Below are 57,671 nucleotides of genomic sequence, written 5' to 3'. Positions count from 1 at the left end.
TATATATATTCTGATGGCACAACAATTTTAGGTGCTGATGACAAAGCTGGAATCGCTGCTCTGTTTGAAGCTATTCGCCTCTTGAAAGAACAATCTATTAAACACGGCGATATTCAAGTCGTTATTACGGCTGGAGAAGAAAGTGGATTAGTAGGAGCAAAAGAATTAGATGCGTCCTTACTAACTGCAAAATATGGCTATGCGATAGATAGCGATGGAACGGTTGGTGGAATTGTAACGGCTGCTCCATTCCAATCTAAGCTATGGACAACCATTACTGGAAAAACTGCGCATGCAGGAGTCGCTCCCGAAAAAGGTATTTCTGCGATTACTTTAGCTGCTAAGGCGATTTCTGCGATGAAATTAGGTAGATTAGATGCCGAAACTACGGCTAATATTGGTCGATTTGAAGGTGGACAAGCAACTAATATCGTCTGTGATGAAGTGCATATACTTTCTGAGGCACGCTCGATCAATAAAGAAAAACTAGATGCACAAGTTGCTCATATGGTCGCAACATTCGTTGAAACTGCTGAAAAGTTTGGTGGTAAAGCAGTGACAGAAACGCAATTAATGTATCCAGGATTTCATTTTGAAGAAGAACATGCAGTTGTACAGGTTGCTAAACGTGCAGTAGAACGAATTGGAAGAACTGCAGAGATTAAAACTAGTGGTGGCGGTAGTGATGCCAATGTAATTGCTGGATTTGGGATTCCTACAGTTATCTTGTCTGTGGGTTATGAAGAAATTCATACAACAAATGAACGCATGCCTATTGAAGAATTAGAGAAATTAGCCGATTTAATAGTAGAGATCGTTCTAGTAGCGGCAGAATGAAATAGGAGGTGACTTCGTTGAGCAATGAAAAGGTAGTAGTATTTCAATGTGGAAATGAAGATTATGCAGTATCCATTGAACATGTAGTTTCCATTGAGAAATTAGAGCAGGTAAACCCGATTCCACACTTACCAAATTATTTAATAGGTTTGATGAAGATTCGTGGAGAGCTAGTGCCGATTATTGACTTTGAACAAATTTTGTATAATCGCAGTGGTGTCGATCAGGAACTAGCAAGAGTAGTTACGATGCATACTGAAAATATGACGGTTGGACTTCTTGTGAAAGAAGCGAAAGAGATTTTAGATATTGAGCAAGAAAATCTAAAGCAAATTGGTTTGGTGAATTATACGAAAACACGTTATTTCACAGCAGTTGCTAACTTAGAGAATCGAATGATTACAATCGTGGATGCTTCTATTTTGGTAAGCTCCTTAGAAGGTTTTAATGATATTCAAACGTATGTAGAAGAAGTAAAAAAAGAAGTAACCGTTACTAAATAATTTCATGCTGTATTCAGGGAGGTAGCTTATATAGCTACCTTTTTTGAGAATATAAGTGTAAAATTTAATCCAGTGTTTTAAGGCTTTTGAGGATTGAAGAGTCCTTTAACTTCTAATTTTCGTTTCGGACGGATGCTTTCCAGCCGAAGTCGGCGCTCAACAGTTCATTCTTTAAAGAGTATATTAGTTTCTATACTTAAATCTGTTGTGTAGAGTAAATGAAGAATTTATTTAAAGTTCAGCAATGAAATTTATTCATTAATGCAAGAAAAAAGGAAGGAGGGGGGCTAACTTGTCCGGAAAACATAGAATTATCTTTCACCTAGATATGAATAGCTTTTATGCTTCTGTTGAGCAAGCACATAACCCCTCTTTAAAAGGAAAGGCTATTGCTATAGCAGGTAATCCTAAAGAAAGACGTGGCATACTTGTTACATGCTCCTATGAGGCAAGGGCAAAAGGTGTATATACTACAATGTCCGTTTGGGAGGCAAAACGAAAATGTCCAGAACTAATTTTGTTACCTCCTAATTTTGAAATTTACCGAATCGCTTCAAAAGCCATGTTCGGGATATTAAGATCCTACACACACTTAGTAGAACCAGTATCAATCGATGAAGGGTATATGGATGTAACAGAATTAGATATGAACAATGATGCAATCGGCTTTGCCAAATCTATTCAGGATCGCATTTTACGTGAACTGGATTTACCTAGTTCAATCGGGATTGCTCCTAACAAATTTCTTGCTAAAACTGCATCCAACATCAAAAAACCGATGGGTATAACTGTTTTGCGAAAAAGACAGGTAAATGAAATCCTATGGCCCCTACCAGTAATAGATATGCATGGAATAGGGGAGAGTACTGCTAGAAAATTAGAATCGATTGGTATTAAATCGATCGGAGATTTAGCTAATGCAAATCCTAATTTACTAAAAGAAAAACTCGGAAAAAATGGTGTTCGACTACTAAATCGTGCAAATGGTATTGATAACAGGGCAGTAGATCCTGAATCTATATATGATACGAAGAGTGTAGGGAATTCAACAACATTACCTTATGATGAATCGAATATAGAAGAACTGGAGAAGGTATTTGTACGATTATCGAAAAAAGTGGCTGCGAGGCTTGATGCCAAAAATCTAGCTGGACGTTCTATTACAATACATATACGGGATGCTAATTGGAAAAACAAAACGAAAAGTAAGACATTAACTAGTCGCTTATACAAGGAACAAGAAATATACCAATTGGCATTAGAACTATTCAATGCTTCTTGGAATGGAGATCCTATTCGTCTACTAGGAGTAACTGTAAACAATGTATACGATAAGGGAGAATCTGTAGAGCAGCTTTCTATTTTTAACTTTGAAGAACATGCTAAAGAAGAGCCAATTTTAAAACTTGTGGAGCAACTGCAAGGTAAGTTTGGGGAAGATAGTATTAAGCGTGGAATGAAAGTAAAAAAGAAGCCTTCACTGGAATCTAAAACAAGTTTCAGCAAAGACTTCTTAGATGATCATAATGAATGATAATGCTCATTTTGAATAGCCAATGAATCGTTCAAATAATGCAAGGTGTGAATGTCTGAAGCAGTAGGTAAGCTGAAGCTATTCTGATAATTTTCAATGCCTTTCCCGGTAATTACGATAAGGTCATTATTTTGAGCTTTTTCCCAAGCATACTGTATTGCTAAAGTTCGATCGGGAATAATAATACATCTATTCATCGGATCTAATTCGTTCAAATCTCGAATCATCTGTTCTGAAGGTACTCCATTCAAATCATCAAAAGTTAAAATACATGTTTCACATTTCTCCAAAGAGACTTCTACCATACTTTTTCTTTTTTGTACGTCTCTATCTCCCCTAAACCCAAAAATATGTATAATTCTTTGGGGGTTATATAAACGAGCAGCTTCTAAGATATGAGAAAAAGCATTTTTTGTGTGGGCATAATCTACAATGCATGTTGCCCCAGTTGGATGTTCAAACAGCTCAAATCTACCTGGTACTCCACCAAAACTTTCTAACGCACGCTCAATATTTAACGGGTCTATATTTAGCGAGATTGCAGTTGAAAAAGCAAGCGAAGCATTTTCTAAGTTATGTTTACCTTTCATGCGACTCTTAAGCGAGTATGACTGTATTGGAGCGTCAAGGGATATCAGTTCTTCGTCATTCACCATGTATGTGGGATTTGTCCCATTTATTTTGATAACTTCTTTGTTTAAAGTGTTTACGAAAGCACAAAGACGTTCACCCCAGGAAGTATTAGAATTAATAACAGCAATTCCGTTTGGTTTTAAATATTCAAATAGAGATTGCTTCGCTTCGAAATAGGATTCCATTGTTTTATGATAGTCTAAATGCTCATGTTCTAAATTCGTAAAAATACAAACATCAAATTGAAGACCCTCGACGCGAGATTGGACCAAACCGTGGGAGGAAACTTCCATAATGACAACTCGGTCATGACAAGTAGCTAATAGCTTGTTTAGGGTAACTGCATCCGTAGTTGTGTGGTAGGACTCCTGTTCAACTCCATTTATAATTGTCGAAACACTACCGAATAATGCACATGATATTCCTACTGATTCCAAAATATGTTTAAGCATAAAGGATGTAGTTGTTTTTCCATTTGTACCAGTAATTCCAATCATAGTTTTATGTTGAGTTGGATTACCATAAAAGATTTGAGCTACTAATCCGAGTGTTTTCCGTGCGTTGGGCACTCGAATATAGGGAACTCCAACTGAGGTAAGATTTTCTTCGCCAATGACTACACATGCCCCATTTAAAATTGCATCTTCGATATACATATGTCCATCTGTCTGAGCTCCCGGTATCGCAACAAATATAAAATTTTTCTCTACTTCAGAAGAATTAAAAGCCAAGCCTTGTATTTCAACGGACTCGTCTTCTTGACTTATGTGAATGCCTAATGGCTTTATCAATGTCTCTAATTTCATAAGCTTTGGACGCCCCTTTTAGTTGTTTAGTTATTGTTTGCAGTTTTGCTTTTTACATACATGCAATTTAGAGGTAGACTAACTATATAAATTACTTAATGTCTAATATTAGTCGTAAGTAAATCTAATCATTTATAGTAGACAAATAAAACTTAAAAATGGTCAATTTTAAGATGTTTTCACAACAAAATAAATATAGAATCTATAATTTAGAATATGTCCAAAATAGTTAAGGAAGTGAGCAAATATGCAATTATTATTTTTAGGAACTGGAGCAGGAATGCCGTCAAAACAGCGCAATACGACATCTACTGTTTTGAAACTACTAGAGGAGAGAGGTACTTTTTGGATGTTCGATTGTGGAGAAGCCACTCAGCACCAAATTTTGCATACGACACTAAAACCTCGTAAACTCGAAAAACTATTTATTACACATTTACATGGAGATCATATATATGGGCTTCCTGGTTTGCTTGGATCTCGTTCTTTTTTGGGTGGGGACGAGCCACTTACAATATATGGACCTACAGGGTTAAAGAATTGGATTGACGTAACGCTTGCTGTATCTAAAACGCATGTAAAGTATCCGCTTACCATAATTGAAATAGAAGAGGGTACTGTTTTCGAAGACGAGCAATTTATTGTAGAAGCTAAACTACTCGAACATGTAATGCCTTGCTATGGGTATTCTGTTAAACAAAAAGCGCTTGCTCCAGAGCTTTATATAGAGAAAACAGACGCTTTGGGAGTTCCAAGAGGTCCATTATTAAGACAATTAAAAGAGGGAAATGATGTAGTACTTTCCAATGGGATTATAGTCAAAAGTGAGGAAGTAACAGGAGAAGTAAGAGAAGGTTTTAAAGTCACAATATTAGGAGACACAAAGTATTGTGAAAACTCGATACAGTTAAGTGAGAAAGCAGACATTGTCGTTCATGAAGGAACTTTCGACATTGAAACCGCTGAGCTTGCAAGGCTTTATGGTCATTCCACGATAGTTGATGCTGCAGAGGTTTGTCAGAATGCGCACGCTAAAAATTTAGTCGTAAATCATATTAGTGCAAGATTCCTGTCCTCTGACTTAAGCAATATGCTTACTCAAGTGAAACATTATCCTTTTCCAATCTATATTGCTGAAGACCTTGCTGAATATAGTTTCGTAAATGGTTTATTAACTAAATCCAAATAAAAAAGAGAATCCGAATGTGAATTATTCACTAGGATCTCTTTTTTTCTCTATTATAACTAAACTTACTGTAGCGATAGGTCCAATTATTAAGGACAAGATGAACCAGTTTAGTCCACTTCTATTTTTACCTTGGGCAATACCTGCATTGATAAAAGCTAAAGTACCCCAACCAACAAAATATGAATTATCCATGTTATCGACATCCTTTATACCTGTATATTACGTTTCGAATATTTTCCCGATCTCTCGAGATCTGTTTTCTGCAGCATGGATACAAGCAAATATAGCTTCACTCACTTTGTGCTCCATTAGCTGTTCCAGACCAGCTTCTGTCGTTCCACCTGGACTTGTCACTCTTCTGCGTAGTTCACTTGGTTCTACATCACCTTTTTTGAGCATTTGTGCAGCACCTTCCATTGTTTGTATAAATAATTGACGAGCATCGCCTGAATCTAAGCCATGCTGAACAGCAGCAGACTCAAACTGTTCAGCAAAGTAATAGAAGTAAGCTGGACCACTACCAGAAAGTGCAGTGACAACATGTAAATCGTCCTCTTCTACGACTTTTACCGAACCAATAGACTCTAACAAATCGATTATTAGTAATTTAGATTCATCCGTTATAAGCTCGTTCCAGCATAAAGCAGATGCACTCATTCCAACTGCTGCTGAAGTATTAGGCATAACTCGTGCAACTGGTCTATTACCTAAAGCATTTATAATGGTTTGAATATTAATCCCAGCAATAACTGAAATAATCGTTGCATCTTTGTTGAGATATGGCGCAAGACTAGTTAATGCCTCCTGGGCATCTTTTGGTTTCATCGCTAAAAAAACAATATTAGCTTTAGTTAACGCTTCTTTCTGTTCACATAAGATCTGTACATTGTACGTCTGTTTTAAATAGTTAAGTTGGTTTACATCAGATTTATTCGTGACGTGAATGGATGTCGGTGAAATTTTATTACTTTTTGTTAAACCATTTATAATGGCTTCTGCCATTGCCCCCGCACCAACAAATACAATCTTCGTCATATAATTTCCTCCCTTTTGTAGAACCTGTTTCCTTTGAATTTTACGCAATAGGCAAAATAAAAAAGCGCTCTCGTCCCATATATAATAAGGACGAAAACACTTGTTTTCCGCGGTACCACCTAAATTTGCTGTAAATACTCAGCACAACTTAATCCTTCGTATCGAGAAGGTACGACCATGTTTACATAGTAGCTCCGAAGTAGGTTCTATATACGAGCGGGAGGTGAAATTTTCAGCAGACATTTCACTCTCTTAACTCCATCATATATGTACTAATCTTCATCTTAGCTTTTATATTCTGAATTAATGAAATTATATGCATCTTCTCTTATAAAGTCAACCATATTTTCGTGACGACTTGTACAAATAAAGGTACAATGTAATGAATGACTATTCATTAAGGAGAATTCTGATGATACATAAAATAATAATTCCTACACCTTTTGCGGTAGGGGATGTAAACGCATATTTAGTTAAAGGGGATGTTTTAACCCTAATTGACGCTGGACCAAAAACAGAAGAAGCATTAATAGCATTAACACATGGGATTAAAGAGGCTGGCTATGAACTGGCCGATATTGAACAGGTTGTTTTAACACATCATCACCCGGATCATGCGGGATGGACAGATGCATTTGAAAAGGCAACTATTTCAGGTCATGAATATATCCAAGTATGGATGACGAGAGATGAAGAATTTTTACAATATCATGATCATTTTTATCTACAATGCTTAAAAGAAGAAGGAGTTCCAGAGGAATATTTTAAATGGGTCGAGAAGATGAGGAGACCATTAAATCTCATAGGAAGCCGTTCAATTGATACATATTTGTATGAGGGAGATATTTTGCCCGGACATCCAGATATTGAAGTGCTGGAAACGTTAGGCCATGCTCAGAGTCATTTAGCATTTTGGTCAGAACGTACAAAAGTGCTTATAGGTGGAGATCTTATTCTCGAGAAAATTTCGTCTAATCCTTTAATTGAGCCACCATTAAATGCAAATGATGAGCGTCCAAAATCGATGTTACAATATAATGCCTCGCTGAAAAAAATTCAAAAGCTACCAATCGAAAAGGTATATAGCGGTCATGGTAACGAAGTATATAATATTCAGGAGCTTGTAGCATATAGACTCGAAAAACAAAAAGAACGAGCACTTAAAGTACTAGATATGATGAGTGCTGGTGAAAAAACCATTTTTGAATTGACGAAACAACTTTTTCCTAAGGTATATGAAAAAGAACTGGGTTTAACGCTTTCCGAGACGATTGGACAAATAGATTATTTAATCGAGGAAAAACTTATAACTGTTAACCGAAACGATAAAGGAATTTTGCTATATGAACAAAACTAAAAAAATCTTAATAACTGGTGCTACAAGTGGAGTTGGACTAATGCTAGCTAATAATCTACACGAAGCTGGACATGAAGTATGGGCTACTGGAAGAAATTCCAGCGTGTTAAAAAATCTAGCTGAAAATGGAATTCATACAATTGAAGCGGACTTAACGGTCGACCAATCATTTGACTCGCTCTTTCAAGATGTGAGGACCCCCGACACCATAATTCACTGTGCTGGTGTTGGTGCTTTTGCATATTTATTGGATATGGATGAACGAGAAATGGAAAAAATGTTGCAGGTAAATGTATTGGCTCCTATGAAGTTAACAAAATACTTTGCAGAAAAGATGAAACTTCGAGGGAGTGGACACTTTATATTTGTTGCATCTCAAGCAGGTAAAGTAGCAACTCCTAAAGCATCTGTGTATGCGGCATCTAAACATGCTATAATCGGATTTGCAAATGCTATACGCATGGAACTGAAGGAATTTGGCGTGGTAGTTACGACTATTAATCCTGGACCTATAGATACGCCCTTTCTGGATTTAGCAGATAAAACCGGTAATTATAGAAATAGCATGAGAAAACACCTTTTAGCTCCGGACAAGGTAGTATCTTCTATTGAACGAGTAATGGAAAAACCTGTAAGAGAGGTGGATCTTCCCTCTTACATGAGTTTCACCAGTAAACTCTACGCTCTAGCACCGTCCATTGTCGAAACAGTAGGAAAAAAATATTTCACCAAAAAATAACAAAAAAAACCGATTTCCCACTTAAAAAGGAGAAATCGGTTTTTCATTTCGTATTGCGGTGTGTTTCATCGCATCAAAAATAACTGATAGGTACCTAAATAATACAATTCAAGAAACTTTACGTTGGTATCTATTTAGTAGTTCATCAAGTTCTTGACTGCAAGTAACAACAATAGGATGAGTAAATCCAAGACTCTTTGCCTTTCTATACATATCCTGTTTCTTTTGTTCAATTCGTAGTAATAATAATTTTTGTTGCAAATGACTGTTCACAATAATTCTTCCTCCGTAATGTATATTTAGCTTCATTTCATGAGTGTATATCTAGTAGGTAATGTAGCAACCTGCTTATTGTATAATAAAGAATTTGCAAATATTGTCGGAACACGGAATGTAACATACATTTCACAATAATGTCACAATTATATAACTTTTAACAAGATTATTGTCGCAATTCAACTTTTGGGTAGACATTTTAAGTTGTCTGTACATCTAATTATTACATAATATTTGTATATAAAAGGATTATGAGGTGCGGATGAAGAATATCCATATAAAAGAAACAGTTTAAAAGAGGTGCAAAAATTGAAAGAGTATATACATAAAGCGTTGCCCAAGCAATTTGAGACAATCATCGGCAATATTCAAAATGTTTCTTATCCAGCAAGGCAGGGAGCAACTTCTGAAGTAGTTTTTCTTCATACCGATCAAGGGAAATATGTTTGTAAACGCTCCTCTTTACCACAGTATAAGACATGGTTGTTAGAGGAAGCGAAAGTTATGAAAGAACTGAATACTAATACTTCCTTACCTATACCAACTTTTTACGATTATATGGAAGACGAGGATAATAGTTACCTGCTCATGAGTATGGAAGAAGGGGTTCCTTTAAGAGAGGCATTGTTAGCTGTTAAATCAAATGAGGAACAAGTGAAAATCATTCAAAGTTTTGGTGCAAAGTTAAAAAAATTGCATGAAACTTCCCTACCACCTGAATGGCAGCATCAGATAAGTTGGTTAGATATACAACTGAAAAAGGCTGCATGCAATTTACAACACTATGAGGTGGATGGAAACCCGCAATTATTAGATAGTCTCCTAGAACACAAACCTAGAGCTATACCTCAAACGCTTATTCATGGAGATTGTACAATAGATAATGTTTTAGTCGCAGACAATTCTGTCGAAACTTTTATAGATTTGTCCGGAGTAGCTTATGGCGACCCAAGATATGATGTGGCACTTGCCATTCGCTCTTTTATATATGATAAGTCATTGTTAAATGCATTCTATAAAAGTTATACATTATTGAGATTATCAAAAGAGGAATTTGATTATTTTGATGGGGGACTTTACGAGTTTTTTTAAAAATATAAATGATTGAATAGGAGTATTAGGAATGATTAAAGCAGTTATATTTGATTTTGATGGGTTACTAGTGGATACGGAAACTATATGGTATGAAGCATTCAGAGAGGTTTTTTATGAGCGCTATCAAGTAGATTTAGATTTAGCAGGATATTCCGAATGTATAGGCACTGGAAATGATGTTTTATACAGTTACTTTCGAAAAATTGCAGGTGATGCAGTTGAATGTGAATTGTTAGAAGAGCTTGCAGCAGCAAGATACACAAGCATGATGAGAGCTCCAGTGCTCAGAGAAGGTGTAAAAGAATATTTAGAGGAGGCCAAACAATATAACTTGAAGATAGCATTAGCTTCAAGCTCCTCAAAGCAGTGGGTTCAAAGCTACTTGGAACAACTTAACATAATTGATTATTTTGAAGTGATCAATACTAAAGATGATGTAAAAAATATTAAACCAGATCCAGAATTATACATCAAAACACTTAGAGATTTAGATTTAACGTCAAAGGAAACAGTTGTATTTGAAGATTCCTTAAACGGATTAAGTGCGGCTAAGCAAGCAGGAATTCGTTGTATCATTGTTCCAAATGCAGTTACGAAAAATTTGAAATTTGAGGACTTTGATGAGCGAATAGAATCGATGTCACAAATTTCTTTAAGTAGTTTATTAAAGAAAATAGAACGCATTACATGAGATTAAAAAAGGTGGGATCACATGATATTAGAAGCTGTAATGATTCACGTTAAACCAGGACAAGAAGAAAACTATGAGGATGACTTTCGCAAAGCATCTCAAATTATATCTACTATGAAGGGTTATATAAATCATGAATTACAGCGTTGTATGGAGGTAAAAGGGAAATATCTGTTGCTAGTAAGGTGGGAAACCTTAGAAAGTCATACTGTAGACTTTAGAGGATCAACCGAATATCAAGTGTGGCGAAAATTACTTCATCCTTACTATGAACCATTTCCTATAGTCGAACACTTTGAGCACGTACAAATACCTTAAATATTTTACTTCAATAAGAATATATTGAATAGTGAGAAAGGGATTGCAGTTGCGATCCCTTTATTTTTAGGCTCTGTTAAAGAAAGAGGTTGATAATCGTTAATGACTGCGAAGAAGAGGTTTCCCTATATAAATTTTTATTGGATATTTATGTTAAAAATAAAGGCTTGTGAAAGTGTTCACTTAAACTAACGGGGCAGTTGTGCGGCCGAGCCTAGGTCGTATCATATAGCGGGTGGGATTCCCGTCGAGAAAGAACTAGCCATTCACTCGTAGCGAGTCTTGGAGGGCTAATGGTAACATTAGCCTTTAAGCGTAGACAGTTAGGTGGCGGGCCGAAAGCCAAATGGTTGAAGGGATTGAGCTCCATAATGTTAGTAAATCGAGAGGGCTGATGCCTTAACTGCGGTAGAAAGCTACATTTTATTCTTCGATAAAGGCAAGAAGAATAAAACCTCTCTGGGGTCAGAGACCTTGGCACGTCACACATGGATATGATACGGCAACTCGGGAGACCCTACCGGTCTCTTCTAATAGAAGAGTATGGTGTACAAGTGATAATAAGCAAGGAAACCAAATGCCGTTGTAGGGAGTCGGATAGCAGCGTAGTACCAATGAAGTTGGGTAATGCCGATGGAGGAAAGGCTGCTACCAAGTTATCACCCTTACTAGGGACACATTTACTACACTCGGAGGTAGGAATATTAAATGGAAACAAAACTATTAAGGATAGCAGAATTAGCAAAATCTGATCCTAAAATGAAATTTACATCTATTGTCCATTTACTAAATAAGCAATCTCTAGTTCAGTGTCATCTTGAATTACCTAATAAGAAGGCTACTGGGATTAATGGCACAACTAAAGAGCAATACAGTGAAACACTAGAGGAAAATATAGAGGATTTAGTAAGTAGGCTTAAAAGTAAAAGTTATCATCCTGTTCCCGTAAGGAGAATGTATATTCCGAAGCTTAACTCCAACAAGAAAAGACCATTGGGGATACCGGAACATGAAGATAAGATTGTACAGAAAGGCATTACAAAAATACTAAATGCCATCTATGAAAATGATTTTCTAGATTGCTCTTTTGGGTTCCGCCCAAATCGTAACTGCCACGATGCTTTGAAAATATTAAATTATTACATGGAAAAGAAATCAGTAAATTATATAGTAGATGTAGATATCAAAGGGTTCTTTGACAACGTTGACCACATATGGATGATGGAGTTCTTAAAACTGCGAATTGCTGACCCTAACTTACTAAGAATAATTGGTAGGTTTCTTAAAGGTGGATACATGGAGGAAGGAAAGAAATACAAGACAGATAAAGGCACACCGCAAGGTGGAGTCATATCTCCGATACTTGCCAATCTATACCTCCATTATGTCCTGGACCTGTGGTTTGAGAAGGAAGTTAGAAAACAGTGTAAAGGAGAAGCATACATAGTTCGTTATGCAGATGACTTTGTTTGTTGCTTCCAATATAAGAGCGAAGCTCAGGAATTCTTTCAATCATTAAAGCTGAGATTACAGAAGTTTAACTTAGAAATAGCGGAGGATAAAACCAAAATTATTCCCTTCGGGAGATTTGCGGAGAAAGATGCAAAACTAAAGGGAAATGGAAAACCTGACACCTTTGATTTCCTAGGTTTTACACACTACTGTGGAAAGAGTAAATCTGGATACTTTCGTGTGAAACGGAAATCAAGCAGGAAAAAGCTACAAGGTAAACTTAAGGAATCGAAGGAATGGATAAAGAAGAACCGAAACAATGATATTCATATGATTATGGATAGATTTAAACGCTCGCTTGTAGGTTATTACAACTACTATTGCATCACAGATAACACTCCAAGTGTTCAACAATTTAAAGACAAAATCCAATACTTACTGTTTAAATGGCTCAACAGAAGAAGTCAAAGAAAATCCTTTACTTGGGATAAATTCAATCTCTTTCTTCATAAATATCCGTTACCTTCACCAAGAATAAAGGTGAATATATACGACTTAAGAAAAGAGATTAGCTATATTTTGTGAATGAAGACTTGGAGGAGCCGTGTGCGTGAATAGCGCAAGCACGGTTCTGTGAGGGGGGAAGAACACAATCTACCGCAAGGTAGAGAGGTTCTCTTCTACTCGACTTGTTCAATTGGAAAAATCAGTGAAAGAGCAAAAAAATTAAATATCTAATAATAATAGTTCTATTACTGAATCATGAACTTTTTGAATCAAAATTTGAAGGAATATTCAAAACAGATTACAGGACCGCACACGATAAAACAGTTGAATTTGGGCGTCCGTGGTATCCAGCAGAGGAGGAGTAAAAATGGCTTCGTATGTTTTACTATTAAAGGAATATGAAGATAATGAAAATGTAGTTTACAAATTTGGACCTAATGAAGAGATTATGGGTAAAATTGAGTTAAATAAAATTACCAGAAAGTTCTCAGAGTTAGAAAGTTTACCTGATCAAAATATTCCCTCTAATTTTTATTTTGATCGAGCTGCTCAAAGATTGGCAGTTTGTCTTGTAAGAGAAAATGGTATATTTCCAGATAAAACAGCTTTTGAGTCATAATAGACAAAAAAAACTTGTTGGGTGGAGGGCACTGACTATACTTTTTGGGACAGGAATAAAACACCCTATCATGCAGCCGATTGACGGTATTGAACCCGCGATTGGCTGTTTGTTTTCGTTTGAATCATGGATTAAGTGAGTGATATTGTTGGTCTACCCCATTTAGTTCAGTGCAATTTTATTTATGTAGAATAGTGAGGTTTTTAATCTCCGGTGGTGTTGCTACAAGAAGGATTAACGCAAAAACGGCAGAAATTCGAGTAAATTTAAGGATTATATGAAGAAATTGATGTTTGGAACGAGTTGACCCAAAAGAAAAGGGTTTGAGAGAACGGATGAAATATATAGATGCGTTGATTCTGAAATGAAGGAATTAACGCTCTTTTTGTTGAACTTATTTATTATACTAATGGAGCAAAATACAACGAAATTGATTGTTGAAAGAACTATCATGAACCATTCGTTAGGGAAGTTTGTGAAACATTTCACTTAAACTAACGCAGCAGTTGTGCGGCCGAGCCTAGGTCGTATCATATAGCGGGTGGGATTCCCGTCGAGAAAGAACTAGCCATTCACTCGTAGCGAGTCTTGGAGGGCTAATGGTAACATTAGCCTTTAAGCGTAGACAGTTAGGTGGCGGGCCGAAAGCCAAATGGTTGAAGGGATTGAGCTCCATAATGTTAGTAAATCGAGAGGGCTGATGCCTTAACTGCGGTAGAAAGCTACATTTTATTCTTCGATAAAGGCAAGAAGAATAAAACCTCTCTGGGGTCAGAGACCTTGGCACGTCACACATGGATATGATACGGCAACTCGGGAGACCCTACCGGTCTCTTCTAATAGAAGAGTATGGTGTACAAGTGATAATAAGCAAGGAAACCAAATGCCGTTGTAGGGAGTCGGATAGCAGCGTAGTACCAATGAAGTTGGGTAATGCCGATGGAGGAAAGGCTGCTACCAAGTTATCACCCTTACTAGGGACACATTTACTACACTCGGAGGTAGGAATATTAAATGGAAACAAAACTATTAAGGATAGCAGAATTAGCAAAATCTGATCCTAAAATGAAATTTACATCTATTGTCCATTTACTAAATAAGCAATCTCTAGTTCAGTGTCATCTTGAATTACCTAATAAGAAGGCTACTGGGATTAATGGCACAACTAAAGAGCAATACAGTGAAACACTAGAGGAAAATATAGAGGATTTAGTAAGTAGGCTTAAAAGTAAAAGTTATCATCCTGTTCCCGTAAGGAGAATGTATATTCCGAAGCTTAACTCCAACAAGAAAAGACCATTGGGGATACCGGAACATGAAGATAAGATTGTACAGAAAGGCATTACAAAAATACTAAATGCCATCTATGAAAATGATTTTCTAGATTGCTCTTTTGGGTTCCGCCCAAATCGTAACTGCCACGATGCTTTGAAAATATTAAATTATTACATGGAAAAGAAATCAGTAAATTATATAGTAGATGTAGATATCAAAGGGTTCTTTGACAACGTTGACCACATATGGATGATGGAGTTCTTAAAACTGCGAATTGCTGACCCTAACTTACTAAGAATAATTGGTAGGTTTCTTAAAGGTGGATACATGGAGGAAGGAAAGAAATACAAGACAGATAAAGGCACACCGCAAGGTGGAGTCATATCTCCGATACTTGCCAATCTATACCTCCATTATGTCCTGGACCTGTGGTTTGAGAAGGAAGTTAGAAAACAGTGTAAAGGAGAAGCATACATAGTTCGTTATGCAGATGACTTTGTTTGTTGCTTCCAATATAAGAGCGAAGCTCAGGAATTCTTTCAATCATTAAAGCTGAGATTACAGAAGTTTAACTTAGAAATAGCGGAGGATAAAACCAAAATTATTCCCTTCGGGAGATTTGCGGAGAAAGATGCAAAACTAAAGGGAAATGGAAAACCTGACACCTTTGATTTCCTAGGTTTTACACACTACTGTGGAAAGAGTAAATCTGGATACTTTCGTGTGAAACGGAAATCAAGCAGGAAAAAGCTACAAGGTAAACTTAAGGAATCGAAGGAATGGATAAAGAAGAACCGAAACAATGATATTCATATGATTATGGATAGATTTAAACGCTCGCTTGTAGGTTATTACAACTACTATTGCATCACAGATAACACTCCAAGTGTTCAACAATTTAAAGACAAAATCCAATACTTACTGTTTAAATGGCTCAACAGAAGAAGTCAAAGAAAATCCTTTACTTGGGATAAATTCAATCTCTTTCTTCATAAATATCCGTTACCTTCACCAAGAATAAAGGTGAATATATACGACTTAAGAAAAGAGATTAGCTATATTTTGTGAATGAAGACTTGGAGGAGCCGTGTGCGTGAATAGCGCAAGCACGGTTCTGTGAGGGGGGAAGAACACAATCTACCGCAAGGTAGAGAGGTTCTCTTCTACTCGACTAGTGGTATAAACTGATAAAGTATAGGGGTTGAAAATGATGGAAAAAGAGTTAGACAAAGCTATTGATTTACGGAAAAGTGGAAGTCATAAAGAATCTAACGAACTACTTATGAAACTTGTACAGGGGTTCCCAGATGTTGCATCGATTAACAATCAATGTGCTTGGAGTTTTGATTTATATGAGAGGAATCGAAAGCAGTACCCTTTTACGAAAATGCAATCAAATTAGGGTTGTCTTCAAAGGAACTGGAAGGTGCTTTATTGGGGTTAGGGAGTACATATAGATAATTAGGTGAATATGAAAAGTCAAAAAGTAAATTTTTAAAGGGAATTGAATCATTTCCAAACAATAAAGCAATTCAAACGTTCTAATTGATGACCTTATATAATTTGAACGAACATAGTAAAGTGATGGAGTTATTATTAAAATGCTTAACAGATTCAACAACAGATTATGAAATTTTAGGTTATAAAAAAGCAATTGATTTCTACTCGAATAAATTAGATGAAATTTGGGAGTAGTTTGTGAAAAGATGTACTTAAACTAACGTCGTGCTTTACTTCAAGAAGGAGTAAAGTCTTTTTTCTTATTGAACTAAAGCAGCAGTTTAGTGCAACAAGGACTTTCGTCAAATTTACAACGCTAGTAAAGTAATGTTACCAAACGCCGCTTTGGGAATGTTATAAAGATGACTTTTGAAACTTTTATAATTGAATTAATCTAAATATAGTAATGACTTATTGTAGGGAGGGGATTATTATTTTTATTTATTATTTTTTATTTAGTTTAGGTGTGTTATTTGTTATAGGCAGTGCGATTTTTTTTATTCGTATGTATAGAAAGAGAGAAATTAAGTTTTGGTCGACGATTAAAATGTTGAGCGGTTTACTAATGGGAATCCTATTTTTATGGATGACTGTTCCAAGTTTAAAATATGTAATAACGAAAGACTTTGATGTTGTTAATGGTAAATGCACGATAGAAATATCTTCATCTGGTCGTTCTTCTAATTCGATTTTCAATATGCTTCAAACAGACGAACAATTTAATTTCAATGAGATTCCTGAACTCGATGCTTATGGCAAATCAATTCCTTATTACTGTGAGGTTACGGTGACCGAAGACCGTATGTGGACAATGGATTATAAAATTTACGATTTAAAGACAAGAAAGCTTATCGATTCACACACAGGTGAGTAGCTTATTCTTTGAAAAAATTTAAGAATAAATATACATATGTAGTTGGAAGAACGTTCCCAAACTAAAGATTGGGATTACATATAACCTCTTAGAATCTTGATTTAATAGCGTTCTAGGAGGTTTCTCTTTGTTTAACTTTAAACAGCTTTTATGCAAAGTCGCTTGATGACGAATACCACAAAACTTTCTTTATTCTTCATCCTTATAGTTGTGAACTTATATTGGATTGTGAAGATTTCGACTCATATACAGAATATACAAATGAAGACGTTTAGTTTAGATTGTGAAACATTGTACTTAAACTAGCGGGTACTTTAGTTTAAAAAAAGACAGAAAAAGGTGAGCTTGGAATTGTTTTTCCAAGCTCATTTTTTCTAAACAAAATCAACCATTAATTTTAACATAGCCTACTTTTATTAAACAAAACATTCATTCAATTACTGTTTTTAGGGTTGTAATAGAAAATTGGGTATACAAAAAGTAAATAAGGAGGGATATCATTGCCAAAATCATTAAGCAATTTAGAAGCGACACAATTTGAGCATTCTAAAAAGGACTACAAAAAGAAACTAAAGAAGCTACAATATCATTTACTAAGTTTACAGAAGACACTTCTCGAGAAAAAGATTGGTCTCATACTTGTTTTTGAAGGAATGGATGCCGCCGGGAAAGGGGGAGCTATTAAGCGTTTAACACAGCGTCTTGATCCTAGAGGATACATCGTTCATCCTATTTCCGCCCCCCAACCACATGAACTCCGTTATCACTATTTGCAACGGTTTTGGAGAAAACTCCCACAGCATGGACAAATAGGGATTTTCGATCGCTCCTGGTATGGGAGAGTATTAGTTGAACGAGTAGAAGAACTGGCAACTAAAGAAGAATGGAAACGTGCTTATAAAGAAATAAATCATTTTGAAAAAACCTTAACGGATGATAACTACATTATTATTAAGCATTGGATACATGTCTCTGAGGAAGAGCAATTGAAACGTTTTACAGAACGCAAGACCGATCCTTATAAAAAGTGGAAGCTAACAGACGAGGACTGGCGTAATCGGGAAAAATCTGACCAGTATATAGAAGCAGCTGAAGATATGTTTGATAAGTCGAATTGTACAGATGCACCTTGGTTTATAGTCCATGGTGATGACAAATTATATGCTCGCTTAACCGTACTACAAAATATTATTCGAGAGATAGAGAACTACTTTACTATAAGAGGAATTGAATATACACTCATTTCTGAACTAGAAAAACAAAAAAAGGAAGAATCGATAAATATACAAAAATAAGAATAATTACTTATATTTATTAATTATTAGTTGTATTCATACAAATTCCATGTTACATTATGTATATTAATACTAAAACAATGTATATAAATGCAATGGAGGAATATAAAAATGAACAAAAAAGTGGTTTTAGCATATTCAGGCGGGTTAGATACATCAGTCGCAATTACATGGTTAAAAGATGAAGGATACGACGTTATAGCGGTTTGTTTGGATGTTGGCGAAGGGAAAGACCTGACATTCGTGAAAAATAAAGCATTAGAAGTTGGAGCAATTGAGAGTTATATGATCGATGCAAAAGAAGAATTTGCTAATGAATATGCATTAATTTCATTACAAGCACATACATGGTATGAAAACAAATATCCATTAGTTTCCGCTTTATCACGTCCACTGATTTCTAAAAAATTAGTAGAAATTGCAGAACAAACGGGAGCAACAGCAGTGGCACATGGTTGCACAGGTAAAGGAAACGACCAAGTGCGTTTCGAGGTTTCTATTAAAGCATTGAATCCAGATTTAGAAGTAATTGCGCCAGTACGTGAGTGGAGCTGGAGCCGTGAAGAAGAAATTGCATATGCAAAAGAAAAGAATATTCCAATTCCTATTAACCTAGACAGCCCATTTTCTATCGATCAAAACCTATGGGGTCGCGCAAACGAATGTGGCATTTTGGAAGATCCGTGGGCTGCTCCACCAGAAGAGGCCTATGATTTAACTGTTTCTCTAGAAAATGCACCGGATACTGCGGATGTCATTGAAATTGAATTTTTACAAGGAGTTCCTACTTCCATAGATGGAAAAGCATATCCATTACACGAACTCATCTTAAAACTAAATGACATAGCTGGAAAACATGGTGTCGGTCGTATCGATCATGTAGAAAACCGTTTAGTTGGTATAAAGTCACGTGAAGTATACGAAATTCCTGGTGCACATACCTTACTTCTAGCGCATAAAGAATTAGAAGATATTACTCTAGTAAAAGAATTAGCTCATTTTAAACCAGTAATGGAGAAAAAGTTGACGGAACTTATTTATGAAGGACTTTGGTTCTCACCACTTAGAACGGCTTTAGAGGCATTCTTAAAAGAAACGCAACAATATGTAAATGGAACAGTGCGTGTTAAATTATTTAAAGGGCATGCCATTGTAGAAGGACGTAAATCTCCAAATTCTCTATACAATGAGAAGTTAGCAACATATACAAAAGATGATGAGTTTAATCATGCATCAGCTGTAGGATTTATCGAGCTATGGGGACTACCAACAAAAGTTCACGCTATGGTGAACAAGGGAGCAGAGAAGGTGAAGGCATGACTAAACTATGGGGCGGCAGATTTCAAAAATCTGCCGAACAATGGGTCGATGAATTTGGAGCATCAATCGGATTCGATCAAACATTAGTGAATGAAGATTTAGATGGCAGTATTGCACACGTTCAAATGTTAGGAGACTGCAATATACTACCATGTGATGATGTCCAAAGTATTTTAGGAGGTCTCGTCCAACTCAAAAAACTGGCAGTTGAAAACAAATTAGAGTTTTCTGTTGCCAATGAAGATATTCACTTGAATTTAGAAAAAATGCTAATCGATTTAATCGGGCCAGTAGGTGGAAAGCTGCATACTGGGCGTAGTCGTAACGATCAAGTGGCAACAGATATGCATTTATTCTTGAAGAATAGAGTAATTGAAATAATCGAGTTAATCGAGACTTTCCAACAAACACTTGTTACACAAGCAGAAACACATGTAGAAACCCTTGCACCAGGATATACGCATTTACAGCGTGCGCAACCTATTTCATTTGCTCACCATTTGATGGCTTATTTTTGGATGCTAGAACGCGATAAGGATCGTTTCAAAGATTCTGTGAAGCGCATCGATATTTCACCACTTGGAGCAGGTGCACTTGCTGGTACGACTTTTCCAATTGATCGTAAGGTAGCTGCTGAATATCTTGGTTTTGCAAATGTTTATGAAAATAGTATGGATGCTGTGAGTGACCGTGATTTTATCCTAGAATTTCTAAGTAATTCTTCTATGTTAATGGCCCATTTGTCTCGTTTTGCGGAAGAAATTATATTATGGTCTAGTGCTGAATTCAATTTTATCGAATTAGATGATTCCTTTTCAACTGGCTCTAGTATTATGCCTCAAAAGAAAAATCCAGATATGGCCGAGTTAATCCGTGGGAAAACTGGTAGAGTTTACGGCAATCTTATGGGGTTATTAACTGTCATTAAGGGTCTTCCACTTGCATACAACAAAGATATGCAAGAAGACAAAGAGGGCATGTTCGATACTGTACATACAATCGTTGGATCATTGAAAATTTTTGAAGGCATGGTACGTACAATGGTAGTTCACACAGAACGACTACATGATACTGTTCACAAGGATTTCTCTAATGCAACGGAACTAGCGGATTATTTAGCTGCAAAAGGACTTCCATTCCGCGAAGCACATGAAATAACTGGAAAACTAGTTTTCCTATGTATTCAACGTGGATACTTCTTACTCGATTTACCACTAGAAGATCTTCAGCAGGCAAGTAGCTTGTTAGAGTCAGATATTTATGATGTACTATCACCACTAGCAGCTGTTAGAAGAAGAAATTCTTTAGGTGGCACTGGTTTCGAGCAAGTGAAAGTACAAATCGAAGAGGCAAAGAAACGACTAGCATAACAAAAACTAAACCTGTAGACACTCTAAAAATGAGTTGTCTACAGGTTTTATTGTATTTCCAAAAAAATTAAAAGCGTGTTGGTTTATGATAAGCTACAATAATAGTAGAATAGTCAAAACTTTTCTATAAGTTTCAAAAAAGGTAATTCTTTCGAAAGAAGGTTTATATAATGATCGATCAATTAAGAAAAATTTACTCTACACTACAAGTATATAAGGACAGTTCCGACGAATTAGGCATAGATTACAAATGGTTTACAACAGACAACCATGAAGTAATTGGCATCCGTAACGACGAACTAACCTCCAAAGATATCTCATTATTAACTGCTTTTCTATCCCCCTATAATGTGAAATTCCCTAATCCAACGGATGCAGAAGGAAAGTGGAGGAAACTTATTTTCTCTACCGAACCAATAGAGGGAGAGAAGGAATGGAAACCTAGTAATCCTTTTCGTTTCGTATATTTTTCGTTTAATAAAGATCAGGTAGAACCTTTCTTGTTTAAAGATGCTATAGATGCGCTCTTTGACAAGCAAGTGTCCATTCTTTGGCACAATGAACACGAAGGTTTTATCATCGAGCAGCAAATGGTGGATGAGGATAGCATTTCATACGATCAGATAATCGATATTTTAATGAGTGACCTTTATGTGAAAATTAACTTCTTTGTGGGACCATATAAAAAGGATGTTAACGATCTTTCGCTTCACTATAAATCCTTGACCAATGTGGCCAACCAAGTATTCCAGTATACGAACAAATCGGTAGTGACTTATGTCGATGCTATACCTTTTATCTTAACAAAGCAGACCGATGAAGGATTAAGACTGGATATTTCTAAAACTATATTACATGAGTACATATATGATGAAGAAACGATTAAAATGATCGAGACTTTTTTCGAATGTAACTTGAACCTTTCCGAAACAGCAAAAGTACTCCATTTACACCGAAATAGCCTGCAATATCGATTAGATCGCTTCGTTGATAAGACGGGAATCGATATTCGTCAATTTCATAATGCAATGACTGTATCCTTGGCATTGCTAGCAAGAAAATGATAGTTAGTAAATATACACAAAGATCTGGTTCATCTTTGTGCACTATTCCCATTTCTTGAAAATTAGAAATATAGTATTCTATTACTAATGAAAGCACTTACAATTTCAAGGGGGAAATAGAATGGCTGAACTTAAATTAGTAAATGTTAAAAAGGTATACGACAATAAAGTAGTTTCTGTAGAAGACTTCAACTTAGAAATAAGAGATAAAGAATTCTTAGTACTAGTTGGGCCATCTGGTTGTGGAAAATCAACGACATTACGTATGATTGCTGGATTAGAGGAAATTTCTTCTGGTGATTTATATATTGGAGACAAACGCGTAAATGATGTGCCACCGAAAGATCGTAATATTGCAATGGTATTCCAAAACTACGCACTTTACCCTCATATGGATGTATACAATAATATGGCTTTTGGGTTGAAGCTTCGCAAATTTAAAAAAGATGAGATTAAAAAACGTGTGGATAATGCTGCAAAGATTTTAGGATTAGAAAATCTATTGAATCGTAAGCCAAAAGCTCTTTCTGGTGGTCAGCGTCAGCGTGTAGCACTTGGTAGAGCAATCGTTCGTGATGCAGAAGTTTTCTTAATGGATGAGCCGTTATCTAACTTAGATGCAAAGCTTCGTGTGCAAATGCGTGCAGAAATTCAAAAACTACATAGCCGTCTACAAACGACTACGATCTATGTAACCCATGACCAAACAGAAGCAATGACAATGGCTACAAGATTAGTAGTTATGAAGGACGGGATCATTCAACAAGTGGGAGCGCCAAAAGAAGTGTATGATGAGCCAGACAATGTATTTGTCGGTGGATTTATCGGTTCGCCAGCGATGAACTTCTTGAATGGTAAATTGATCGGTAATTATTTCATCATGGATGATGTAAAGTTATTAGTTCCTGACGGCAGACTGAAGATCCTTAAAGAGCGTGGGTACGACGGGAAAGATATCATTCTTGGTATTCGCCCAGAGGATATTAATGATGAGCAAGTATTCCTAGACTTCTCTCCGGAAACAAAAGTGAGTGCATCTGTAGAGGTTGCGGAGCTAATGGGTGCGGAAATCATTCTATATTCACAAGTGAACAATCAAAGCTTTGTCGCTCGTATTGACTCTCGTTTCAATATTTCAGCAGGGGACACAATCGACTTAGCATTTGACCTGAGTAAAGCACATTTCTTTGATAAAGAAACAGAACTACGTATAAAATAACATTAAGCCGCTAAAGGAATTATATCCTTAGCGGCTCTTATTATGAAATCGTTACTTTCCTCGTAATAAAACTCGTTGTTACACCAACAAAAAATATCGTAATTATCGATAGAAGCAATGTATCAACAGATAATAATAGCCCACCGCATAACACCACAATCGAATCGATAATAAAAATCAGTATACCTACATTCACACCCGTTTTCACACTGAGTAGTTGAGCTACTAAATCGGTGCCCCCCGTGCTGGTCTTAAAGCGTAGCATTAAACCTATTCCTGCTCCAACAAAGACTCCACCTAATATGGAGCTATAAATCGCCTCGATATGTATAAACCCTACCAATGGTTGTAGAATATCTATCAAAAAAGAAGAGATGATCATTCCATGCAAACTATTATAGAAATATTCCCGATAATTAAACCACGCAATAATAAAAACCGGAATACTAAATAATATAATCATTAATCCAGGCTTTAAACCCCAGAGATAATTTAAAATGAGTGCGATCCCGATAATACCACCATCTAACACTTTATATGGGATTAAAAAAAGATTAATACCTAATGCTATAAAAACACTTCCAACTAATATAACCCAGCCTTTTTTTATCAAATGCATCACTCCCCAGGACATCCATGTATATAGAATATGAAAAAAAGAAAGTGATAATGTAATAATATAAGGGGATTTTTAAGAAAAAGAATTATTTATTGTAATTACGGTATGGTTATTTTTATTTGTACTCTTAATAAAGGATAAATGGTTGTGAGTCACGAATATTTCAAGTTTATATTGAAAAAGGTGTTGAAGGAGAGTGTGGTAATGGATAATTTCAAGGTTATTGAGAAGTTTGATGAGATACGAATAGAGGAGTTACATAGCTTATTTAAAAACGAATGGTGGACGCAGAAGCGTCAAATAACCGAAACTAGGAAGCTGTTAGAAAACAGTAGTGTAGTAATTGGTTTGATTCATGAGAAATCAGGAGAACTAATTGGGTTTGCAAGGGTGATTTCAGATAGTATATATAGAGCTTTCATATTTGATGTTATTGTGAAAGAGAATTACAGAAATGATGGTATCGGTACTATTTTGATGAAAAGTATTCTAAAACACTCTCTTGTTAAAGATGTCGAAAGAGTTGAACTTTATTGTCCTGATAGATTGGTTTCGTACTACGAGAAATTTGGTTTTTCCACAGATGTAAATGGAAGTAATTTAATGAGACGTAGCCATAATCTTTAAGTATGCAATATTCATATTATATTTAATTCACTTATACTTAGGTAGAAACTATGTTAGAAAGCTCTTTTCCTTTCCCAGCAGTTTCATAGCCTAGAAGTCGCTATTAAACATTAATCCTTTATGGTAAAATATACTAGATAAGTATAAAATTTAAATGAATGGAGATTGAATAAATGAAATCAATCAAAATATGGGCAGGTCTCTTAGCTTGTTTAATCCTTCTATGTTTTTCCTATGATGAAGCATTCGCTGAGTCAACATGGGCATCTAAATGTACAACTTATGGAGAAATTAAACCAAATCAAAATCCCTCTTTTCAGCACATAAATTGCTTACTTACGAATGCTGCTTTGGAAGCAGAGATTCCACCCGAAGTGGTGAAAGCAGTGGCTTCCACAGAAAATGGTAATTGGAGACAATTTGATGAGAAAGGTCAACCTATAATCTCAACAGACAATGGAATTGGTCTTATGCAAATTACCAATCAATCGGACTATAATCAAGAAAAATTGAAATACGATATCAATTACAATATTCAGGCAGGCGTCGAAATTCTTAGCAATATGTATAAACGAACAGATCTTCCAAAAATAAAAGAGACAGGACGAGATATAATCGAAAACTGGTATTTTCCTATTATGGCCTATAATGGGACGAAGCCTGTTAACAGTCCACTTATTCAGTCAAATGGATTAAAGAACCAAGCCGCCTATCAAGAAAAAGTCTTTTCGCTTCTTGAAAAAGATAGTTACTTATACGGCACGAAGTTAGGGCAGTTTCCTTTTAATGCAGCTGATTTTGAATATGACCCTAATAGCTTAGAAAATATAAGATTCAAAAAGATGGAGTATTCCTTAAACGATCAAATACATTCCTCTGCATATCATTTTCAAAAAGGAGACAAGGTTTTAGTAACAGAAGATAAGGTAAAGTTAAGGTTAAAGCCCGGATCTTCATCCATTCAAAAGCAATTAGTAAAGAATTCTACCTTAACAATTGAAGGTGATTTCATTTTTGATCAATCTTTGACAAGTTTAAACCAGTTTGTATGGTACCCAGTTAAAACAGAAGATAAAAAGTTAGCAGGTTATATCTCCTCTGCGTATATTACAAAGAAATTAGATGTATCCGCTGTAAGAGTGATGTGGGGAAAAACAGAACTCAAATTGGGGCAAATAGGTAAAGTTACTATTTTATCTAATACAAACTTGGTCAAAATGGAAAGTAACGGATCATTGACTACGGTACGTCCTATGAAAAAAGGAGAGGAATACCGAGTTTATAGCTATAAGAGCAATCATGGTGGTTTATACGGTGTAGGTAATGGAAGTTTTGTTCAAAAGTCCGCTAAAGTAAAGTATGAAACACCATCTAAAAGAAAGTTAGCATTACTTGCAAAATAACTAAAGCTAGTCGTCGATGTAATTAGATTGTCCAAACTACCCGGAAGTAATGAAATCTCTTTATATAAAACCAAACGAGTAGAATATGAGTCAACTAGTTATGAAAATTTGAATGCCACTTAATCCATTAAACTATACATGGGATTAAGTGGCATTTGTTTATTTTGATAAAGCTAATTAATACAATCATGACAACTCCACTTAAATATTAGCCCTTTCTGTGAAGAATAAGCGCAAATTAGTGTACTATCTCCTCGGGGAATTTATTTGTTTTTTTATTTTTTCCATTTCAGATGTTAAATAATCAAGTTGTTTCTGCATATTTTTACTATTTCCATTGTTGCCATTTTCACTTTGTTCCTGCCGTGCCTCTTCTATAGCTAATACGGATGCCATCGTAGCAAGAACATCGCCAAGCGTAGTGATTGCCCCTGCGATGACAGCGAGTTTAGCGCTTTGGCTATCTGTTTGGTGGTTTTGACTATTTTGATTTTCATGGAATAAAAAGTTTTTATTTTTATCCAAGTCGTTAACCTCCAATAATTTACACTTACCTTTTGTGCTCATTATATTCATAGTGTGGTTTTTGGTGAAAATTTTTTAGTTGCTTCTGAGGAACTTGTGTAAGTTGGATAAGCGAGTGGAGTGATTCAATCGACGGGACCAATGATAAGTATTTATAAAATTTGAACGATGGTGTTGACGCAATTTTGAAAATACTGTACTATATGTAAAATCATAAAGTTAAATTCGTTGATGAAGAGAGTAATCGATGCACAACTGCGGAAGCGAGTTAGGGACGGTGGGAGCCTAATACAGAAGATCGATGAAGCGCACTTCGGAGAAATGTCCTGAAATGGAGTAGGGAAAATCGGGGAAGATACCTCGTTACGAACGTAAAAGCGGTCACATTTGTGGCAACTAGAGTGGTACCACGGGAATATAGCTCTCGTCTCTTATAAGAGACGAGGGCTTTTTATATTGGAGGAGAAAATATGAGCCTGACATATCAAATTGCAACTATCATTTCGAATGCTTTAGAAAATGAATGGACTGTAGAGCAAGTGGAACAATTATTAGAAAAACCAAAGCAAACAAAACACGGCGATATGGCATTTCCTTGTTTTACATTAGCTCCTAAAATGCGTAAAGCTCCGCAGCAAATAGCGTTAGAGTTAAGTAAGAAGTTAGAGGATTATTTAATCACCAACATACAAGTAGCTGGAGGATACGTGAATCTTTTCCTCCATCAAGAACTAGTTACTAACCAAGTTTTACAAGCTATTACGACCGATTTACAACAGTACGGAAGTAAAAAGAAAGAGCATGAAAAAATTATCATTGATTTTTCCTCACCAAATATAGCAAAGCCTTTTTCAATGGGGCACTTGCGTTCAACTGTAATAGGCAACTCGTTAGCGAATATTACAGAGAAAAATGGGTACGAAGCTGTTCGTATTAACCACCTAGGAGATTGGGGCACGCAGTTTGGCAAGCTTATTGTCGCTTATAAATTATGGGGAAACCAAGACAAAATTCTTGCAGCACCGATTGCAGAGCTATTAAAGATTTACGTACATTTTCATGAAATGGCAGAAAAAGATGACTCGTTAAACGAACAAGCTCGTGCAGCCTTTAAATCGCTCGAAGAAGGGGATGAAGAAGCTCTAAACTTATGGAATTGGTTCAAAGATGCATCTTTAAAGGAGTTCCAACAAATCTATGAACTTTTGGGTGTTCGCTTTGATTCGTATGCTGGAGAAGCTTTTTATAACGATAAGATGACTAGTGTAGTAGACGGTTTAAAAGAAAAGGGATTGTTAATGGAATCTAACGGGGCGTTTGTAGTAGAACTCGAAGATATGCCCCCTAGTCTGATTACAAAGAAAGATGGGGCTACCCTTTATGCGACCCGTGATCTAGCAGCAGCTATCTATCGTCAACAAACATATCAAGCGACTAAGACGTTTTATGTTGTAGGAAATGAACAATCACTTCACTTTAAGCAACTATTTTCGGTACTTGAGAAAATGGGCTATGAATGGGCTAAACAGCTAGAGCATGTTCCATTTGGAATGATGCTGAAAGACGGCAAAAAAATGTCTACCCGTAAAGGTAAAATCATCTTGCTGGCTGACGTAATAGCGGATGCCATTCACACAGCAAAGCAAAATATTAATGAGAAAAATCCAACCTTAGAGGATAAAGAGGAAATTGCTCAGCAAGTTGGTATAGGAGCAGTTATTTTCAATGATTTAAAAAATGATCGCATGAATGATATTGAGTTTTCGTTAGAACAGATGCTTAACTTTGAAGGGGAAACTGGACCTTATGTACAATATACTAATGCTAGAATCTGTTCGTTGCTCCAAAAAGGCAACTTTAAGGCTGTAGAATTCAACTTTTCACCACTTGGAGATGAAACATGGCAATTATCCAACTACTCGAGGATTTTCCTGGAGTTGTAGAAAAAGCGTTTGCTTATGCTGATCCATCTCAAATAGCAAAGTATTGTTTACTACTATCGCGCCAGTTCAATAAATATTATGCGAATACCAAAATTTTAGCTAAGGATGAAACCACTTCTTCTAAGTTAACATTAGCGTTTTCGGTATCTATAGTTTTAAAGGAATGCCTACGTTTATTAGGTATGCCAACTCCTGAAAAGATGTAATGCAAGGTTGGAATAAGTACGGATATAATATTCAGCAACTGTATACAGTACTCTACAAAGACAAGCACGAACAATAGAACGATAGTTTCTGCTTTTAAGGGAAGGCATGGAAAACTCCATTTGATCGAAAAAGAAGCAAACGAGCTAAATAGAGTTTGCTTTTCTTTGTTATCTGGATATTTGATGTAAATTTCCTATGAACGAATCAGCAATAGCTTTCAGGTTTCTATTGTTTCGCAAGCATCGCACTTAACTTTGGTAAGACTCCTAGAAATTTTGGATTCAATAGGAAGGTTTTTTTAGTAGCTAATCGAATTAGTATAAGAGTATGTATCGGAAGGATCGGTGATCAAGATAATTGAATCAACAAACAAGCATCAAATGCTTCCTTTTATAATGACAATTTTTGTTTACTATGCGGAGCTCTATTTGTTTCTCCTCGATTATATTTCTAGCTTTTTCTTTTGCAACATTTTGGCATTGCTCGTTATATTGTGGCCATTTTATTTATTGGGAATTAGGAAAACAAACATGTTAAAACATATCTTCCTATTTTCCTTTATCGCTTCGTTTCTTTTATTGATATATGAAGTACCACTGATTTCAATGGAAGGGAACCGGTATGTCGTATCATCTTATCATCCACCAGAAGAACTAGTAAAAAGCTCTGGAATCTACGTGTTGGGTATAAATACGACCGAGGTACTACTGGAGGAAGGCTTAGAAGAACAAGATTTTTTAGAGCTTAACAGTCACTCCATGATTTTTGATATAAACCAAGTTACTAATATCCATCGCTATGCGAATAAAACTATAGCACTTATTCAATTGATTGGTATCAATTTAGAAGTAGATTATGTTCATCAGATGTCCATGAATGTAAATGCGTATTTAAGTACAGGTAATATAGCAATTGATGAATTTTTATCTAGAAATAATGTAAATGGGAACAGTGCGGGTTTGGCTCTCGTATTATCCAGTCTAATAGAACAAGAGGAAGTTAAAAATGCAAAAACAATTGGTGTGACAGGTGCTATCAGTAAAACTGGGGAAGTAATAGAAATTGGTCAAGTAAAAGAAAAAGTTCTAAGTGCAAATAAAATAAATCTCCCGTATATAATTCTCCCTCTTGGAAATTTGGAAGAAGCCAATGAAGTAGTGGAATCATTAAATCTTCCAATAGAAGTTATCGGAGTTCAGACTGTCAGTGATGCCATTCAAAAAATCAATGAGCTAAACGAGGAGAAATAAAAGGAGAATGCGAATAATACAACGTTTTTTTGCCTATCTACCCAATTTTTTACCATTGAATAAGAACGTTTGTTTGTAATATACTATAAAGAACATACGTTCCGAAAGTGAGTGGTGAATATTATGTATGAAGGACTAAAAAACCGGAAAATTATATGTATTGATATACGAAGTTTTTTTGCAAGCTGTGCAGCAGCAGATGCCGGCCTGGATGTTACGACTACACCGATTGCAGTCATCGGAAATTTGGAGCAAAAAGGAAGTATCGTGCTTGCTGCATCTCCACCTATGAAAAAACAGTTTGGTGTGAAGACTGGAACTCGCTTGTTTGAAATACCAGATCACCCTTCCATACATCTTATTGAACCTAAAATGGAGTTTTTCGTTCGAGTATCGATGGAAATTACACGCTATTTACATCAGTTTGTCCCACATGAGTCCATTCATGTGTATAGTGTCGATGAGTGTTTTGTAGATCTTGGCGGAACAGAAAAGCTTTGGGGACCTATTGAAAACACGATAAAACGTATACAAGACGAATTATATGCTCAATTTCAGTTGCCATGTGCAGTGGGTATGGGACCAAACATGCTTATGGCTAAGTTGGCACTCGACCTGGAGGCGAAAAAAAGTGGCTTTGCTAAATGGGAATATGAAGATATTCAGGAAAAGTTGTGGCCAGTAACACCTTTAACTGAAATGTGGGGGATAGGATCACGTCTTCAAAAAACATTAAACAATATGGGGATTTTTAAAGTGGGTCAATTGGCGAATACCCCATTATCCTTACTCGAGGAAAAGTTTGGTGTAATGGGCAACCAACTGTATTATCATGCTTGGGGAGTAGATCTATCCGAGCTCGGAGCACCTCTTGCTGAAGGGCAGATTAGTTATGGTAAGGGACAAATATTATTTAGAGATTATCGTAGTAAAAAAGAAGTGATGGCAGTCGTTTTGGAAATGTGTGAGGACGTAGCTAGACGAGCACGTGAAGCGGAAATGGTTGGGAGAACCATACATCTATCTGTTGGGTATAGTAAAGAGGAATTTGGCGGTGGATTTAATCGTTCCCGCTCTATTGATGAGCCGACAAATGCCACCATGACGATTTATAAAGTATGTGATCAAATTTTTGATGAATTTTATGATCGCCGTCCTGTTCGAAAATTATCCATCTCGATTACCAATTTAGAACCAGAATACTCCATGCAACTAAGCTTGTTCGAAGAAAGTAAATGGAAGGAACGGAAGCTTGGAAAAACAATGGATGCCTTACGTAGTAAATACGGTTCTACTTCCGTTTTACGTGCAGTTTCATATACAGAAGCAGGAACTGCAAGAAAACGTGCAGGATTACTCGGTGGACATAAAAAGTGAAACTTAGGTAGTTTAATACTTTGACTTTAGGAAGTAAGAAGACTATATTTAGAATATAAATATCTTCAATTCAAGATATAAAGTTTAGATATTTAAATTTTATTTAGATAGGAGAGATTTTCTAATGAAATTACAAGGAAAAGTAGCTATTATCACAGGTGGTGCATCGGGAATTGGTGCTGCAACAGCAAGACTTTTTGTTGAAGAAGGCGCAAAAGTCGTGTTAGTTGATTTAAATGTAGAAAAAGGCAAAGCGTTTGAAGCAGAGCTAAAAGCTCAAAATGCCGATGCACTATTTGTTAAAGCAAATATTACAAGTGAAGAAGAAGTTCAAAATATATATAAAGAAACCATCGCTGCTTTTGGTAAAGTAGATATAGTTTTCAATAATGCTGGAATTGGTCGCGTTACTCCTACAGAAGAGTTAGAGTATGCAGAATGGCGGAATACAGTGAATGTCGATTTAGACGGCGTATTCTTAGTTGCGCGTGATGCAATTCGTGAAATGCTTAAATCTGGTGGTGGCACAATTGTCAACACTGCATCTATGTATGGGTGGGTAGGTTCTCCTGGATCTGCTGCTTATAATGCGGCAAAAGGCGGAGTTATTAACTTAACTCGCTCACTGGCATTAGAATATGCAACCAAAAATATTCGTGTAAATGCACTGGCACCAGGTTTCATCGATACACCGATTATTCCGGAAGAAAGCAAAGAAGTCTTAAAAACGATGACCCCAATGCAGCGTCTAGGGCAGTCAGAGGAAATGGCTAAAGCAGTACTATTCTTGGCTTCAGATGATTCTTCCTTTATGACTGGAAATGTTCTAACGGTGGATGGCGGATATACAGCACAATAAGTAAACCTTTAAAATGACTTCCGACTTCAACTCGGGAGTCATTTTTTGTTATAGGAATTACTGCTCCACCAAAGAAGTCACCCCCATCCTTGGTATCCACTTGTTTACGAACAGCCAAAAAGGGAACAAATAAAATAAGTCAATTTTATAAAGGAGTTTTATTATGCTTAATCATACAAAACAATACATCAATGGGGAATGGGTGGACTCTACTGGTTCAGAAACAATTGAAGTAGTAAACCCTGCGACAGAGAAAGTAATTGGTAAGATTAGCAGCGGCACGAGAGATGACGTGGATCGAGCTGTGGAGGCTGCTAAAGACGCGTTTCCAACCTTTTCAAAAACATCAGTGGATGACCGGATAAAACTTTTAGAGGATATTGCAAACGAATACGAAAATCGGAAAGATGATTTGATAAAAATAATAACCGAAGAACTTGGTGCTCCAATCACCAAATCAGAGAAAATCCATTATCAAATGGGCCTTCAACATTTTAGGCAGGCAGCAGAAGAGTTGAAAACCTTCGAATTCAAAGAGGAAAGAGAAAATTCTTATATTCAAAAGGAAGCGATTGGTGTAGCTGGACTGATCACCCCATGGAATTTCCCAACCAATCAAATTTCTACAAAACTCGCTAGTGCATTGGCAGCAGGGAGCACCTTAGTAGTGAAGCCTGCATCTAAAACTCCCTTTGCGTCTATTATTCTAGCGGAGATTTTTGATAAAGTTGGTGTTCCTAAAGGAGTATTTAACCTAGTGAATGGTTCCGGTTCAATAGTAGGGGAGGCAATTTCCTCTCATCCGGATGTCGATTTGGTATCTTTTACTGGCTCGGGAGAAGTCGGAAGTAGTTTGATGAAAAATGCTGCAGATGGCATTAAAAATGTATCATTGGAACTTGGAGGGAAATCTCCATTAGTCATTTTAAAGGATGCTGATGTAAAAGCAGCAGCAAAAACCGCATTAACTCAAATTGCTACAAATACAGGACAGGTATGCTCCGCAGCAACACGAGTGATAGTACATGATGAAATGCATGACGATTTTATAGAAGCAATGAAGGAATTAGTAACGGAGTTTCCTGTTGGCGATCCACAGGAAGAAAGTACATTTATGGGGCCGCAGGTTTCCAAAGAACAATGGGAAACGGTTCAATCCTATATCCAAAAAGGACAGGAAGAGGGAGCCACTATCGCTATCGGGGGACCTGGCAAACCCGATGGAATGGAGCGAGGTTTCTTTTCCAAAATAACTGTTTTCACGAATGTGCAAAATGATATGACTATTGCGCAGGAGGAAATTTTTGGCCCCGTTATGTCTGTTATTACGTATAAGAATATTGACGAAGCTATTAAAATCGCCAACGATACCGTATACGGCCTTGCTGGTTACGTATTCGGAAATGATAAAGAAGAACTGAAAAAAGTGGCTTTAAATATTCGAGCAGGACAAATAAGAATCAATAATAGTAAATCAGACATATCGGCGCCATTTGGTGGCTTTAAGCAATCCGGCATTGGTCGCGAATGGGGAGATTATGGAATTGAAGAATTCCTGGAGCCTAAAGCGATTATGGGAATGCCCTCTTAAATAAAATAAAATCTGTTTGAGTAATTTTAAGAGCACTGTAAAGTCCTCAGAGCTATTTCACAGCGAGTAAGTGAACGATAAATCGTTTGCAAACTCGCTGTTTTTAATTTCAAATTCAACCCTTCCTAAAGGAAAAAAACAGAGCTAAGACAGGTAATAAACAATGCCTATTAATAACCAATGTTAAGTGGTAAACAGTCGCTTCATTTGCTTGACAAGAGATCATTCCTCCAATTCCTCATAGAATTCAAATAAGTCTCGTTGGCAGATCTTTTCAAAAATACCTGCGTAATAACCTGCAAGATTATGAATTTTCTTCTTTTTAGTAGCATGTAAGGAGATTGATAGTGCCTGGTATCCAACGTTTTCATAGAAATCTTTGTACTGAGGGAAGCAATTAATGACACGGTGAGTTAAGCTTCTGTAGACACCATACAATTGACTTACTGTCCTTTGGTCTTTTCCAAGCATCGAGAAAATAGTTGATTTAAACTGTTGGTAGAATGTATTTGAGTTTTTATGTAAAGAATTATCCGCAGTATCTTTAAAATACGTATTATGTAATAATTCTTTTTTAGGGCTTAAAGAATAATCGGTTTCTTTCTCCGTGAAATGCTCTTCAGTGCTTGATATTAATAGAGTTTGAGATACCTCACGACTGATCATTTCCGATTGGTCAACGTAAGGCAAAATGACTAAAATATTTGCGCCATAACCTTTTGCCACACGTCGAATGGTAGAGATTCTTTCAATAATACGAAGATTTTCTAACTTACGTAACGATCTTCGAACCGTTGAATCCGATTTATTAATCACTTGTGTAACTGTTTTTACTTTTAAATGAGCAGCACCAGGATACTTACAAGCATATTGTGCAAGGAAGGATAACACTGTACGATCCGTATCATTCAACTTATAATAATGCTCCGTTAGATGCGATCTAATATGTCCATCCATTTCAGTAACACTTTCAAAAGTTTGATATTCCTTTAGATAAATCGTCATTTTATCTTCCCCCTAGAATGATGTAAGTTAGCGATTAGCCAAACGCTTCACAACCATTACATAGAAGAAAATAGGGAAAAAGAATACATAATACAATAAAGAGTTCTAAAAAACTTGAGGAATCTTTTTTAATAGGAGAAAGGGAAGGGATTTAGTGTGGTCAAAGAGAATACATTTAAGAGCAGGAGTGTTAAGAGAAAAGAGGGGGATTAATATTGGAACAAACAATTTTTCAGCATATGCAAGTAGTAAGGGGAATAACAGAAAAATCTATCCTACAAATACCCGAGGAACTGGCAGATATTATTGCACCAGGATTTACGAATAATATTCGTTGGAACTTTGGTCATATTGCATACATACAGGAAAAGCTTGTATTTGGTGTTTCTAACGATAAGATGAATCTTCCGGAAGCATATGAAGTATTTTTTAGTGCGGGTACGAAACCCGCTGATTGGATTGGAACTCCACCATCTCTAGCACATATTTCGGAGGAACTAATTGCACAAAAACAACGAATAGAAGATTACTTAGCCGGAAAACTACAGAATAGATTGCCTGATCCTTTCACTAACAAAGCTGGAATTACATTTCATACACTTGGAGAAACTTTTCTATTCAGTTTCTATCATGAGGCCCTGCATATGGAAACGATCAAAAGGATTTATCGTGCCATTAAAAACTAAAATGAAGGAGGTACTAAATTGGAACATGTTTTAGACCATGTCGGAATTGCAGTTAGAAGTATTGATGACGCACTTCCCTTTTACCTGAATGTGTTAAATGGAACACTGGAGGACCAATATACGAGTGATGCCCCTGGAGTAGAAGTCCATGTCGCAGTTGTCAGAACTAGCGATAAAATGATTGAATTGCTTGCGCCGACCAACAAGAACTCGCCAATGGCTCGATTTATAAAGCAACGAGGAAAAGGTGTACATCATATCGCTTATCGAGTGAACGATTTGGACAAAGCCATACTCGACGCTAGAAAAAAGGGAGTCCGTTTTTTAGAGGACACACTACGTACGAACATCCGTGGAAGAAGACTCATATATATAAATCCAGCATCAACTGATGGGACTTTGATCGAACTATGTAGTTATGCAAATATAAATAACTCGGATGAATAATGGAAAGAGGAAAAGGATGAAATTTTATATTGCATCAAGTCTTAAAATATAGACCCGGTTAGAGATGTCAGTAAAAAATAAAAAGACAATGGGTTTATCCATACATATCACTGGACTTTAATTGACTACATTAAATAGGAACCAATTAATAGGGAGAGGTAGCAATGTTAAAGAAAATAGTTGTTTTAGGAATTTTGGTGCTTTTCATTTTATCAGCATGTAATTCTTCCACAATGAGTATTAAAGAAATTGAAAATGTTCCTAAAGATTTACAAGAATATGTGAATTCCAGTTTAAGGCTTCAATCAATTAATGATGGGGAAAAAGGTTATTATATTATATTTCATTCAACTGGAGAGGTAGAAGCATATTTAGAAACACAAGGAGATAAGTTAAATATTATGTTTAATGAAACCAATCTAAAAGATGAAGTCATAAAGCAAAATACGTATTATGTAACAACAGGTCCAGAACACGAAATGATAGATGTTCTAGTAAATGGAGAATCAATTCCATTTGATAATATGACAGTTCAATAATTGAAAAATAATTAATGCCAACACATTGAATAATCGATGTGTTGGCATATTTTTGTAGTGAACTAGGAGCGATACATAAGATTAATTTGCTCGGCAATATAGGTTGAATCTAAATGTAGGCCATCTTTTAACCACCACATAATGATACCTACAATAGAAGCAGTTTTGACATCTGGATCTACAACGACTTTTCGATGATTTAGTCATCCTTACTTCCATTGTTGGAGGTTTGCTCGTAACAATCTTGTTCTGTTACCGACAGATAAAGTCTGCGGAGCCTCTATTGAATCTAAGTGTTTTTAAATTTAAAGTGTTTACGATGACGACAGTTGTGAATATTGTTATTACCATTTTAATGTATGCCGATTTAATATTGCTGCCGATTTATTTGCAGGACGGGCGGGGGTTTACTGCACTCGGTGCAGGATTGTTATTATTACCTGAGGCAATTATTAATGCCATACTTTCTCCAGTAACTGGGAAGTTATTCGATAAATTTGGGGCAAAACCTTTGTTTATCTTAGGAACAGGATTAATCGCGATATCGATGCTTGCGGTTATTGATTTATCACCCGAAACAACCACAATATATATTTTAGTTCGTACAATTTTATTGCGTATTGGTTTAGCATTTATCACAATGCCGTTAAATACCGCTGCTTTAAATACTTTACCAAAAGAATTAGCTTCTCACGGATCAGCTATTAATAATACGGTTCGCCAGCTCGCGGGAGCAATAGGGACAGCTGTTATAATGACAATCTATACGATTCAATTAGTGAATGTCTCATTAGAGTCTAATACTGCTTATATTAATGCGGCAAGTAACACGTATTTCTATATGTTTGTAATTTCTATAATAGCGTTTATCATTACTTGGTTTACGCCGAAGAAGACTAGCTAATGAACATTTTATAGGAATACCAAAAAGACTTAAGTTCTAGTGGACTTAAGTCTTTTTGTTTGTTCGCTTAAATTCCGATGTTCTCTGTTTAACCACCATGCGCAAAGGATGAACCAACTATAGCCAAGCAACCACCCGGCTACAATATCCGAAGCAAAGTGACGTCCTTCTGTTATTCGAGAAAATCCAATGAGCACTGCTAATATAATGGCTGAAATCCAAACGATGAGCGATATTTTCTTCGAATTAATATGTAGCGTAATTAGATAAGAGATTGTTAATAAATAAACTAACCCATGAAAAGCATGTCCGGATGGAAAACTAAAAGTAGAAAACTGATCTACAATTTCAGGTCGAGGACGTTCAATCATTCGTTTTAAAAATTGATATAAACCATATCCCACGCCGATGGATAGTAGGACAAAAACCATTAACCTGTAGTCATGTTTTCGAATCCAAAGGAGGATTAGAACAAGTATCATAATCGCAAAAATAAACTTGGTTTCACCTAAATAATGAAATATTGCAATAAAACTGTTGCCATATAACGTATTAAAAGCAACCTCATCAAAAGCTTGGATGAATGGTGTTTCATAAGTTATCCATAAAACACAAAATACAACGAAAGCACAAACGGCTAAAACATATTGTAACTTATACATACATCTATTCTCCATTTTAGTAAGGATACATTAGTATGGCTAAAATACGAATAGAAATACAATTTATATACGTAGTATCTTAGTTTTAAATGATAAAACAGTAGGAATATGAGATTCCTACTGTTTTGTTAAGTCATTTAGTTGTTGTTTTTAATCTGTTTGGGAGATTAATAGAATTATTTTCACTAACAAATGTTGCACCTAAAAGTAATGCACCACCAAGTATTTGCACAAAAGTCATTTGCTCTTGCAAGATAAGCGCAGATATTACTAATGAGGTGATTGGATCTGCATAGCTTAGTGCAGCGATGCTTTGTCCTTTTAGTTTTTGCATACCTGAGAAGAATAACAAGAATCCAATACCCGTGTGTATAACCCCTAAGATTAATATAAAAGGAATGGAAGAACTAGATACTTCTAAAATTCCAAATCCCTCCGTAAAGAAAACATATGGCATGAGAAGTATTGTGGCTGTTCCCAGTTGAAGGACAGTAGTTTCTAACCCATCCATGTTTTTAATAAACTTATTTAGCAACATTAAAGAAGCATATAACACAGCTGCCATTAAACCATAACCAATGCCAATTAAGTCATTCAATCCAGATGTATTCACACCACCATTACCAACAATAAATAACATACCGAGCATAGCTACAGCAATACAAATTATTTTCTTCACTGATAATTTTTCCTTGAGTACAAGTGGCGAAACAATTAGAACAATAACTGGTGCAAAATAATAACTTAAAGTCGCATTAGAAAGAGTCGTATGCTTGAATGCCTGGAACAGGAAAATCCAATTTCCACCCAAAGCAATACTAGATAGTAATAAAATAAGCGCATTTGCTTTAACTATTGCCCACGAAATTTTCTTTTTCATCAGGAACATCACAGTTGTTAAAAACAAACTGCCGATTAAACCGCGTAGTAAAGCTATTTCACTAGAAGACAAATCAATGTATCGAACAAACACACCGATTGTGCCAAAGATTATCATTGATAATAAGAACTGAATTTTAGATTTCATCGTTTGCTCCTCCAAATCGGTGAAAGTGTTCGTATTTCGCAGACTCTTCAACTGTTATTAATAGCAGTTGAAAATACCTTATGAATTCTCGACATTTCTTGATGAACTAATTATACATAATGACATATTGTTTAACCACCTGAGCTTTAGTTAGATAACATTAGTCTCCCAACCCATTTTGTCCTATTCTCCATATGTTAATTTTTACTTGACGTTTAAAAAAGACATGTATATACTTCTAAATAGTAATGATTACGATTTAAGAAAAGGAGATTTAGAGATGAAGATTTCATTAGCAACAGGGTTAAGTGTAGTAGTCATAAGTTCAATATTGGTAGGTTGTCAGAATTCAGAACCAGATGGGGCCTCCACTGAAAAAGAAGTAAACAGTGCAGAAAGTCAAACAGATTTTAGTGAGCAAGAGCATGATCATAGTCATGGACATGATGAAAAGACAGAAATTTACGATGGGTTTTTCGATGATAGCCAGGTAAGTAATCGTTCCCTTTCGGATTGGGAAGGCGATTGGCAGTCCGTTTATCCCTATCTTCAAGACGGTACACTTGACGAAGTATTCGAATATAAAGCTGAGCTGGACGATTCTAAGACAACCGAAGAGATTAAGGGATATTATGACAAAGGTTATAATACGAATGTGGAGCGAATTATAATTCAAGGGGAGAAAGTTACTTTCTACAAAGGAGAAACAGAATATTCCGGGAAATATGTCAATGATGGATATGAAATATTAACATATGAAGCTGGAAACAGAGGGGTCCGATACATATTTAAATTAGTAGGAGAGAGTGATGGACTACCTCAATTTATTCAATTTAGTGATCATAGCATTAGTCCGAATGAATCTGACCACTTCCATTTATATTGGGGTGACGACCGTACGGCTCTATTAGAAGAAGTAACAAATTGGCCAACTTACTACTCGTCGGAATTGGACGGACATGATATTGCACACGAAATGATAGAGCACTAACTTTAATAATTAAATAAAGTAAGCTATCTTAGGAAAGTGTTCTGTCTTATACAGGATACTTTCCTTTTTTATATACTATTTTAGGGACAAGAGCTGTTTAGAACATATTTTAAAGTTACTGATTAAAGTGAAAGAAGTGTACGAAGATGTTTAACTTGAAGAGCAATGCACTACTTAGCAGGAAAGTTAACAAGAAAATATTTTAGCCGTTAAGTGTCATACTTCAAAAAGGATAGGAATAAGTACATAACTAGAACCTATTATAAAATGGGAAGAAATGAGATGATTATACGTTAGAAAAACTGAGGGAAATTAATCTGAAAACTGCTGTAATACTAGGGATTGTTTTTTACTCTTTGACTATCTTACTACATCTTCTTATTCTAAGCGGAATTATTCCGTTGACATGGGTTAATGGCGGACGTTCTGAATCCTTCACTACTCAGTTACCAGTATCTATAATCAATATTTTTATTTCTATTATTGGAATAGGATTTACGCTTTTTATAAGTAAAAATGTATTAAAGAAGTACCGAAGAGGAATTACCGTTATATGTTGGCTCTTTGTAGTACTCTGGTCAGTTGGTTTTGTACAACAATTGCTAGGAACACCTTTTGAGAAAATGATTTGTTCATTAATACTGTTACTAGGAGTCATCTCGAACTTGAGGATGGCGATCGAAAAATGAAAATAATATAGTGCTTTACATAATGAGCTGTGCTGTTTATACAGCTCTTTTTTACATTAGCCGAGTCTGTTACATCAAACTGGATTTACTCAAATAGAAATTATTAATACACCCTAAGCGGTAAACAAAGTGAAATAAAGGATGTAAATGAAACTATCGTTCTTAAGTCTATAAATTCGTCCGAAGAACCTCAGTAGTTATGTTAAAGATATTCCTCCTAAATGTCATCAATGAAAAGAAGAGTAATTCATATAAAACCCAAGGTAAATTAACCTTGGGTTTTAAAAAGTTATTTATGTTTATTTTGAAATGCAATCATGAAATCTTGTAAAGCTTTACATGTTTCAAATGGAACCGAGTTATAAGTAGAAGCACGGCAACCACCTACAGAACGATGACCATTTAAGCCCACAAATCCTGCATCTTTTGCTTCAGTTAAAAATTGTTTTTCTAATTCCTCGTTTGCTACGCGGAATGTAATGTTCATGAGAGAACGGCTTTCTTTTGAAGCATGTCCTGTATAGAAGCCATTACTGTTATCAATTACATCATAAATCAGTTTTGCTTTTTCCTCATTTTGTTTAGCAATAGCAGCTAATCCGCCTTGTTTTTCTATCCAATTTAACACTTCGCCAAGCATATAGATGCCGAAAGTTGGTGGTGTGTTATATAAGGAATTACTTTCTACATGTGTGCTGTACTTTAGAATTGTTGGTATTTCTTTATTGGCTTTTGCAAGAAAATCCCTCCGCGCAATAACAACAGTTACTCCAGAGGGGCCTAAGTTCTTTTGTGCTCCTGCATAAATCAGATCAAATCTACTAATATCTATAGGTTTTGACATGATATCACTAGACATATCTGCGATTAAAGGAACCTCGCCTGTATCAGGAAACTCCGACCATTGTGTTCCATAGATTGTATTATTGGATGTTAGATGAACATATGCGTCATCTGACCCGAAATCGATTTCTTCTAAAGAAGGGATATTCCGATATTTATTTTCTTTAGTACTGGCAGTTTGAACAGGTTCACCAAAAAGTGTAGCTTCTTTATAAGCTTTTTCAGACCAAACTCCTGTCATCACATAGCTTGCCTTTTTTTCAAGCTGTAGGAAGTTCATCGGAATCATAGTAAATTGAAGGCTTGCTCCACCTTGGAGGAATAGAACTTCATAATCGTCAGGAATAGCAAAAAGTTTACGTAAACGAGAAATTGCTTCATTATGTACTTCTTCAAACGTAGAACTACGGTGACTCATTTCCATAATAGACATGCCTGTCCCATGGAAATTGACTAATTCTTGTTGTGCCTTTTCTAACACTTCTACTGGAAGTGCAGATGGGCCTGCATTAAAATTATACGCACGTTGGTTTGATTGGCTCAATATAAACTCTCCTATTCTAGTGAATTCAATATATTTATCTATTATATACGGTTTTTAAGCGAAAACATTAAATATTTTGCGATAAATTTCGAAAAGTGAATAAATTGTTAACGTTCAATTTTTGTTATCGAATAAGAATATTTCAGAAACCGAATTATTTCTTTAATTCATCTATCGGAATGTTCTAATATTTGCTAAAATGGTAAAGTCTTAATACATATAGTGGGGGAAGAAAAGTGAAAGTATTCTTAGATTTAGGATGGTTTTTTAAACAGAGAAAAAAGCAGTATTTGATTGGGATTCTAATGTTACTATTCGTTGCATTTCTACAGCTGCTGCCACCGAAAATAATAGGGTATGTAGTAGATGAAATCAGTCAAAAAACACTAACTACGGAGTTTTTGGTGAAATGGTTAGTTGTTTTAGCACTGGCGTCGATTGGGATGTATGTTTTGCGATATTATTGGCGAATTATGATTTTCGGTTCGTCCATATATTTAGCAAGACAGCTAAGAGAAAATTTGTTTCGTCATTTTACGAAAATGTCTCCATCCTTTTATCAGAAAAAGCGTGTTGGAGATTTAATGGCCCATGCTACAAATGACTTATCAGCAGTTCAACAGACAGCTGGAGCAGGCGTGCTGACACTTGTAGATTCGCTAGCAACAGGGGGGTTCGTAATAGCAGCAATGGCGATTACGATAAACTGGAAGCTAACATTGATAGCATTGTTACCACTGCCTCTAATGGCTATACTAACAAGCTATTATGGTAAACTATTACATCAACGGTTTCGATACGCACAAGAAGCTTTTTCCAACTTAAATGACAAATCACAGGAAAGTATTTCTGGTGTAAAAGTCATTAAAACATTTGGGCAGGAGAAAGAAGATACGAAGGATTTTGTTCGATTATCAGAAGAAGTAGTAGACAAAAATATACGCGTCGCAAAAGTAGACGCATTATTTGATCCGACCATTTCTTTAGTCGTAGGGATGTGTTTCTTCTTATCTATAGTATTTGGTACTAGATACATACTTGCCGATGAAATGTCGATTGGGGATTTATTTGCTTTTACTTCATATCTTGGTTTGCTCGTTTGGCCAATGCTTGCGTTCGGTTGGCTGTTCAATATTGTGGAGCGAGGACGCGCATCTTATGACCGTATTAAAAATCTAATGGAAGAAAAGATTGAAATAGATGATATTCCAGATGCAGTGAATGTAAAGCCCGAAGGAGATATACATTTCCATATTGAGGACTTCAAATTTCCAGGTGACGATCGCAGCGCATTACATAATGTAGACTTTACACTTAAACGAGGCGAGACACTCGGTATTGTCGGTAAAACGGGATCGGGGAAAACAGCTATATTAAAGCTATTAATGAGAGAATTTGAAGGATATACAGGGAATATTTTGTATGGGGACTTTTCAATTGATACATACAAAAAACGCAGTTTACGTGAAGCGATTGGTTATGTGCCACAGGATCATTTCTTATTCTCTACTACAGTTGCTGGTAATATAGCTTTTGCCAATGCAAATGCCACGATAGAAGAAGTGCAAGAAGCTGCAAGATTAGCTTATATTCATGAGGACATTTTACATTTTACAAATGGTTATAATACAATTGTTGGTGAACGCGGAGTATCATTATCTGGCGGGCAAAAACAACGTATATCTATTGCGCGTGCACTGATGATGGCACCCGAGTTACTTATTTTAGATGACTCTTTATCGGCAGTCGATGCTAAAACCGAGGAAGCGATTTTAGAAGCATTAAAGGCTAAACGCAGCGATGAAACTACTATTATTACTTCTCATCGACTGAGTGCAATTCAACACGCACATCAGATCATTGTGATGAATGATGGGACAATTGTAGAAAAAGGATCGCATGAAGAGTTAATGGAACTGCAAGGAATATATTATGAAATGTACCAACTACAGCAGTTAGAGTCATTAGTGGAACAGGGGGGTGAAGCATAATGAATGACAAACAACCACAGCTAACAGGTAAAGACCAGTGGGTAGTTTTCAAACGTTTGCTGGGCTACTTGAAACCACATAAAAAAGTAATAGCCATCGCATTACTATTACTAATACTAACCGTGACAGGTGATATTCTTGGGCCTTATTTGATCAAGACGTATATGGATGACTTTTTGACCCCTAGATATTTCCCAACTGGACCCCTCTTAGGCCTTGCACTTGGATATATTTTTATACAAGTTGGGAACGTAATTGTCAGCTATTTTCAGCTACTAACTTTCCAAAAGCTAGCGCTGAAAATTATTCAGCAGATGCGAATTGATGTATTTTCAAAAGTTCACAAATTAGGAATGCGCTATTTTGACAAAACACCAGCGGGTAGTATTGTATCTCGCGTTACTAATGATACTGAAGCTATTAAGGATATGTTCGTTAGTGTGTTGGTTGGATTTGTACAAAGTGGTTTTTTAGTAATTGGTGTATATATCGCCATGTTTATATTAAATGTGAAACTAGCACTAGTTACGACGATTCTATTGCCAATATTAGCTATAATTATCCTAACTTATCGAAAATATAGTTCGGTAGTTTATCAAGATCTTAGAGAGCGATTAAGTCAGTTAAATGCCAAGCTAGCTGAGTCCTTACAAGGAATGACGATGATTCAAGCATTTAGACAGGAAGATCGTCTACAGGATGAATTTAACGAAATCAATGATTCACACTGGAAAGCTGGTAGACGAAATATTAAACTGGATAGCTTATTACTTCGTCCAGCCATTGATTTGGTCTATGCCTTAGCGATTATTATGGTACTTAGCTACTTCGGGATTACCTCTATGAATAATATCGTAGAAGTCGGTGTTATATATGCTTTTGTTACCTATATCGATCGGTTCTTCGAGCCAATCAATCAAGTAATGCAGCGGCTTTCTATTTTTCAACAGGCAATTGTCGCAGCATCCAGGGTTTTCAAGTTATTGGATGAGACAGACTTAGCACCTAAACAACAAAACGTAGAAACGGCGAAAATCGAACAAGGGAAAATTGAATTCCAAAATATTACTTTTTCCTATGATGGAAAAACAGATGTGCTAAAGAATATTTCGTTTACGGCTGAACCTGGTCAAACGGTTGCTTTAGTCGGACATACCGGTAGTGGGAAAAGTTCGATTATTAACTTACTGATGCGTTTTTATGAATTCGAGCAGGGTGATATTAAAATAGATGGACATTCTGTGAAAGACTTCAAATCAGCAGAGATGCGTGATAAGGTTGGGCTCGTTTTGCAGGATCCGTTCCTGTTTTACGGGGATATCGAAAGTAATATTCGCCTTCATGCATCAGATATGAAGGATTCGGCAGTACAGGAAGCGGCGGAGTTTGTACAGGCAAATAATTTTATAGAGAAACTACCGAATGCTTATAAACAAAAAGTAACGGAACGAGGCTCTACTTTTTCAAGCGGTCAAAGACAACTCGTAGCATTTGCTCGTACGATAGCTACTAATCCTAAGATTTTAGTGCTAGATGAAGCAACTGCGAACATTGATACAGAAACGGAAGTTGCAATTCAAAGTAGTTTAGAAAAAATGAGAAAAGGACGGACGACTATTGCGATTGCCCATCGTTTAAGTACTATACAGGATGCAGAACTAATTCTTGTACTTCATCATGGTGAAATAGTTGAACGAGGGACTCATCAGGAGCTCCTAAACCAAAAAGGTTTGTATCATAAGATGTATCTACTACAAAATAATGTAGTGGAGGATATCGCCTGATTCTTACCCAACATAAACCAGCTAGAGTAATAACTCTTGGCTGGTTTATTTCTTGTTTGGGAAAAAGCTGATTAATTGTAATGACTTTCCACTTGTGAAAGGATAGAGGGAGAACAATTTTGAAGGGAGACGTTTCTAATGAACGTAATAGTTATTGGAGCAAACGGACAAATTGGGCAACATGTAGTAAATGAATTGCATCAAAGTAACACTCATACGGTGACCGCAGTGGTCCGAAAAAAAGAGCAAGCGGAAAAGCTTATGAATCGCAATATCCAAGCAATAGTAGCGGACTTAGAAGGCTCCGTGGAAGATCTTGAAAAAGTAATTACTGGAGCAGATGCCATCATCTTTATTGCAGGTTCGGGTGGACATACAGGACCAGATAAAACATTATTAATCGATTTAGATGGTGCAGTGAAAACGATGGAAGCAGCTAAACAAGCAGGAGTGGAGCGTTATATTATGGTAAGTGCATATGATGCTGATAAACGCCAAAATTGGAACGAAGGAATGCGTCCTTATTATGTAGCGAAACACTATGCTGACCGAATGCTCGAAGCAAGCGGTTTAAACTACACGATAGTTCGACCAGGTGGACTTGTGAATGAACCTGCAATTTGCAAAATTACGGTAGGGGCGGAAGCCAAGCCGAGCACCATTACTCGGGAAGACGTAGCACATACACTTATTGCAGCCTTAGAGAATAAACAAACATATCATCGTTCCTTTAATGTAGTAAACGGGGAACATTCAATTGAAACAGCATTGAATAATCTTAACTAAAATAGATAGCCTCTTGATATTTGAGAGGCTTTTTTTAACTTTTTGGCTATGTTAAAGGTAAAGGTTGATAATGTTAAATAGTTGGTGAGACTTACCCTACAGAAGAGTATCGGGAATATAAATAAAAAATCCTTTTCTAACATACAAAAGGACACATTAAGGATTGTAGACCATTGATAAAGAAAACTACTCGTAATTAGCCATGTAATTCCCTTCTTCAAAAATTTCTCTCGGACTTTTGGAAGTCCAATCTTCTACTGTCGCATCGGGATGTAAGTTTAAGTAAGACCTAATCATTTTATAGCCCTCACTATAGCCATAATAGTCGGGTAAACCTCTAGAGCCACCTAATATAAACTCATTGGTACCACTACTCTCAAGATATGTTTCAATCTTACTCCAGTATTCTTTGTTAAAGTTTTCGTCAAGCACCAAATCTTTACTATTTGTATCGGGGTATGCTAAGGTTTCAAACATCACCGCAGACCCTTCTATAATTAGATTATCTAAAACTGTCATGAAATAATCTTTCGTATAATGTTTTTCAAACCAAACACTATGATGATATTCATGAGAAACACCTGATTTATTATAATTATCAAGCTCACTCAATTTAAAATAATTATTAAGCTCACTGAGAAAGACAGTAATTTTTCCTGTTCCAAATGTTATCATGTCAGAAGGAAATTTTTCATTTTCAGGAAACACACATACTGTTGTTTTTTTATCTGATGAAAGTATGTCTGAGGATTTAACAAGGGAATCCTCAATTAACATGTTCATATGTTCTTGTTCCATCGATTCTAATTGATTCTTGATACTATTAAAATCACTTTCTTCCGGTATCCATTCAAATACACTAAATTTATAATGTTCCGCACCTTTAAAACATGCATCATATACAGGTTCGATAATTATATTTTGATATAATTCGTTAGGTGATTCATCAGGATTTCCCTTAACAGTTTCAAAATAGTTTTTATATAGCATATAAGCATGAATTATTTCAAATTCCTGTCCAGTATTGGGATTTTTAAAAGAATAAGATATATCTTGTTGTTCATTTTCCATAATGATATTCTCTAGAGATTGTTCAGTTTGCTTACAGGCTGATAAAATAATAATTAATAGAAGCATACAAAATGAAATTATAATTTTATTAGCAATATTCATTAACTTCATCTCCCCTTACTACATCCATTTACTTCCTTTACGTTCCATTATTTCTAAAAGTTTCATTAATTTAATTGATAAATATTCATCACATTAACAAACAATAATTTTAAGATAATTAGGTTGTATTGGAATATTTGGGAGAAGATTCTTGAAGAGGCAGACTACTTTCCAATTTTGGGTACCTAGAATGCAAAGTCTCTCAGCCTTAACTTGTCTGCGGTTTCCCATATTCCATGAACACTCGCTAAGATAAGCACCTTGAAATTAGTGGTATCTCTTCTCTGAAACTTTTCATTGTAAAATCTGATATCCCAACATTTTTCTCATCAATAAAATCCTAACTTACTGGTTTATATAGAGAGTTATTAATTATCTTATCGCTGATCAAAAAAGCTTGTTGTTCGATTATATTAGTTGAAAAACACATAGTTTCACCTCATTATTATTATATTCAAATCATGTTCCAAAGGTACTTAAATACATAAAATAGAGAAAGCTTCATAAGTAATTTTATATATGGTATACAGATTCAAGCCCAGTTATTGTGAGAAAAATGGCTTGATTATTTTAGCGATGCCTTAACACCTAACAAACAAGACTTGACATAAAATTCTAAAAACTATACATTGAGAGTAACTTAAATATAATCACTAGGGGTGTTATTTAACTGAGATGAGTATTTACTCAAACCCTTTGAACCTGAACTAGTTAATACTAGCGGAGGAAAGTGTAGATTCTAATACATAATAGCAGGCTGATGATGCCTAATTTTTACTATGCAATTATTTGTATTTGCGCAACTTTCCTAAAGGAAGGTTGCGTTTTTTTATTATATCTATCACTTTATCATTTAAGTTTTAGCAAAACTAACAGTATGGGAGTGGTTATGATGAACAGAACAGTATTGGTAACGGGTAGTAGTAGAGGTTTGGGATCAGCTATTGTAAAAGAATTGGCACAACAAGGATTTAAAGTGGTTATTAACTACTATAAAAGTAAAGATGCCGCTGAAGAGCTTGTTTCTATACTAGGTAAAGAGAATGCAATTGCAATTTGTGCAGATGTCACAAATCGGGCAGAAGTCGATGCCTTGGTAAAGAAAGCAACCGAATATTTTGGTCAAATAGATGTTGTAGTCAACAATGCGTTGGTAGGTTTCAAATTTGATCCAAACAAACAGAAATCCTTTACAGAACTTACTTGGGAGGATTATCAAAAACAACTAGACGGCACTTTAAAAGCCGCATTTAATGTAGTCCAAAGCGTTATACCTCAATTTATTGAACGACGAAATGGAAGTATTATAAGCATTGGTACCAATTTGTATCAAAACCCTGTTGTTCCTTATCATGAATATACAACAGCAAAGGCTGGACTAATTGGTTTTACGCGAAATATCGCCGCTGAACTGGGACAATTCGGCATAAGAGCAAATGTAGTTTCAGGTGGATTATTAAAAACGACTGATGCCAGTTCTGTTACAACTCCTGAAGTATTCGATTTAATTGCTCAATCAACGCCTTTGAAGAAAGTAACTAGCCCTGAAGATGTAGCCAATATGGTCGCTTATTTATCTTCAGAAAATGCTGATGGTATTACAGGTCAGAATTTAACAGTAGATGGCGGTTTGACAATGAACTAGTAACTTAATTTACAATAGATAGTCTTACAAAAATGGACGATTTAAGCAGTCACTCATGACATAGGTAGAGGAGTAGCTAATGAAAGGAAATCAAAGAAAACAAATCCACTTAGGCGTATTGCTGTATGGATGTGGACATCATCAGGCTGCTTGGTTAATGCCTGATTCAAGCATTGAATGCATCGGGAACATTTCTTATTACCAATCCTTAGCACAGTTAGCTGAAACGGGTTGCTTTGATGCGGTGTTCTTTGCCGACAATCAATCATTCCCTGCCAACGACCCAAATGAAATGCCAGCATTTTGGTTAGATCCAGTGGTCAATTTAACTGCTATTTCTCAAGTGACAAATTATGTGGGATTAGTTTCAACAATCTCAAGTACCTTTTCGAATCCTTACACTGCTTCGCGACAACTGTTAAGCCTAGATCACATTACAAACGGACGAGTCGGGTGGAATCTCGTTACCTCAACGAGGGACGAGGAAGCATTAAATCATAGTATGCCGGAACTGCCTTCTCATGATAAACGGTATGAAAAGGCCGAAGAATTTGCTGCGTTAATGAATAAACTATTTCTATCATGGGACAGCAAGGAGATTCTATATAATCGATTAGAAAAACAGTTAATCAATCCTGTTAATATACAACCTGTTGACCACAATGGGACCTATTTTAAAGTGAAGGGCCCATCCACGACGCCAAAAAGCCCTCAAGGCAAACCAGTAGCCATGCAAGCAGGGGCATCTAAACAAGGGATTGCATTAGCTGCGAAATATGCAGATGCCGTCTATTCAGTGTCATGGAACTTAAACCAAGCGAAAAAGTACCGCAAGAAGTTGGATGAACAGGTTAAGCAATACGAAGACTGTAATCGACATATTAAAGTATTCCCAGGCTTAGTCACTTATGTAGGGCGTACTCATGAAGAAGCTCTTGCCAAAAAATCAGCGTTAGATGAGAAATTACCTGTAGAAACGGCTTTAAAACAGTTGAGCTTCTTTCTCCAGCAAGATTGTTCTAAATGGGACATTGGACTAAAAGTACCTCCATTACCTCCGGCAGAAGAATTTATGGGTCCGGTTGGACGATACGAAACAATATTAGAAATTATTAAAGATACTCAACCTACAGTAAAAGAACTCTTAGGATACCTTAATGCAGGTGGCGGACATTTCACGCTGATTGGTACTCCTGAGAAAATTGTGGATCAGATGGAGGTTTGGATTGAGGCGGGTGTAGCGGACGGATTTAATCTTATGCCTCCTACATTGCCTGGTAGTTTAGAGGACTTTGTAGAACTCATTGTTCCTGAAATGCAAAAAAGGGATATTTTCAGAAAGCAATATGAGGGGCATACCCTCCGTGAGCATTTGGGGTTACCAATAGGAATTAGTTAAGCTGGTCCATGATCCCCCAGGAATCACTATTTACGGCATCAAGATTGAGAAAGACAATCTTGAGATGTGGAAGGGGAAGTTGTTGATGAATGTATCTATACGTGAAAAATCACCAATCGTACATTGTATGACAAACAAAGTCGTGGCGAATTTTCAAGCCAATGGATTGCTTGCTATTGGAGCATCACCGATTATGGGAGATGAAGAAAGAGAAGTGGAAGAACTAGTCACACTCTCCAATGTTCTCTCGTTGAATATTGGCACTTTAAATGAACGAACGTACAGCAGTATGCTAGTGGCTGGAAGAGTTGCAAATCAAATAGGAATCCCTGTAGTGCTTGACCCCGTCGGAGTGGGAGCTACTCGATATCGTCTTCAAGCGGTGGATAGACTTCTAGATGAAGTAAAAATAAATTTAATAAGATGTAATACTGGTGAACTGGCGTCACTTATGAAAAAAGAATGGGCTTCCAAGGGAGTAGATTCAGGGAACGGACAACTTGATCGAAAAGAAGAGGCTATGGCTTTAGCTAGACAAAAAGAGTGCATAGTCGTTGTGACAGGAGAAGAAGACATTGTGACGGATGGAAGTTGTTTGAAGACAGTAAGAGCAGGGCACGTTCGAATGACAACAGTAACTGGAACAGGCTGCTTACTGAGTAGTATTTTAGGAGCTCACCTTGCCTTGACATCTAAAAACCATGTAGAACTTTTGAGTAGTGCTTTGTACGAATATGGAGCATCAGGAGAAGAGGCTGCAGAGAAAACAGAATTTTCCGGGGCATTTCAACAAGCTTTTCTTGATCGATTAAGTGCAAGAGGATGGAGATACGATGTCTGATTCAATGCCATGTGTTTTAACGATTGCAGGTTCTGACTCAGGTGGAGGAGCCGGGATACAAGCAGATATAAAATCTTTTCAAGAACGAGATGTATTTGGAACGAGTGTTATTACAGCAATCACTGCTCAAAACACTTGCGGGGTGCAAGGTGTCTATCCCGTAGAAGCAAAAGCTGTCCAACAACAGCTCCAATCTGTTGGAGAGGATTTCTTTATTTCAGCAGTTAAAACTGGGATGCTCTTTAACACAGATACAATCGCTCTTGTCGCGAATGCAATATCAGAGTACAGGTGGAAAAATATCGTCGTCGATCCCGTGATGGTTTCAACAAGTGGACATATCTTGTTAGAGGAGGAAGCGATTGATACCTTGAAAACGAAACTCTTCCCTTTAGCACGTATCGTCACACCAAACATACCAGAAGCTGAGCATCTAACAGGATTAAAAATTGAAAAAGATATTGATATTTTAAAGGCTGCAGAAAGAATTTTATCGATGGGTGTCAAATCGGTGCTTATCAAGGGTGGTCATAAAAAAGACGAATATGCAGAAGACGTATATGTTGACGAAAAAGGCGTATGTATCCGTTTCAGTTCAAAGCGAATCGATACAAAAAATACCCACGGAACAGGCTGTACCTTCAGTGCAGTCCTCACAGCTGAATTGGGTAAGAGAAATAATATTGATGAAGCATTGCTGACCTCCAAAAGATACATTCAATCTGCAATCGAAAACGTTATCTCACTCGGACAAGGGCATGGTCCTACTAACCACGGAGCCTATAGAAAAAAAGGCATAAAGGAGAGGATTATTAGTGTTCAAGAAACCATCGATTTATTTTATAATGGGGACAGCTAATGTGAAGGATGAGGAACCGTTGACGGTTCTAGAGGACGCATTACAGGCAGGAATCACGCACTTCCAATTACGCGAAAAAGGGAAAGGTGCACTAGTTGGTAGCGAATTAGTTGCATTTGCTCAAGCGTGTAAAAGACTATGTAAAATCTATGGTGTACCATTTATTGTGAATGATGATGTTGAACTTGCACTATCCGTCCAAGCTGACGGAATCCACCTCGGGCAAGGAGATTGGAAGGAAGGGGTGAAAGAAGTCATCACAAGCAAAGGGATGGTTCTTGGTCGCTCAGTACATACCATGCACGAAGCGAAAGATGCTATTCGCTCAGGTGCAGATTATTTAGGAGTAGGCTCGGTGTTCCCTACTCTTACAAAGCCAGATGCTGAACATGAGGTGGGTGCTTCCACTTCCCTTATTCGGGAACTCCATGAGTGCTTTCCGAACATTCCAGTTATAGGTATAGGCGGAATTGAACCGTCAAATGTTCATGTTGTCTGGGAAGCAGGTGCGACAGGCGTAGCGGTTATTTCGTGTATTTGTAAAACGAGTGATCGAAGAGAAGTGATATCAAAACTTTCACCTCCGCTTAAAATAGAGAGTCGGACACGATGAAATCACAAAAGTTGGTACTAATGGCGATGTTTGTGTCCATAGGAGTATTAGGGTCTGCATTTATTTGGTTTCCTGCTGGCATAGCAAAAGCGTATCCTATTCAACACGCAATAAATGTGTTGTCTGCGGTTTTTTTGGGACCTATAGGAGCCGTTGGTGTTGCACTGATGACTGCAGTCATACGGATTTTCACAGGTACAGGTTCACTTCTAGCTATTCCTGGTGGATTCATTGGAGCTCTGCTTGCAGGTGTTCTGTATAAAATCACAGGTAGAGTAGGAATGGCGGTAGTTGGTGAAATTGTTGGCACAGGATTTTTAGCATCTTTAGTTGCAGTTCCCTACGCAAAAGTTTTTATGGGAACAGAATTCGGCGCATGGTTTTTTGTTCCAGCATTTTTTGCCTCTAGTCTAAGTGGGGCTTTGATTGCTTGGATTATTGCTAAGAGAATTGAAAGAAGCTCGATACGGTTAGTTGACCACTCATTAAAATAAAAGTGTTTGCACTTTTGATTCCACAATCTTTCCAGGTAATACATTGTCAATTTTATTGTAAATTACCGTCGAACATAGAACTAAAAAACAATTCACACTCATAATTTCAGAATTTTCATAAAGAACAGTTTTTATTGTGTTATAATTTTCCGTAGTGTAAAAGGAGGTACAGGTCCAATGGTAAAAAAATAAAATGAGAAAATCTTAAAATGTTTTATTAACCTTAGTATAAACGTGTAGATTTTCTCTTTCATGGAATTAATATCTAGAATAGAGGAGACATAACATGTTAAATAAATTAAGTAATACTATTTATTATTTATCTAATCAAGATAATAACGAAAGACCAACATTAGGATTGGTATGTGGTGATAGTTATAGTTTAATCATCGATTCAGGTAATTCACCTCAGCATGCTAAAGATTTTTTACTAGAAATCGAGAAGCTAAATGTACCACCAGTTAAATATGTTGTTATTACCCATGCCCATTGGGATCACTTTTTAGGAATGAATGAATTTGATGCAACTGTTATTGTTAATAGTCAAACAAACGAAATCATAAAAGAATGGCAAAGTTTTTCCTATGACGATCGTTCTCTCAAGAGCTATGTGAATACTAATCAAATGAGTGCTATGTGTATGAATATTGTACAAACTGACATGCCAAACAGGGATAGTTTTAAGCTAAAATCTCCAGATGTAATCTTTGAAAAAACATTAACTATTGATTTGGGTAATAAAGTTTGCATACTTGAAAAAATTAAAAATACTCATTCGGAGGACTCTACGGTCATTTACATCCCTGATGAAAAAGTTGTTTTTTTAGGTGATTGTGCATATGGTACAACGACAAATTCTTTATTTCATTTCAAGCAATCATTGTTATTACCAATGATTAAAGATATTCAAAAATATAATGCTGAAATGTTTCTACTTGGTCATGAATCAATCTGTGATTCTACTGAAATGGATATATATTGGAGAGAGTTAACAAGATCAAGTCAAGTTGTAAAATCGTCCTCACTAGAAGATGCTTTAGAGTGTTTTAAGGCAGAAAATAAAAGGGACCCTAATAATAATGAATTATTTTTCATAAAAGCATTTGTTAATGACCATATTATTCAATTACAATAACTCTATAGAATACATCATTTAAATATAAAAATTAGCCACCTCATTAAAAATTGAAATGAGGTGGCTTTTAATGACCGAGTTTTTTTCTCATTTTTCCTTATTATGAATTTTTTACTTTTCCTGCCTTCCGAAAAGGTGGAATATTTGCTAAACTTAAAAAGTCTTATAATCTAATCTTTAAAAGCATATTTTATATATGGATTTTCATCACTATGAAGGAACTGTAGCTTCTCTGTTTAAAAGAGTCAAAAAGCTGTCACAAGCAATTATGAGGTCAAATAGGAGGAAATTTGATACGATAGGTACAGTAAATCGGAAAGGTTGACTGCCGTGAGTACAGACGTAAACCTTTTATTGGCATTTGGTGCAGGGTTTTTAAGCTTCATTTCTCCTTGTACGCTTCCATTGTATCCTGCATTTTTATCATACATTACAGGAATGTCATTAGAAGAAATAAAAACAGATAAAAAATTAATGCAAAAAAGAGGAATGCTTCATACGTTATTCTTCTTACTAGGTTTTTCTATCATCTTTGTTGCGATAGGGTTCGCAACATCTCTGGTAGGTACATTTTTCATCCAATATGATGATTTACTTCGTCAAATTGGAGCAATATTCATTGTTATCTTCGGATTAATCATTGTAGGCGTATTTAAGCCAGAGTTTTTAATGAAAGAAAAAAAAGTTCAATTTAAAAATCGTCCGGCTGGTTATATAGGTACTATTTTAATCGGAATGGCATTTGCTGCAGGATGGACACCATGTACTGGACCCATATTAGCTGCCGTTATCGTAATGGCAGGATCCAATCCTGATGCTGGTATGTGGTATATGCTTGCTTATGTATTTGGGTTCGCAATTCCATTTTTCGTATTGTCATTCTTTGTAACGCGACTTAACTGGATACGTAAAAATAGTAATTTAATCGTTAAAGTTGGCGGTTATATTATGATTGCCCTTGGATTGATTTTGTTTTTTGATGGATTAACGTATATTATTCGTATATTAAGTCCAATTTTCGGAGACTTCACTGGATTTTAACAGGAGGAATTATGCAATGCCAACAGTATTAGTAGTAGATGATGCGGTATTTATGCGCACAACGATTAAGAGAATGCTAGAAAATCATCAGTTTGAGGTTGTTGGCGAAGCAGCTAATGGAGAGGAAGCTGTAAATCTGTATAAGCAGCTTCTGCCAGATGTCGTAACGATGGATGTCACAATGCCTGGTATGAATGGTATAGAAGCTGTAAAAGAAATTATTGCGGAATTTCCTGCAGCCAAAATAGTAATGGTAACCGCGTTAGGGCAACAAAAACTAATCGTTGATGCTTTGGAACTTGGAGCAAAAGACTTCATTACGAAACCTTTCGATCCAGATCGAATTGTGAATGTGTTACATAATGTTACTTCGGATATATAGTAACATCATGCCGGTTTAACAGGCTGTAATACCCCGACAAACAGAGAACACATATCGAGAGTCAGGGGAGAACTGCCTGTGCAAACCCTTATGGTCTACACATCCGTCCTTGTAAAGCGACGTACCCCTGATGGATGAATCACTTTAAACAACTAAAAGATATGGGGAATTACAAATGTTAGATAAAATATCTCCAAATATAATGCTTATAGTTTCCACCGTAGTAGCCATCGGAATGGGAATTCTTGTTACAACGGTTCGTGCAAAATCTGCTAAACAACCAGCAAGCGTGAAAAAGATATTATTACCGCCAATGTTCATGTCCACTGGTGCATTGATGTTCGTGTTTCCTTATTTCCGTGTTAACTTAATGGAGTTTTTGGAAGCAATTGCGGCAGGATTACTTTTCTCCATTTTTCTAATTTGGACATCGAAATTTGAAAGAAGAGACGGAGAAATATATTTAAAACAATCCAAAGCATTTATATTCATTTTGTTTGGTTTGTTGATCGTACGCATTATTAGTAAAGTATTATTAAGCTCAACTATTGAAATTGGCGCTCTTAGTGGTATGTTTTGGATATTAGCTTTTGGTATGATTGTTCCATGGAGACTTGCCATGTACCTGCAATTTAAAAAAATACAAAATCAAACCGAAAAAGTGAGCACCCTGTAATTTAGGAATGCTCGCTTTTTTGAGTATATAGAATATAAAGCTAGAGTCCCCTCTATATCAAAGAAGGATTCGATGTTAAGAACTACTACTACTTAATCATCTTTATACTCATAGCCTGAAAACCTTACTACTTCCCACTTTTGTTTTCGAAGAGAGTTCATAACCTCTTCCCCTATGTTTAAATTACTTTCCATGATGTTTTTAGGAGTTAATGCCATCCATCCACTGTGTCAGAGTTTGGGTGCCAATGCATTTCCCTTATAGCTCCTGGCAAAATTTCTACAAGTGCTGCTGAAATCAATTCAGACACAGGAAAATTCCTTGAATCTACAACACGTACTGAATCTCCTGGAGAAGGTGGGGAAATAGCGCTCAAAGAAATGGTCCTAAACCTATTGTTAATAAAAAGAAACTATCTTGAACAATACTGTTCAAAATAGTTTCTTTTCTTGTGCTCTAACTTTACTAGGTTATCTACCTTAATTGGGAGCGTATTCTTCTCTACTAATTTAATGATATGAGTAATGTCTATACAATAAGAACACTTACAGGTTTGTTATCTCTTAATTGATTGTGTAGGCTTGTCTGCAGACAATTCAAAGTACT

54 protein-coding genes, 5 pseudogenes, 1 riboswitch and 2 other annotated features (2 of these 62 running past the window's edge) are annotated in these 57,671 nt (G+C 36.2%); of the genes and pseudogenes, 45 read left to right on the top strand and 14 right to left on the bottom strand.

From position 1 onward, the window contains the following. The 3 genes from MKX53_RS09280 to MKX53_RS09270 all read left to right on the top strand — a co-directional run. Positions 1 to 837: the 3' portion of a M20/M25/M40 family metallo-hydrolase gene (locus MKX53_RS09280; RefSeq protein ID WP_340910813.1), read on the top strand. It extends 276 nt beyond the left edge of the window; only the last 837 of its 1,113 coding nucleotides appear in the window; the start codon falls outside the window, past its left edge; its stop codon occupies positions 835 to 837. Between the two features lie 17 nt (positions 838 to 854). Then, positions 855 to 1,340, top strand: a complete 486-nt coding sequence (locus MKX53_RS09275; protein ID WP_093534055.1) for a chemotaxis protein CheW — start codon at positions 855 to 857, stop codon at positions 1,338 to 1,340. Positions 1,341 to 1,632: 292 nt separating this feature from the next. After that, a complete protein-coding gene (locus MKX53_RS09270) occupies positions 1,633 to 2,874 on the top strand; it encodes a DNA polymerase IV (protein WP_340910811.1) in 1,242 nt (413 codons plus the stop codon). Here MKX53_RS09270 and MKX53_RS09265 read toward each other — a convergent pair. Continuing rightward, positions 2,862 to 4,313: a UDP-N-acetylmuramoyl-L-alanyl-D-glutamate--2,6-diaminopimelate ligase gene (locus tag MKX53_RS09265; RefSeq protein WP_340910809.1), complete on the bottom strand. Its 1,452-nt coding sequence runs from the start codon at positions 4,311 to 4,313 to the stop codon at positions 2,862 to 2,864. The genes MKX53_RS09270 and MKX53_RS09265 overlap by 13 nt on opposite strands. Positions 4,314 to 4,560: 247 nt before the next feature. Here MKX53_RS09265 and rnz point away from each other — a divergent pair, with 247 nt between their 5' ends. Further along, the gene (gene rnz, locus MKX53_RS09260; protein ID WP_340910807.1) at positions 4,561 to 5,502 is read left to right on the top strand and encodes a ribonuclease Z; all 942 of its coding nucleotides are present in this window, start codon (positions 4,561 to 4,563) and stop codon (positions 5,500 to 5,502) included. A gap of 21 nt (positions 5,503 to 5,523) precedes the next feature. On the opposite strand, the gene MKX53_RS09255 is transcribed toward rnz, so the two are convergent. Continuing rightward, on the bottom strand, positions 5,524 to 5,694 hold the full coding sequence (locus tag MKX53_RS09255; RefSeq protein WP_175496144.1) for a hypothetical protein: 171 nt from the start codon (positions 5,692 to 5,694) through the stop codon (positions 5,524 to 5,526). Positions 5,695 to 5,721: 27 nt separating this feature from the next. Continuing rightward, on the bottom strand, positions 5,722 to 6,537 hold the full coding sequence (gene proC, locus MKX53_RS09250; protein ID WP_093534063.1) for a pyrroline-5-carboxylate reductase: 816 nt from the start codon (positions 6,535 to 6,537) through the stop codon (positions 5,722 to 5,724). A gap of 83 nt (positions 6,538 to 6,620) precedes the next feature. After that, positions 6,621 to 6,832, bottom strand: a binding site (T-box leader). Positions 6,833 to 6,949: 117 nt separating this feature from the next. Between proC and MKX53_RS09245 the strand changes: the two genes are divergently transcribed. Both MKX53_RS09245 and MKX53_RS09240 read left to right on the top strand, forming a co-directional pair. Then, positions 6,950 to 7,894 carry an MBL fold metallo-hydrolase gene (locus tag MKX53_RS09245; RefSeq protein ID WP_340910805.1) on the top strand — a complete coding sequence of 315 codons (945 nt, stop codon included), beginning with the start codon at positions 6,950 to 6,952 and terminating at the stop codon, positions 7,892 to 7,894. Next, positions 7,881 to 8,633, top strand: coding sequence for an SDR family NAD(P)-dependent oxidoreductase (locus MKX53_RS09240; protein ID WP_340910803.1), 753 nt, complete (start codon positions 7,881 to 7,883; stop codon positions 8,631 to 8,633). The genes MKX53_RS09245 and MKX53_RS09240 overlap by 14 nt, the downstream gene beginning before the upstream one ends. A 108-nt stretch (positions 8,634 to 8,741) precedes the next feature. Here the strand turns inward: MKX53_RS09240 and MKX53_RS09235 are convergent, their stop codons facing one another. After that, the gene (locus MKX53_RS09235; protein WP_093535637.1) at positions 8,742 to 8,909 is read right to left on the bottom strand and encodes a Spo0E family sporulation regulatory protein-aspartic acid phosphatase; all 168 of its coding nucleotides are present in this window, start codon (positions 8,907 to 8,909) and stop codon (positions 8,742 to 8,744) included. A 309-nt stretch (positions 8,910 to 9,218) separates the two neighbouring features. Here MKX53_RS09235 and MKX53_RS09230 point away from each other — a divergent pair, with 309 nt between their 5' ends. From MKX53_RS09230 to MKX53_RS09170, 13 genes and pseudogenes are all read left to right on the top strand, one after another. Beyond that, positions 9,219 to 10,001, top strand: a complete 783-nt coding sequence (locus tag MKX53_RS09230) for an aminoglycoside phosphotransferase family protein (protein WP_340910801.1) — start codon at positions 9,219 to 9,221, stop codon at positions 9,999 to 10,001. A gap of 31 nt (positions 10,002 to 10,032) precedes the next feature. After that, complete coding sequence (locus tag MKX53_RS09225; RefSeq protein WP_093534069.1) at positions 10,033 to 10,695, top strand: HAD family hydrolase; 663 nt, start codon at positions 10,033 to 10,035, stop codon at positions 10,693 to 10,695. Positions 10,696 to 10,716: 21 nt separating this feature from the next. After that, the gene (locus tag MKX53_RS09220) at positions 10,717 to 11,013 is read left to right on the top strand and encodes an antibiotic biosynthesis monooxygenase family protein (RefSeq protein WP_340910799.1); all 297 of its coding nucleotides are present in this window, start codon (positions 10,717 to 10,719) and stop codon (positions 11,011 to 11,013) included. 708 nt (positions 11,014 to 11,721) lie between these two features. Next, positions 11,722 to 13,050: a group II intron reverse transcriptase/maturase gene (ltrA, locus tag MKX53_RS09215; RefSeq protein WP_340910211.1), complete on the top strand. Its 1,329-nt coding sequence runs from the start codon at positions 11,722 to 11,724 to the stop codon at positions 13,048 to 13,050. A 289-nt stretch (positions 13,051 to 13,339) separates the two neighbouring features. Continuing rightward, positions 13,340 to 13,591, top strand: a complete 252-nt coding sequence (locus MKX53_RS09210; RefSeq protein ID WP_340910796.1) for a hypothetical protein — start codon at positions 13,340 to 13,342, stop codon at positions 13,589 to 13,591. A 1,014-nt stretch (positions 13,592 to 14,605) separates the two neighbouring features. After that, the gene (gene ltrA / locus MKX53_RS09205; RefSeq protein ID WP_340910211.1) at positions 14,606 to 15,934 is read left to right on the top strand and encodes a group II intron reverse transcriptase/maturase; all 1,329 of its coding nucleotides are present in this window, start codon (positions 14,606 to 14,608) and stop codon (positions 15,932 to 15,934) included. 142 nt (positions 15,935 to 16,076) lie between these two features. Next, positions 16,077 to 16,561: pseudogene (locus MKX53_RS09200) on the top strand (tetratricopeptide repeat protein). Between the two features lie 370 nt (positions 16,562 to 16,931). Continuing rightward, positions 16,932 to 17,240 carry a hypothetical protein gene (locus MKX53_RS09195; protein WP_340910793.1) on the top strand — a complete coding sequence of 103 codons (309 nt, stop codon included), beginning with the start codon at positions 16,932 to 16,934 and terminating at the stop codon, positions 17,238 to 17,240. A 500-nt stretch (positions 17,241 to 17,740) separates the two neighbouring features. Further along, entirely contained in the window at positions 17,741 to 18,535 is a 795-nt protein-coding gene (locus MKX53_RS09190) for a polyphosphate kinase 2 family protein (protein ID WP_340910791.1), read from the top strand. A gap of 111 nt (positions 18,536 to 18,646) precedes the next feature. Further along, the gene (locus MKX53_RS09185) at positions 18,647 to 19,855 is read left to right on the top strand and encodes an argininosuccinate synthase (protein WP_093534083.1); all 1,209 of its coding nucleotides are present in this window, start codon (positions 18,647 to 18,649) and stop codon (positions 19,853 to 19,855) included. Next, a complete protein-coding gene (argH, locus tag MKX53_RS09180; RefSeq protein ID WP_340910789.1) occupies positions 19,852 to 21,225 on the top strand; it encodes an argininosuccinate lyase in 1,374 nt (457 codons plus the stop codon). The genes MKX53_RS09185 and argH overlap by 4 nt, the downstream gene beginning before the upstream one ends. A gap of 170 nt (positions 21,226 to 21,395) precedes the next feature. Beyond that, positions 21,396 to 22,289: a PucR family transcriptional regulator gene (locus tag MKX53_RS09175; RefSeq protein WP_340910788.1), complete on the top strand. Its 894-nt coding sequence runs from the start codon at positions 21,396 to 21,398 to the stop codon at positions 22,287 to 22,289. A gap of 121 nt (positions 22,290 to 22,410) precedes the next feature. Beyond that, positions 22,411 to 23,508, top strand: a complete 1,098-nt coding sequence (locus MKX53_RS09170; protein ID WP_340910787.1) for an ABC transporter ATP-binding protein — start codon at positions 22,411 to 22,413, stop codon at positions 23,506 to 23,508. 40 nt (positions 23,509 to 23,548) lie between these two features. Here MKX53_RS09170 and MKX53_RS09165 read toward each other — a convergent pair whose 3' ends face one another. Beyond that, complete coding sequence (locus MKX53_RS09165; RefSeq protein WP_340913305.1) at positions 23,549 to 24,127, bottom strand: YitT family protein; 579 nt, start codon at positions 24,125 to 24,127, stop codon at positions 23,549 to 23,551. A gap of 204 nt (positions 24,128 to 24,331) precedes the next feature. On the opposite strand from MKX53_RS09165, the gene MKX53_RS09160 reads away from it, so the two are divergent. Both MKX53_RS09160 and MKX53_RS09155 read left to right on the top strand, forming a co-directional pair. Continuing rightward, positions 24,332 to 24,754, top strand: coding sequence for a GNAT family N-acetyltransferase (locus MKX53_RS09160; protein ID WP_340910785.1), 423 nt, complete (start codon positions 24,332 to 24,334; stop codon positions 24,752 to 24,754). A 173-nt stretch (positions 24,755 to 24,927) separates the two neighbouring features. Next, on the top strand, positions 24,928 to 26,157 hold the full coding sequence (locus MKX53_RS09155) for a transglycosylase SLT domain-containing protein (RefSeq protein WP_340910781.1): 1,230 nt from the start codon (positions 24,928 to 24,930) through the stop codon (positions 26,155 to 26,157). Between the two features lie 246 nt (positions 26,158 to 26,403). Here the strand turns inward: MKX53_RS09155 and MKX53_RS09150 are convergent, their stop codons facing one another. Further along, positions 26,404 to 26,682, bottom strand: a complete 279-nt coding sequence (locus tag MKX53_RS09150; protein WP_340910779.1) for a hypothetical protein — start codon at positions 26,680 to 26,682, stop codon at positions 26,404 to 26,406. Positions 26,683 to 26,901: 219 nt separating this feature from the next. Then, positions 26,902 to 27,117, top strand: a binding site (T-box leader). A gap of 35 nt (positions 27,118 to 27,152) precedes the next feature. Here MKX53_RS09150 and argS point away from each other — a divergent pair. From argS to MKX53_RS09125, 5 genes and pseudogenes are all read left to right on the top strand, one after another. Further along, positions 27,153 to 28,831, top strand: a pseudogene (gene argS / locus MKX53_RS09145) (arginine--tRNA ligase). Between the two features lie 531 nt (positions 28,832 to 29,362). After that, positions 29,363 to 30,082, top strand: coding sequence for a S16 family serine protease (locus MKX53_RS09140; protein WP_340910777.1), 720 nt, complete (start codon positions 29,363 to 29,365; stop codon positions 30,080 to 30,082). Between the two features lie 123 nt (positions 30,083 to 30,205). Further along, a complete protein-coding gene (locus tag MKX53_RS09135; RefSeq protein ID WP_340910776.1) occupies positions 30,206 to 31,459 on the top strand; it encodes a Y-family DNA polymerase in 1,254 nt (417 codons plus the stop codon). A 124-nt stretch (positions 31,460 to 31,583) separates the two neighbouring features. Continuing rightward, a complete protein-coding gene (locus tag MKX53_RS09130; protein ID WP_340830608.1) occupies positions 31,584 to 32,318 on the top strand; it encodes an SDR family NAD(P)-dependent oxidoreductase in 735 nt (244 codons plus the stop codon). Positions 32,319 to 32,481: 163 nt separating this feature from the next. Beyond that, on the top strand, positions 32,482 to 33,909 hold the full coding sequence (locus MKX53_RS09125) for an aldehyde dehydrogenase family protein (RefSeq protein ID WP_340910775.1): 1,428 nt from the start codon (positions 32,482 to 32,484) through the stop codon (positions 33,907 to 33,909). 222 nt (positions 33,910 to 34,131) lie between these two features. On the opposite strand, the gene MKX53_RS09120 is transcribed toward MKX53_RS09125, so the two are convergent. After that, positions 34,132 to 34,914, bottom strand: a complete 783-nt coding sequence (locus tag MKX53_RS09120; RefSeq protein WP_340910774.1) for a helix-turn-helix domain-containing protein — start codon at positions 34,912 to 34,914, stop codon at positions 34,132 to 34,134. Positions 34,915 to 35,129: 215 nt separating this feature from the next. On the opposite strand from MKX53_RS09120, the gene MKX53_RS09115 reads away from it, so the two are divergent. The 3 genes from MKX53_RS09115 (at position 35,130) to MKX53_RS09105 (ending at position 36,586) form a co-directional block, all read left to right on the top strand. Further along, the gene (locus MKX53_RS09115; protein WP_340910773.1) at positions 35,130 to 35,600 is read left to right on the top strand and encodes a DinB family protein; all 471 of its coding nucleotides are present in this window, start codon (positions 35,130 to 35,132) and stop codon (positions 35,598 to 35,600) included. 18 nt (positions 35,601 to 35,618) lie between these two features. After that, positions 35,619 to 36,047, top strand: a complete 429-nt coding sequence (locus MKX53_RS09110) for a VOC family protein (protein WP_340910771.1) — start codon at positions 35,619 to 35,621, stop codon at positions 36,045 to 36,047. A gap of 164 nt (positions 36,048 to 36,211) precedes the next feature. Continuing rightward, entirely contained in the window at positions 36,212 to 36,586 is a 375-nt protein-coding gene (locus tag MKX53_RS09105) for a peptidylprolyl isomerase (protein ID WP_340910770.1), read from the top strand. 62 nt (positions 36,587 to 36,648) lie between these two features. Here MKX53_RS09105 and MKX53_RS09100 read toward each other — a convergent pair. Then, positions 36,649 to 36,759 (bottom strand): annotated as a pseudogene (locus MKX53_RS09100) (TetR/AcrR family transcriptional regulator); the annotation flags it as partial. Between the two features lie 53 nt (positions 36,760 to 36,812). On the opposite strand from MKX53_RS09100, the pseudogene MKX53_RS09095 reads away from it, so the two are divergent. After that, a pseudogene (locus MKX53_RS09095) lies at positions 36,813 to 37,490 on the top strand (MFS transporter); the annotation flags it as partial. 29 nt (positions 37,491 to 37,519) lie between these two features. Here the strand turns inward: MKX53_RS09095 and MKX53_RS09090 are convergent. Beyond that, positions 37,520 to 38,152, bottom strand: coding sequence for a phosphatase PAP2 family protein (locus MKX53_RS09090; RefSeq protein WP_340910769.1), 633 nt, complete (start codon positions 38,150 to 38,152; stop codon positions 37,520 to 37,522). A gap of 133 nt (positions 38,153 to 38,285) precedes the next feature. Next, the gene (locus tag MKX53_RS09085; RefSeq protein WP_340910766.1) at positions 38,286 to 39,179 is read right to left on the bottom strand and encodes a DMT family transporter; all 894 of its coding nucleotides are present in this window, start codon (positions 39,177 to 39,179) and stop codon (positions 38,286 to 38,288) included. A 280-nt stretch (positions 39,180 to 39,459) separates the two neighbouring features. Here MKX53_RS09085 and MKX53_RS09080 point away from each other — a divergent pair, with 280 nt between their 5' ends. After that, entirely contained in the window at positions 39,460 to 40,170 is a 711-nt protein-coding gene (locus MKX53_RS09080) for a ZinT family metal-binding protein (protein WP_340910764.1), read from the top strand. Between the two features lie 401 nt (positions 40,171 to 40,571). Next, on the top strand, positions 40,572 to 40,859 hold the full coding sequence (locus MKX53_RS09075; protein ID WP_340910763.1) for a hypothetical protein: 288 nt from the start codon (positions 40,572 to 40,574) through the stop codon (positions 40,857 to 40,859). Between the two features lie 289 nt (positions 40,860 to 41,148). Here the strand turns inward: MKX53_RS09075 and serC are convergent, their stop codons facing one another. Continuing rightward, positions 41,149 to 42,246, bottom strand: a complete 1,098-nt coding sequence (gene serC, locus MKX53_RS09070; RefSeq protein WP_340910760.1) for a 3-phosphoserine/phosphohydroxythreonine transaminase — start codon at positions 42,244 to 42,246, stop codon at positions 41,149 to 41,151. A 236-nt stretch (positions 42,247 to 42,482) separates the two neighbouring features. Here serC and MKX53_RS09065 point away from each other — a divergent pair, with 236 nt between their 5' ends. The 3 genes from MKX53_RS09065 to MKX53_RS09055 all read left to right on the top strand — a co-directional run bounded on the left by MKX53_RS09065 (position 42,483) and on the right by MKX53_RS09055 (position 46,807). Further along, a complete protein-coding gene (locus MKX53_RS09065; protein ID WP_340910758.1) occupies positions 42,483 to 44,237 on the top strand; it encodes an ABC transporter ATP-binding protein in 1,755 nt (584 codons plus the stop codon). Then, complete coding sequence (locus tag MKX53_RS09060) at positions 44,237 to 46,021, top strand: ABC transporter ATP-binding protein (protein WP_093534139.1); 1,785 nt, start codon at positions 44,237 to 44,239, stop codon at positions 46,019 to 46,021. The genes MKX53_RS09065 and MKX53_RS09060 overlap by 1 nt, the downstream gene beginning before the upstream one ends. Before the next feature lie 138 nt (positions 46,022 to 46,159). Continuing rightward, positions 46,160 to 46,807, top strand: coding sequence for an SDR family oxidoreductase (locus MKX53_RS09055; RefSeq protein WP_340910756.1), 648 nt, complete (start codon positions 46,160 to 46,162; stop codon positions 46,805 to 46,807). 186 nt (positions 46,808 to 46,993) lie between these two features. On the opposite strand, the gene MKX53_RS09050 is transcribed toward MKX53_RS09055, so the two are convergent. Then, positions 46,994 to 47,980, bottom strand: coding sequence for a DUF2268 domain-containing putative Zn-dependent protease (locus MKX53_RS09050; protein ID WP_340910754.1), 987 nt, complete (start codon positions 47,978 to 47,980; stop codon positions 46,994 to 46,996). A gap of 645 nt (positions 47,981 to 48,625) precedes the next feature. Then, positions 48,626 to 48,726, top strand: a riboswitch (TPP riboswitch). Between the two features lie 146 nt (positions 48,727 to 48,872). Here MKX53_RS09050 and MKX53_RS09045 point away from each other — a divergent pair. The 10 genes from MKX53_RS09045 (at position 48,873) to MKX53_RS09000 (ending at position 57,065) form a co-directional block, all read left to right on the top strand. Next, on the top strand, positions 48,873 to 49,625 hold the full coding sequence (locus tag MKX53_RS09045; RefSeq protein WP_340913304.1) for a 3-oxoacyl-ACP reductase: 753 nt from the start codon (positions 48,873 to 48,875) through the stop codon (positions 49,623 to 49,625). A 79-nt stretch (positions 49,626 to 49,704) separates the two neighbouring features. After that, a complete protein-coding gene (locus MKX53_RS09040; protein ID WP_340910753.1) occupies positions 49,705 to 51,024 on the top strand; it encodes an NtaA/DmoA family FMN-dependent monooxygenase in 1,320 nt (439 codons plus the stop codon). A gap of 85 nt (positions 51,025 to 51,109) precedes the next feature. Continuing rightward, on the top strand, positions 51,110 to 51,865 hold the full coding sequence (gene thiM / locus MKX53_RS09035; protein WP_340910752.1) for a hydroxyethylthiazole kinase: 756 nt from the start codon (positions 51,110 to 51,112) through the stop codon (positions 51,863 to 51,865). Then, the gene (gene thiD / locus MKX53_RS09030) at positions 51,858 to 52,724 is read left to right on the top strand and encodes a bifunctional hydroxymethylpyrimidine kinase/phosphomethylpyrimidine kinase (RefSeq protein ID WP_340910751.1); all 867 of its coding nucleotides are present in this window, start codon (positions 51,858 to 51,860) and stop codon (positions 52,722 to 52,724) included. Before thiM ends, thiD begins: the two co-directional genes overlap by 8 nt. Continuing rightward, the gene (gene thiE, locus MKX53_RS09025; protein WP_340910750.1) at positions 52,681 to 53,337 is read left to right on the top strand and encodes a thiamine phosphate synthase; all 657 of its coding nucleotides are present in this window, start codon (positions 52,681 to 52,683) and stop codon (positions 53,335 to 53,337) included. The genes thiD and thiE overlap by 44 nt, the downstream gene beginning before the upstream one ends. Continuing rightward, entirely contained in the window at positions 53,334 to 53,831 is a 498-nt protein-coding gene (gene thiW / locus MKX53_RS09020; RefSeq protein ID WP_340910748.1) for an energy coupling factor transporter S component ThiW, read from the top strand. Before thiE ends, thiW begins: the two co-directional genes overlap by 4 nt. A gap of 286 nt (positions 53,832 to 54,117) precedes the next feature. Further along, positions 54,118 to 54,966, top strand: coding sequence for an MBL fold metallo-hydrolase (locus tag MKX53_RS09015; protein WP_340910747.1), 849 nt, complete (start codon positions 54,118 to 54,120; stop codon positions 54,964 to 54,966). A gap of 330 nt (positions 54,967 to 55,296) precedes the next feature. Then, positions 55,297 to 56,007, top strand: coding sequence for a cytochrome c biogenesis CcdA family protein (locus MKX53_RS09010; protein ID WP_340769235.1), 711 nt, complete (start codon positions 55,297 to 55,299; stop codon positions 56,005 to 56,007). Positions 56,008 to 56,023: 16 nt separating this feature from the next. Next, positions 56,024 to 56,389, top strand: a complete 366-nt coding sequence (locus MKX53_RS09005) for a response regulator (RefSeq protein ID WP_093534162.1) — start codon at positions 56,024 to 56,026, stop codon at positions 56,387 to 56,389. Positions 56,390 to 56,564: 175 nt separating this feature from the next. Next, positions 56,565 to 57,065: a CcdC family protein gene (locus tag MKX53_RS09000; protein WP_340910744.1), complete on the top strand. Its 501-nt coding sequence runs from the start codon at positions 56,565 to 56,567 to the stop codon at positions 57,063 to 57,065. 92 nt (positions 57,066 to 57,157) lie between these two features. Here MKX53_RS09000 and MKX53_RS08995 read toward each other — a convergent pair. Both MKX53_RS08995 and MKX53_RS08990 read right to left on the bottom strand, forming a co-directional pair. Next, positions 57,158 to 57,420, bottom strand: a pseudogene (locus MKX53_RS08995) (cupin domain-containing protein); the annotation flags it as partial. A gap of 201 nt (positions 57,421 to 57,621) precedes the next feature. After that, positions 57,622 to 57,671 carry the 3' end of a DUF2621 family protein gene (locus MKX53_RS08990; protein ID WP_340910741.1) on the bottom strand. The gene runs 415 nt beyond the window's last position, so the window shows 50 of its 465 coding nt (coding positions 416–465); its start codon lies off the right edge, out of view; its stop codon occupies positions 57,622 to 57,624.

Source organism: Psychrobacillus sp. FSL K6-4615 (assembly GCF_038008225.1).
In the GTDB taxonomy this organism is placed as follows: domain Bacteria; phylum Bacillota; class Bacilli; order Bacillales_A; family Planococcaceae; genus Psychrobacillus; species Psychrobacillus psychrotolerans.
The sequence above is the reverse complement of the archived record's forward strand: the minus strand, read 5'-3'. Positions and strand labels throughout refer to the sequence as shown.

Coding starts and splice junctions, on each gene's coding strand:
- MKX53_RS09265 (WP_340910809.1), bottom strand. CDS start 4,313: ATGAAATTAGAGACATTGATAAAGCCATTAGGCATTCACATAAGTCAA.
- rnz (WP_340910807.1), top strand. CDS start 4,561: ATGCAATTATTATTTTTAGGAACTGGAGCAGGAATGCCGTCAAAACAG.
- MKX53_RS09255 (WP_175496144.1), bottom strand. CDS start 5,694: ATGGATAATTCATATTTTGTTGGTTGGGGTACTTTAGCTTTTATCAAT.
- proC (WP_093534063.1), bottom strand. CDS start 6,537: ATGACGAAGATTGTATTTGTTGGTGCGGGGGCAATGGCAGAAGCCATT.
- MKX53_RS09245 (WP_340910805.1), top strand. CDS start 6,950: ATGATACATAAAATAATAATTCCTACACCTTTTGCGGTAGGGGATGTA.
- MKX53_RS09240 (WP_340910803.1), top strand. CDS start 7,881: ATGAACAAAACTAAAAAAATCTTAATAACTGGTGCTACAAGTGGAGTT.
- MKX53_RS09225 (WP_093534069.1), top strand. CDS start 10,033: ATGATTAAAGCAGTTATATTTGATTTTGATGGGTTACTAGTGGATACG.
- MKX53_RS09220 (WP_340910799.1), top strand. CDS start 10,717: ATGATATTAGAAGCTGTAATGATTCACGTTAAACCAGGACAAGAAGAA.
- ltrA (WP_340910211.1), top strand. CDS start 11,722: ATGGAAACAAAACTATTAAGGATAGCAGAATTAGCAAAATCTGATCCT.
- MKX53_RS09210 (WP_340910796.1), top strand. CDS start 13,340: ATGGCTTCGTATGTTTTACTATTAAAGGAATATGAAGATAATGAAAAT.
- ltrA (WP_340910211.1), top strand. CDS start 14,606: ATGGAAACAAAACTATTAAGGATAGCAGAATTAGCAAAATCTGATCCT.
- MKX53_RS09195 (WP_340910793.1), top strand. CDS start 16,932: ATGGGAATCCTATTTTTATGGATGACTGTTCCAAGTTTAAAATATGTA.
- MKX53_RS09185 (WP_093534083.1), top strand. CDS start 18,647: ATGAACAAAAAAGTGGTTTTAGCATATTCAGGCGGGTTAGATACATCA.
- argH (WP_340910789.1), top strand. CDS start 19,852: ATGACTAAACTATGGGGCGGCAGATTTCAAAAATCTGCCGAACAATGG.
- MKX53_RS09175 (WP_340910788.1), top strand. CDS start 21,396: ATGATCGATCAATTAAGAAAAATTTACTCTACACTACAAGTATATAAG.
- MKX53_RS09170 (WP_340910787.1), top strand. CDS start 22,411: ATGGCTGAACTTAAATTAGTAAATGTTAAAAAGGTATACGACAATAAA.
- MKX53_RS09165 (WP_340913305.1), bottom strand. CDS start 24,127: ATGCATTTGATAAAAAAAGGCTGGGTTATATTAGTTGGAAGTGTTTTT.
- MKX53_RS09160 (WP_340910785.1), top strand. CDS start 24,332: ATGGATAATTTCAAGGTTATTGAGAAGTTTGATGAGATACGAATAGAG.
- MKX53_RS09155 (WP_340910781.1), top strand. CDS start 24,928: ATGAAATCAATCAAAATATGGGCAGGTCTCTTAGCTTGTTTAATCCTT.
- MKX53_RS09140 (WP_340910777.1), top strand. CDS start 29,363: ATGTTAAAACATATCTTCCTATTTTCCTTTATCGCTTCGTTTCTTTTA.
- MKX53_RS09135 (WP_340910776.1), top strand. CDS start 30,206: ATGTATGAAGGACTAAAAAACCGGAAAATTATATGTATTGATATACGA.
- MKX53_RS09130 (WP_340830608.1), top strand. CDS start 31,584: ATGAAATTACAAGGAAAAGTAGCTATTATCACAGGTGGTGCATCGGGA.
- MKX53_RS09125 (WP_340910775.1), top strand. CDS start 32,482: ATGCTTAATCATACAAAACAATACATCAATGGGGAATGGGTGGACTCT.
- MKX53_RS09120 (WP_340910774.1), bottom strand. CDS start 34,914: ATGACGATTTATCTAAAGGAATATCAAACTTTTGAAAGTGTTACTGAA.
- MKX53_RS09105 (WP_340910770.1), top strand. CDS start 36,212: ATGTTAAAGAAAATAGTTGTTTTAGGAATTTTGGTGCTTTTCATTTTA.
- MKX53_RS09090 (WP_340910769.1), bottom strand. CDS start 38,152: ATGTATAAGTTACAATATGTTTTAGCCGTTTGTGCTTTCGTTGTATTT.
- MKX53_RS09085 (WP_340910766.1), bottom strand. CDS start 39,179: ATGAAATCTAAAATTCAGTTCTTATTATCAATGATAATCTTTGGCACA.
- MKX53_RS09080 (WP_340910764.1), top strand. CDS start 39,460: ATGAAGATTTCATTAGCAACAGGGTTAAGTGTAGTAGTCATAAGTTCA.
- MKX53_RS09060 (WP_093534139.1), top strand. CDS start 44,237: ATGAATGACAAACAACCACAGCTAACAGGTAAAGACCAGTGGGTAGTT.
- MKX53_RS09055 (WP_340910756.1), top strand. CDS start 46,160: ATGAACGTAATAGTTATTGGAGCAAACGGACAAATTGGGCAACATGTA.
- MKX53_RS09050 (WP_340910754.1), bottom strand. CDS start 47,980: ATGAATATTGCTAATAAAATTATAATTTCATTTTGTATGCTTCTATTA.
- MKX53_RS09045 (WP_340913304.1), top strand. CDS start 48,873: ATGAACAGAACAGTATTGGTAACGGGTAGTAGTAGAGGTTTGGGATCA.
- MKX53_RS09040 (WP_340910753.1), top strand. CDS start 49,705: ATGAAAGGAAATCAAAGAAAACAAATCCACTTAGGCGTATTGCTGTAT.
- thiM (WP_340910752.1), top strand. CDS start 51,110: ATGAATGTATCTATACGTGAAAAATCACCAATCGTACATTGTATGACA.
- thiD (WP_340910751.1), top strand. CDS start 51,858: ATGTCTGATTCAATGCCATGTGTTTTAACGATTGCAGGTTCTGACTCA.
- thiW (WP_340910748.1), top strand. CDS start 53,334: ATGAAATCACAAAAGTTGGTACTAATGGCGATGTTTGTGTCCATAGGA.
- MKX53_RS09015 (WP_340910747.1), top strand. CDS start 54,118: ATGTTAAATAAATTAAGTAATACTATTTATTATTTATCTAATCAAGAT.
- MKX53_RS09005 (WP_093534162.1), top strand. CDS start 56,024: ATGCCAACAGTATTAGTAGTAGATGATGCGGTATTTATGCGCACAACG.
- MKX53_RS09000 (WP_340910744.1), top strand. CDS start 56,565: ATGTTAGATAAAATATCTCCAAATATAATGCTTATAGTTTCCACCGTA.